This is a genomic window from Marinibactrum halimedae (assembly GCF_021234875.1).
Classification (GTDB): Bacteria; Pseudomonadota; Gammaproteobacteria; order Pseudomonadales; family Cellvibrionaceae; genus Marinibactrum; species Marinibactrum halimedae.
In genome coordinates this window covers 56,824-114,494 of the sequence record NZ_JAJQVM010000014.1, presented here as the reverse complement: position 1 = coordinate 114,494, position 57,671 = coordinate 56,824, and the positions used below count along the sequence as shown (strand labels likewise).

General features: G+C 45.0%; 43 protein-coding genes (2 of these 43 only partly in view). 24 read left to right on the top strand and 19 right to left on the bottom strand.

Going from position 1 to position 57,671, the window contains the following annotated elements:
* The 5 genes from LU351_RS10065 to LU351_RS10045 form a co-directional block, all read left to right on the top strand.
* Positions 1–360, top strand: partial view of a multifunctional CCA addition/repair protein gene (locus tag LU351_RS10065; protein ID WP_232593943.1) — the end only. The gene continues 861 nt to the left of window position 1, outside the view; 360 of the gene's 1,221 nt are visible here — the last part of the coding sequence; the start codon falls outside the window, past its left edge; it ends in the stop codon at positions 358–360.
* A 49-nt stretch (positions 361–409) separates the two neighbouring features.
* The gene (locus LU351_RS10060) at positions 410–1,312 is read left to right on the top strand and encodes a nucleotidyltransferase domain-containing protein (RefSeq protein WP_232593942.1); all 903 of its coding nucleotides are present in this window, start codon (positions 410–412) and stop codon (positions 1,310–1,312) included.
* 206 nt (positions 1,313–1,518) lie between these two features.
* Entirely contained in the window at positions 1,519–2,568 is a 1,050-nt protein-coding gene (fba, locus tag LU351_RS10055) for a class II fructose-bisphosphate aldolase (protein WP_232593941.1), read from the top strand.
* Positions 2,569–2,759: 191 nt separating this feature from the next.
* Entirely contained in the window at positions 2,760–3,284 is a 525-nt protein-coding gene (locus LU351_RS10050) for a hypothetical protein (RefSeq protein ID WP_232593940.1), read from the top strand.
* A gap of 155 nt (positions 3,285–3,439) precedes the next feature.
* The gene (locus LU351_RS10045) at positions 3,440–5,353 is read left to right on the top strand and encodes a DUF885 domain-containing protein (RefSeq protein ID WP_232593939.1); all 1,914 of its coding nucleotides are present in this window, start codon (positions 3,440–3,442) and stop codon (positions 5,351–5,353) included.
* A gap of 69 nt (positions 5,354–5,422) precedes the next feature.
* Here the strand turns inward: LU351_RS10045 and LU351_RS10040 are convergent, their stop codons facing one another.
* From LU351_RS10040 to LU351_RS10030, 3 genes are all read right to left on the bottom strand, one after another.
* On the bottom strand, positions 5,423–6,391 hold the full coding sequence (locus LU351_RS10040) for an alpha/beta hydrolase (protein ID WP_232593938.1): 969 nt from the start codon (positions 6,389–6,391) through the stop codon (positions 5,423–5,425).
* A 333-nt stretch (positions 6,392–6,724) separates the two neighbouring features.
* Positions 6,725–7,990: a TonB family protein gene (locus tag LU351_RS10035; protein WP_232593937.1), complete on the bottom strand. Its 1,266-nt coding sequence runs from the start codon at positions 7,988–7,990 to the stop codon at positions 6,725–6,727.
* A 128-nt stretch (positions 7,991–8,118) separates the two neighbouring features.
* Positions 8,119–9,075: a D-hexose-6-phosphate mutarotase gene (locus LU351_RS10030; RefSeq protein ID WP_232593936.1), complete on the bottom strand. Its 957-nt coding sequence runs from the start codon at positions 9,073–9,075 to the stop codon at positions 8,119–8,121.
* A gap of 612 nt (positions 9,076–9,687) precedes the next feature.
* Between LU351_RS10030 and LU351_RS10025 the strand changes: the two genes are divergently transcribed.
* The 3 genes from LU351_RS10025 to LU351_RS10015 all read left to right on the top strand — a co-directional run bounded on the left by LU351_RS10025 (position 9,688) and on the right by LU351_RS10015 (position 13,363).
* The gene (locus LU351_RS10025) at positions 9,688–10,584 is read left to right on the top strand and encodes a fructose bisphosphate aldolase (RefSeq protein ID WP_269783413.1); all 897 of its coding nucleotides are present in this window, start codon (positions 9,688–9,690) and stop codon (positions 10,582–10,584) included.
* Between the two features lie 491 nt (positions 10,585–11,075).
* The gene (locus tag LU351_RS20925; RefSeq protein WP_232593935.1) at positions 11,076–12,368 is read left to right on the top strand and encodes a retropepsin-like aspartic protease; all 1,293 of its coding nucleotides are present in this window, start codon (positions 11,076–11,078) and stop codon (positions 12,366–12,368) included.
* A gap of 440 nt (positions 12,369–12,808) precedes the next feature.
* Complete coding sequence (locus tag LU351_RS10015) at positions 12,809–13,363, top strand: NAD/FAD-utilizing enzyme (RefSeq protein ID WP_232593934.1); 555 nt, start codon at positions 12,809–12,811, stop codon at positions 13,361–13,363.
* A 41-nt stretch (positions 13,364–13,404) separates the two neighbouring features.
* Here LU351_RS10015 and leuA read toward each other — a convergent pair whose 3' ends face one another.
* Complete coding sequence (gene leuA, locus LU351_RS10010; protein ID WP_232593933.1) at positions 13,405–15,063, bottom strand: 2-isopropylmalate synthase; 1,659 nt, start codon at positions 15,061–15,063, stop codon at positions 13,405–13,407.
* 428 nt (positions 15,064–15,491) lie between these two features.
* On the opposite strand from leuA, the gene LU351_RS10005 reads away from it, so the two are divergent.
* Positions 15,492–15,944: an Lrp/AsnC family transcriptional regulator gene (locus LU351_RS10005; protein ID WP_232593948.1), complete on the top strand. Its 453-nt coding sequence runs from the start codon at positions 15,492–15,494 to the stop codon at positions 15,942–15,944.
* A 235-nt stretch (positions 15,945–16,179) separates the two neighbouring features.
* Here the strand turns inward: LU351_RS10005 and LU351_RS10000 are convergent, their stop codons facing one another.
* Together LU351_RS10000 and LU351_RS09995 are read right to left on the bottom strand one after the other, a co-directional pair.
* Positions 16,180–17,007, bottom strand: a complete 828-nt coding sequence (locus tag LU351_RS10000) for a FadR/GntR family transcriptional regulator (RefSeq protein WP_232593932.1) — start codon at positions 17,005–17,007, stop codon at positions 16,180–16,182.
* A 1,237-nt stretch (positions 17,008–18,244) separates the two neighbouring features.
* Positions 18,245–18,982 carry a DJ-1/PfpI family protein gene (locus LU351_RS09995; protein ID WP_232593931.1) on the bottom strand — a complete coding sequence of 246 codons (738 nt, stop codon included), beginning with the start codon at positions 18,980–18,982 and terminating at the stop codon, positions 18,245–18,247.
* A 224-nt stretch (positions 18,983–19,206) separates the two neighbouring features.
* Between LU351_RS09995 and LU351_RS09990 the strand changes: the two genes are divergently transcribed.
* The gene (locus LU351_RS09990; protein ID WP_232593930.1) at positions 19,207–19,854 is read left to right on the top strand and encodes a TrmH family RNA methyltransferase; all 648 of its coding nucleotides are present in this window, start codon (positions 19,207–19,209) and stop codon (positions 19,852–19,854) included.
* Positions 19,855–20,069: 215 nt separating this feature from the next.
* Here the strand turns inward: LU351_RS09990 and LU351_RS09985 are convergent, their stop codons facing one another.
* Positions 20,070–21,845: a DUF885 domain-containing protein gene (locus LU351_RS09985; RefSeq protein ID WP_232593929.1), complete on the bottom strand. Its 1,776-nt coding sequence runs from the start codon at positions 21,843–21,845 to the stop codon at positions 20,070–20,072.
* 406 nt (positions 21,846–22,251) lie between these two features.
* Between LU351_RS09985 and tfpB the strand changes: the two genes are divergently transcribed.
* From tfpB to waaA, 6 genes are all read left to right on the top strand, one after another.
* Entirely contained in the window at positions 22,252–24,015 is a 1,764-nt protein-coding gene (gene tfpB / locus LU351_RS09980; RefSeq protein ID WP_232593928.1) for a type IV pilus assembly ATPase TfpB, read from the top strand.
* Positions 24,016–24,214: 199 nt separating this feature from the next.
* Entirely contained in the window at positions 24,215–27,478 is a 3,264-nt protein-coding gene (gene glnE / locus LU351_RS09975) for a bifunctional [glutamate--ammonia ligase]-adenylyl-L-tyrosine phosphorylase/[glutamate--ammonia-ligase] adenylyltransferase (protein WP_232593927.1), read from the top strand.
* 121 nt (positions 27,479–27,599) lie between these two features.
* Positions 27,600–28,529 carry a branched-chain amino acid transaminase gene (locus LU351_RS09970; RefSeq protein ID WP_232593926.1) on the top strand — a complete coding sequence of 310 codons (930 nt, stop codon included), beginning with the start codon at positions 27,600–27,602 and terminating at the stop codon, positions 28,527–28,529.
* Positions 28,530–28,908: 379 nt separating this feature from the next.
* Positions 28,909–30,066 (top strand): lipopolysaccharide heptosyltransferase I, encoded by a 1,158-nt coding sequence (gene waaC, locus LU351_RS09965; RefSeq protein ID WP_232593925.1) that lies wholly within the window; start codon positions 28,909–28,911, stop codon positions 30,064–30,066.
* A gap of 309 nt (positions 30,067–30,375) precedes the next feature.
* The gene (msbA, locus tag LU351_RS09960) at positions 30,376–32,175 is read left to right on the top strand and encodes a lipid A export permease/ATP-binding protein MsbA (protein ID WP_232593924.1); all 1,800 of its coding nucleotides are present in this window, start codon (positions 30,376–30,378) and stop codon (positions 32,173–32,175) included.
* Complete coding sequence (gene waaA / locus LU351_RS09955) at positions 32,172–33,620, top strand: lipid IV(A) 3-deoxy-D-manno-octulosonic acid transferase (protein WP_232593923.1); 1,449 nt, start codon at positions 32,172–32,174, stop codon at positions 33,618–33,620. Before msbA ends, waaA begins: the two co-directional genes overlap by 4 nt.
* Positions 33,621–33,626: 6 nt before the next feature.
* Here waaA and LU351_RS09950 read toward each other — a convergent pair whose 3' ends face one another.
* The gene (locus LU351_RS09950; RefSeq protein WP_232593922.1) at positions 33,627–34,280 is read right to left on the bottom strand and encodes a sulfotransferase; all 654 of its coding nucleotides are present in this window, start codon (positions 34,278–34,280) and stop codon (positions 33,627–33,629) included.
* A gap of 745 nt (positions 34,281–35,025) precedes the next feature.
* Between LU351_RS09950 and LU351_RS20920 the strand changes: the two genes are divergently transcribed.
* Positions 35,026–36,303, top strand: a complete 1,278-nt coding sequence (locus tag LU351_RS20920) for a trypsin-like serine peptidase (protein WP_232593921.1) — start codon at positions 35,026–35,028, stop codon at positions 36,301–36,303.
* 186 nt (positions 36,304–36,489) lie between these two features.
* Here the strand turns inward: LU351_RS20920 and upp are convergent, their stop codons facing one another.
* The gene (gene upp, locus LU351_RS09940; protein ID WP_232593920.1) at positions 36,490–37,122 is read right to left on the bottom strand and encodes a uracil phosphoribosyltransferase; all 633 of its coding nucleotides are present in this window, start codon (positions 37,120–37,122) and stop codon (positions 36,490–36,492) included.
* 673 nt (positions 37,123–37,795) lie between these two features.
* Between upp and LU351_RS09935 the strand changes: the two genes are divergently transcribed.
* Complete coding sequence (locus LU351_RS09935) at positions 37,796–40,078, top strand: hypothetical protein (RefSeq protein ID WP_232593919.1); 2,283 nt, start codon at positions 37,796–37,798, stop codon at positions 40,076–40,078.
* 191 nt (positions 40,079–40,269) lie between these two features.
* Complete coding sequence (locus LU351_RS09930; protein WP_232593918.1) at positions 40,270–41,046, top strand: siderophore-interacting protein; 777 nt, start codon at positions 40,270–40,272, stop codon at positions 41,044–41,046.
* A 33-nt stretch (positions 41,047–41,079) separates the two neighbouring features.
* Here the strand turns inward: LU351_RS09930 and LU351_RS09925 are convergent, their stop codons facing one another.
* The 6 genes from LU351_RS09925 to LU351_RS09900 form a co-directional block, all read right to left on the bottom strand.
* The gene (locus LU351_RS09925) at positions 41,080–42,189 is read right to left on the bottom strand and encodes a glucosidase family protein (RefSeq protein ID WP_232593917.1); all 1,110 of its coding nucleotides are present in this window, start codon (positions 42,187–42,189) and stop codon (positions 41,080–41,082) included.
* The gene (locus LU351_RS09920) at positions 42,186–42,941 is read right to left on the bottom strand and encodes a class I SAM-dependent methyltransferase (RefSeq protein WP_232593916.1); all 756 of its coding nucleotides are present in this window, start codon (positions 42,939–42,941) and stop codon (positions 42,186–42,188) included. Before LU351_RS09920 ends, LU351_RS09925 begins: the two co-directional genes overlap by 4 nt.
* Positions 42,928–44,226: a glycosyltransferase family 4 protein gene (locus LU351_RS09915; RefSeq protein WP_232593915.1), complete on the bottom strand. Its 1,299-nt coding sequence runs from the start codon at positions 44,224–44,226 to the stop codon at positions 42,928–42,930. The genes LU351_RS09920 and LU351_RS09915 overlap by 14 nt, the downstream gene beginning before the upstream one ends.
* A 128-nt stretch (positions 44,227–44,354) precedes the next feature.
* A complete protein-coding gene (locus tag LU351_RS09910; RefSeq protein WP_232593914.1) occupies positions 44,355–45,647 on the bottom strand; it encodes a sensor domain-containing diguanylate cyclase in 1,293 nt (430 codons plus the stop codon).
* Positions 45,648–46,071: 424 nt separating this feature from the next.
* Positions 46,072–48,387: a TonB-dependent receptor gene (locus LU351_RS09905; protein ID WP_232593913.1), complete on the bottom strand. Its 2,316-nt coding sequence runs from the start codon at positions 48,385–48,387 to the stop codon at positions 46,072–46,074.
* 240 nt (positions 48,388–48,627) lie between these two features.
* Positions 48,628–48,921: a hypothetical protein gene (locus tag LU351_RS09900; RefSeq protein ID WP_232593912.1), complete on the bottom strand. Its 294-nt coding sequence runs from the start codon at positions 48,919–48,921 to the stop codon at positions 48,628–48,630.
* Positions 48,922–49,343: 422 nt separating this feature from the next.
* Here LU351_RS09900 and hisB point away from each other — a divergent pair, with 422 nt between their 5' ends.
* From hisB to hisF, 4 genes are all read left to right on the top strand, one after another.
* Positions 49,344–49,937, top strand: a complete 594-nt coding sequence (hisB, locus tag LU351_RS09895; protein WP_232593911.1) for an imidazoleglycerol-phosphate dehydratase HisB — start codon at positions 49,344–49,346, stop codon at positions 49,935–49,937.
* Between the two features lie 163 nt (positions 49,938–50,100).
* A complete protein-coding gene (gene hisH / locus LU351_RS09890; RefSeq protein WP_232593910.1) occupies positions 50,101–50,751 on the top strand; it encodes an imidazole glycerol phosphate synthase subunit HisH in 651 nt (216 codons plus the stop codon).
* Positions 50,752–50,930: 179 nt separating this feature from the next.
* On the top strand, positions 50,931–51,845 hold the full coding sequence (locus LU351_RS09885) for a sensor domain-containing diguanylate cyclase (protein ID WP_232593909.1): 915 nt from the start codon (positions 50,931–50,933) through the stop codon (positions 51,843–51,845).
* A 186-nt stretch (positions 51,846–52,031) separates the two neighbouring features.
* A complete protein-coding gene (hisF, locus tag LU351_RS09880) occupies positions 52,032–52,802 on the top strand; it encodes an imidazole glycerol phosphate synthase subunit HisF (protein ID WP_232593908.1) in 771 nt (256 codons plus the stop codon).
* A gap of 145 nt (positions 52,803–52,947) precedes the next feature.
* On the opposite strand, the gene LU351_RS09875 is transcribed toward hisF, so the two are convergent.
* From LU351_RS09875 to LU351_RS09860, 4 genes are all read right to left on the bottom strand, one after another.
* Positions 52,948–53,172 (bottom strand): DUF6316 family protein, encoded by a 225-nt coding sequence (locus LU351_RS09875; protein ID WP_232593907.1) that lies wholly within the window; start codon positions 53,170–53,172, stop codon positions 52,948–52,950.
* A gap of 303 nt (positions 53,173–53,475) precedes the next feature.
* Positions 53,476–54,363 (bottom strand): divergent polysaccharide deacetylase family protein, encoded by an 888-nt coding sequence (locus LU351_RS09870; RefSeq protein WP_232593906.1) that lies wholly within the window; start codon positions 54,361–54,363, stop codon positions 53,476–53,478.
* A 34-nt stretch (positions 54,364–54,397) separates the two neighbouring features.
* Positions 54,398–55,738, bottom strand: coding sequence for a S41 family peptidase (locus LU351_RS09865; protein WP_416053949.1), 1,341 nt, complete (start codon positions 55,736–55,738; stop codon positions 54,398–54,400).
* A gap of 292 nt (positions 55,739–56,030) precedes the next feature.
* Positions 56,031–57,185 (bottom strand): murein hydrolase activator EnvC family protein, encoded by a 1,155-nt coding sequence (locus tag LU351_RS09860; RefSeq protein ID WP_232593905.1) that lies wholly within the window; start codon positions 57,183–57,185, stop codon positions 56,031–56,033.
* A 258-nt stretch (positions 57,186–57,443) separates the two neighbouring features.
* Here LU351_RS09860 and LU351_RS09855 point away from each other — a divergent pair, with 258 nt between their 5' ends.
* Positions 57,444–57,671, top strand: partial view of a rhodanese-like domain-containing protein gene (locus tag LU351_RS09855; protein ID WP_232593904.1) — the 5' portion only. It continues 183 nt past the right edge of the window; the window shows 228 of its 411 coding nt (coding positions 1–228); its start codon is at positions 57,444–57,446; its stop codon lies off the right edge, out of view.

Below are 57,671 nucleotides of genomic sequence, written 5' to 3'. Positions count from 1 at the left end.
TTACGAGTGCCAAGAGATTATCTGCAAATGGGTAAGCTGGTTTCAGAGCATCATTTACGTTGCCATAAAGTCGGTGAAATGCAGGCTCGATCCATTATGCGTTTACTGGAAGCATTGGATGCTGTGCGTCGGCCAGAGCGGGTAACCTTATTTGCTCAAGCCTGTGAGGCGGATGCCTGTGGAAGGCTTGGTTACGATCGGCGTGACTATCCCCAGAAAGAAATATTGATTCGAGCTTGTAGTGCGATAAGGGAAGTCAGCAGTCAGCCATTTTTAGAGGCGGGTTACAAAGGCTTAAAACTTGCCGAACAAATTCGACGAGAACGAATACGTCGTATCGCAAAAAAAAGTTTGTCTTAATAAATGTACAGATAAAAAATACTAATAAAAGAGAAAGGATGTATCCATCATGGGCAGTAAAACACAAGAGTTCATCAAAAAAGGTTTACTGCAAGGCGCCCCCAAATTTTTAGATACTGCTGTTCAATATGAAGTGGTGATGGGGTCTATTGCGTATGGCGTGGCACAAGATCATTCTGATATGGATATTTATGGTTTTGCTATCCCCCCGCGAGATTGGGTGTTCCCTCATTTGAGAGGTGAAATACCGGGTTTTGATGAACCGGGAAAGCAGTTTGATCAAATTCAACAACATCACATGCTGGATAAATCTGCTTTAGGGGGTAAAGGTCGTGATTACGATGTGGTGATTTATTCCATCATTAAATATTTTCGTCTGCTGATGGAAAACAACCCGAACATCATTGATTCACTGTTTGTCCCTAGAAATTGCGTACTTTACAGCACGGCGATTGGTGAAATGGTGCGAGAGCAACGGCATATTTTTTTGCATAAAGCGTGCTGGCCAAAATTTAAAGGCTATGCCTACTCACAAGTTCATAAAATGCGAACGAAGGTTCCGACGGGGCATCGACAAAAAACCATAGAAACCTTTGGTTACGATGTGAAATTTGCTTATCACGTTGTGCGTCTATTGAATGAGGTGGAACAAATTTTAGTAGAACAAGATTTGGATTTGTTGAGAAACAAAGAACAACTCAAAGCAATACGTCGTGGTGAGTGGACGCAGCAGCAGGTGGAAGATTATTTTTCAGAAAAAGAGCGAGAGTTGGAGCGTTTGTATTTGCAAAGTTCGTTACCAGAAAAGCCGAGAGTTGCTGAAATTAAAACCCTATTGATGAATTGTTTAGAGCAACATTATGGTTCTTTATCCGAGTGTGTTGTTCAGGAAGACGCCGCAATGCGAGCGTTGCGCGAAATAGAATCCATTGTTTTGCGAGTAAATCGATAAATTTAAGAATGTTAAGTCAACACATATCCTAATTTTCTCTTTACGTTAAGTTGAAAAAGTCAGTATGATTTTTGGTGCTAAGTCTTTGTTTTTATTAGTGTAAATTACTTAGAGTTGCTGAAAAAAATGAAAATTAATTTCAGTGTTTGCCTTTTCGAAGAGCACTGATCAGCACAAACACCATCACAGACGAGAAGAGAATAATTATGGCTTTGATTAGCTTGCGCCAATTGTTGGATCATGCGGCGGAATACGGTTATGGGGTTCCTGCATTTAACGTGAATAACCTTGAGCAAATGCGGGCAATTATGGAGGCGGCGTCTTTAACGCAGTCTCCGGTTATTGTGCAAGCGTCTGCGGGCGCTCGTAAGTACGCTGGGGCACCTTTTTTACGACATTTAATGATGGCCGCTGTGGAGGAATTTCCCGATATTCCAGTGGTGATGCATCAAGATCATGGAACGTCACCGGCGGTGTGTCAGCGCTCTATTCAACTGGGGTTTAGTTCGGTGATGATGGACGGTTCACTGCGCGATGACGGTAAAACACCGTCGAGCTATGAGTACAATGTGGAAGTAACACGGCAGACCGTTGAAATGGCCCATGCTTGTGGTGTGTCAGTAGAGGGGGAATTGGGTTGTCTCGGGTCTCTTGAAACCGGTCAAGCAGGCGAAGAAGATGGCATCGGTGCAAGCGGGACACTGACTCATGAGCAAATGTTGACCGACCCTGCCGAAGCAGCGGATTTTGTCGCACAAACAGGAGTCGATGCACTGGCGATTGCCTGTGGCACCTCTCACGGCGCTTACAAATTTACTCGTCCCCCTACGGGGGATATTCTCGCCATTGATCGAATTAAAACCATTCACAAGCGCTTACCCAAAACCCACTTGGTAATGCATGGCTCGTCTTCGGTGCCTCAGGAGTGGTTACACATCATCAACGAGCACGGGGGCGACATCCCAGAAACCTACGGTGTGCCTGTGGATAACCTTATCGAGGGCATAAAGCATGGTGTGCGTAAAATTAATATCGATACGGATTTACGCTTGGCGTGTACCGGTTCCATTCGTCGTTTTCTCGCAGAAAACCCGTCTGAATTTGATCCACGTAAGTATTTGGCAAAATCTATTGTGGCAATGCGTGATATTTGTATTGCTCGCTATGAAGCTTTTGGGGCAGCGGGAATGTCGACCAAAATTCGCCCAATCTCTCTAGAGACTATGCAATTACATTATGCCAATGGTGGCTTATGAAACGGAATGGTATTGAGGTTTTGTATTTATCTTTGTAGGCATCCGCTTTTCAACAAAAGTGGGTGAGCTATTGTGAAATGCTCTGCCGTTTTAAGTGTTGGTATCTTTAATCGGCGGAGCAAGTTGCTCTGTGATCAACACCCTGTTTATACTCGCTGATAAATCCAAAAAAACCGGTAGTAGTCATTGATATGAGTGAACAAAAAACCACCACAGAAGCTGTGTCCGAAGCACCTGCTGCAGGTGCTCAACCACAAGGTCCAGAAGTCAATGTCCCACGACTGTTGGACTTGGGTCTTGGCGTGATTGCACGCACCGTTATGCGGTCACCGAAAGATAAATCGAAAGAGCTATTTCGTCGCTTAAAATCGGGTGAAAAAGTCCAGTTAGGTGAAATTACCATTCAGGAAAAGCTTAAGTTAAAGCTGAATATGTCTTTAGACCATAAAATGTTTAAAGGGCCTGGTTTTAATAATGACGTGTTTCGAGCCTCAGTCGATCAGTTATTGAAGAAAGTGGCTCCTCGATTAAAAGCACGGCAAGATTTAAACATTCGTACGAATCGTACCGGTGGCATTTTGTTTGATTTGCCAGCAGGTGTTCGAGTGAAAGGGCAAGTCAATGTGATGCTCATCATCATGCAGCTGGGAACCTCTGGAGAGGTCACTATGCAGTTGACTTATTTTGACCCTGATCAGTTTCAAGTAAAAGAATAAAGCGCACCCCCGCATATTGATGCTCTTTCTCAAACTGAGCGATTCAGTATGTGGGGTAAGCTTCTGTTTTTCAGTCGCCAGAGTGCGATAGTCGTCTCCTCGCTTTCTATTTTAATTCCAAATCACTTCATTACCGTTGCCATAGGGTGAATACCATGACATTCAAATCATTGAAATTGGCAAGCGCAGTGGCGCTTGCAACGTTATTAATCGCATGTAGTGATCAGTCTTCGACGCCAGTGTCACAAGACAATACAGCGAAAAGTGCAGAGGTTTCAATGGTAGATGCCTCGGTTGAACAGGTCAGTGAAGATCAGAAAAAATTTATTGCATTTGTTGATGAGCATGCAAAAAACGTATTACGACGTCAGCCATTATACGCAACCAGTCTTGGAGTGACGGAAGCGTATTTGGGAATGAAATTCAGTGATCAACTGGGTTCCTTTACTTTACAGGATGTTGAAAAAGAAAAAAGTGTGAATGCTGAAGCGATTGCTTTTTTAGAGACCATTAATCGCGATGAGCTTAAAGGTGTAGCACGTTCAACCTACGATGCGTTGTACAGCTCGTTAACGATGGCAAGTAAGTTTAAGCCTTATGTGCACGGTGCTTTTGGTGAGTTAGGTGTTTTTTCTCCCTTTGTTATTTCTCAATTGAGCGGTCCACATATTGATATTCCGCGCTCTTTACAAACAGAGCACCCCTTAAAAAGTGAGCCTGATGCACAAGACTATATTGCGCGTTTATCCCAGGTAAAAGGCTTGTTCGAAGGGGTAGCAATCGTTTTGGCTGAGGACACAAAAAACGGTATTTTGCCTCCGGCATTTGCCATTGAAGGTGCGCTTGGGTTTATAAAGCAAGTTATGGCGGCACCTCCTGCAAAGAATCCTTTGGTTACGTCATTTGAAACTCGATTGAAAGAAATAGAATCCCTGTCACAAGAAGAACAAAAGGCGTTTGTCGATGCAGCCACTCATGCTGTGAAGAGCAGTGTTTATCCTGGTTATGGCGCTTTAGAAAAGGCACTTACTGATATGCTGCCTAAAGCCTCTACCAACGCCGGTATTTGGGATTTGAAAGACGGCGCAACACGCTATCAATTGGCATTAGAAAATTTTGGGGCTGGAGGGAAAACGGCTGAAGAAATTCATCAATTAGGTTTGGCTGAAGTCGCTCGTATTCAAAAAGAAATGGATGTGATTTTGACATCACAAGGTTATAAAGATGGCGAAATCATGGAGCGTTATATTGCGTTGACCAAAGATGAAAAATTCATTTATCCCAATAATGATGAGGGTCGTACGGAGTTACTTTCTGATTTAAACAAACAAATGGATGAAATTTCTGGCCTGTTGCCGAATATTTTAATTACCCTGCCGAAAGCGGGCGTTGAGGTTCGTCGAATTGCAGAATACGAACAAGATGGCGCACCGGGTGGTTATTATACGAGCCCTTCTTTGGATGGTAGTCGCCCGGGAATTTACTGGATTAATTTAAAAAATACCGCAGATTGGCCAAAATTTACGTTGCCCACATTAACCTATCACGAGGCAAGCCCAGGCCATCATTTGCAAGTGGCGATTTCTCAGCAAATTGAGAACATGCCAATGATTCGCAATTTAATGTGGTACAGCGCTTACGGTGAAGGGTGGGCTTTGTATGCAGAAGTACTGGCGAAAGAATTGGGTTTGTATGATAACGACCCTTTGGGTGATCTTGGTCGTTTGCAGTCTGAATTATTCCGTGCGGCGCGTTTAGTGGTGGATACAGGATTACATCATAAACAGTGGTCGCGTGAAGAAGCCATTGAATATATGCACAATACCACTGGCGATACGGTGGCTGCAGTGACTCGTGAGGTGGAGCGCTACTCTGTATGGCCTGGTCAGGCGTGTTCCTATAAATTGGGGCAAATCAAGATTTTGGAGTTGCGTGAATTTGCGAAGCAAACGTTAGGTGATAACTTTGATTTGCGTGCTTTTAATGATCAAATCTTGATTCATGGTTCAGTGCCGTTACCTGTATTGGAAGCCAATATTAAAGAATGGGTGGCAAAGTCTAAGGTTTGATTTTTTCAAAGCAGAATTATCGAAACCTCTAATTGTTGAAATTAGAGGTTTTTTCGAATGGTTTTGAGTTTAATCTGAAATGGATTTTAAGTGACGATCGATAACCGCGAATACTTTGTTACGTAAGGCTGGGGTTTCATTTACAACATGGTGTTTGATGTCGGCCATTACGATCACTTCGGCATTAGGCATACGCTGAGTAATTTGTTCAACATTATATTCCCAATCTACCGTTGAATCCCCGTCGCCTTGTACGCAAATCACCTGGTTGTGATTGCTTTTAAATCTGGAAAAGCGTTCGATCCACTCCCCCATTGCCCCTATCCAATCAACCGATGCCCAATGGTACTGTAAGGGATCTTGTTTCAGAAACACACCAAACTGTTTGTCATGACTGCTGCCGGTAACACCCGAACGACGAACGCGTTTAAGGTACTTATGCAAAAAATTATAAGCAATTTTAATGGTTTGCCATTTTTGAGGCTTGATTAACGGAGCTAATAAAAATGAGCATTGGAGAGGGTTATCCGGGTTGGTAAATAAATAATCGAGCACAACCGCTCCACCTGTACTTTGGCCCGTTGCGAATAGAGGAGTTGTGATATAGGGCTGTGTGTACTTAATAATGTGCTCAAGGATACGAGTGTACGATTGAAAGCTACCAATGGAGGCTCGTTTACCACTACTGATGCCATGGCCCGGGGCGTCGTAAGCAATGACGGCATAGTTGTTCATTAAACAAAAACGGATTAGATGGTGGTATAGCCCTACATGATCCCAGTAACCGTGCAAAATAAACATGGTCCCCAATGGCGCTTTAGGGCTCCAATAATGCAATGCAATGTCAAACTCTAGAATGTCTAATGATCCAAAATGGTGAGTAATATTTTCCATTTCGGTTTCGAAATTAATCTTATAAAAATTTAAATATTCTATCAGTAATGAATTTTCACTGTTAATGCGACAAGAATCTGGAGAATCGAGGTTAAAACGTGGGATTGAATCCAAAAGAGAATGAAAATCTGGAGAGTGGCTCATAAGGTAAATCATTCCTTGTGGATATTGGCTACAGCAGAAAGCGATATTAATGTTTATGAGTGAGAAGGTTAGCTCACGTTTATTATAATTTAAGTCCGCAATTGATGCCGTTTCTTATCAATAAATAAAAGGTGACATTATATAGATAATCGTCAACTTCAGCTATGCGGGCTGATTACTTTATGACGCAATCGTTTTGTAGATTAATCGTCTCGCCATTGACGATTGGGAGTGAGTCATTAAGCGTGTGCTTGCCTGGTGATTCTTTAAAATAAAAAAACGGCGAAGTAAATAACTTCGCCGTTTTTGATGATGGGGAGAGAGTGTGAATACTTACAATCGATAAACTACATTCAATTTAAACTCATATTTACCGTTAGTTAGCAATGCTTTTGGTGGTGTAGGGAAGGGTTCGCTTTTTCGTACGGCACGAGTAGCGGCTCGGTTAAAGTAAGAGAAAGCGGAGCGCTCACGTAATGATACATCTACCAGTTCGCCTTTTGAGTTCACCACAATGTCTAATCCGACCGCCCCTTCACGACGTTGTGATAAAGCTTGTTTGGGGTATTCAACTTTGCTGAAAACCCGGGCTTTCAGTTCCTCGTAGTATTGCTTTTCCCGCAAGATATCGGCAGCGGTAAAAGCCAAGACTTCATCATCGTCGTCTTCTTCGATAGGTGGTGCTGCCTTGGCCACTTGTACTGGTTTAACTGGCGCGGGTTTTACGGGTTGTGCCGAGGCCTTTGGTTCAGCTTTAGGTGCTGTGGCAACTTCAACAGGTTTTGGCTTTGGTTTAGGCGCTGCAGGTTTTGGCTTAGGAGCGGCAGGTTTGGGTTTAGGGGTGGCAGCAATTTTGGGTGCAGAAGGCTTAATTTGAGGCGCGGAAGGTTTTGGTTTTGGTGCTGCCGCAACGGCGGCGGGTGCGCTAGCGGCTGCGACTTCAACCTCGGGTGGTGCTATCCACGCTTGAACAGCAGCAATACGATCAGAATCTGCATTGGCGGAGTTAACCGTTGAAAGAAGTGTACTGTCCACGTCTCCGGCGGCGAGAATTTGTGCGCGGAAGTCCGAAGAGGGTGGCACCTCTCCAATCCAAGTCTGCAATAAAAGATCGAAGATACCGCCTTTGGCAACCGTGCCAAGGTCGATGCCGTTGAGTGACACATCCAGACTACCGTTAGAAAATTCCAAGCGCAAACGGTCATTTTGTCGGAGTCGGCCTTTAATTAATCCGGTAAGACTGGCAAGGGCTTCGGCATTCTGAGTCAGTTCTTGTGTGCTGGCATTAATGGAGACGCCTTCGATCCACATACGTCCCAGTGCTCTTTGGCTCATAGAGCGACTTGTAATGACTAACTCCATTGCACGTGAGTTGTTACTGTAGAGAACATCAGCGGAGTTTTTGGTCGGACTATCAGTGTAGAGTACCGCAATAAATTGTTGTTTACCGAGCTTTTCATAGCTGGCAAGGCCATTAATCATGTTGCTGGCATAAGAAGACATTGCGCTGAAACTGCATAATAACGCCAGTACAAAATACACTGTCATGTTTCTATATAAGGGGTTTGACGACGGCTTTTTTCGATTCTGCTTAATCATAAACGGGGCTTCAATCCTAGAGTTCTTTTTGCCATGCACCATACAGGTACAAACGTGTAAAACTTGGTAAAGGGTAAAAAGTGAACTTTTGGGCGTAAATTACAGCAATTTTTACACCATAAGCCAAGTCACTTCACCATAAATCCCATTAGTTCTAGACCTCCTGGAGTAACTTTTCTCATATGAGTGAGTGTATTAGCGGTTTCTAAGCAAATCATTTCTTGGTAACTCTCATTTGGGAAATTAGACAACTGTTTTGATTTTTCAATCCATGGATTCCAAACTACCAAACTCTTTGCGTCAATTTGGTGAAGGTTGATGACTCGATTGTTGCTGGTGTCATGAATTTGTGCGACGCGTTGATATTTTTCGGATGTCACAGAATTCAACTGATAAATACGGTCGACTTCTTCATTAATGGAAAGCGTTCCATGTTGTTGGAAGCTTGCCCACTCTTTTAAGGCGTCTATGTAAGTAGCATCTTCTAATCCGGTAATAGAGGTTTGTTCTATATCGCCGACTGAAAAATAGCTGTGTAGCGCGCAGGTATGTACAAAAGATCGTTCACCGGTATTGTGAACTTCCAGCTTAACGGTCAGCTCTGCACCAATAGTGATCATCAATTTTAGTGTAGCTTGATATGGCCATTCTGGTATCTCTTCGTGTGGCAGTAGCATCAAACACAGATGGGTCTCGTTGTCTTGGGGTACGATGTCTTCTACCGTCCAGTTAATGGATCGCACCAGCCCATGAGCGCCCTTGGGTGTATCCAGCGCGTCTATTTGCACTTTCACGTCGTCTGGGTTGTGTGAGAGGTTTGCAAACCATGGCCAGCAGACCGGGATGCCGCCGCGAAGAGGCACTCCTGCTTTGTAATCGCAGGCATCACTTAACCACAGAATCGGTGGCTCGCAGTGACGTTCATAGTGGGTAACTTGGGCACCTTGGAGAAAAATGGTTCCTGACGCAACGTCATTGATGATGTTGATGGCGACCAATTCTTTATGAACTTCGATGGTAACACCGGGCAAATGTCCGAATCGTTCATAGAGGCTAGAGACGATATTGGGCAACGCTTGAGTCATGTTCAGCCTTTTTAAGGTGTCATTGCAGATGAGAAAGATGCGCTATAATGCTAAATCTGTGTTATCTCAGCAAGTTATGTGACCTAGTTAATAAAATTAGTGGCGCGTTTTTCAACAATGTTGTCTATTCATTGTTTATTGGATGCTTTATCTAAGTTGGTCATAATTTCTTCAATCGCTTGTCACTATGATTAAGCAAGTGATGTCTCCGTTATCTTTAATGACGTTTTCTTCTTGTCTCGCGTGAGTTGTGTGCTAACCCGCTTATCATCGCCTATTGTTGGAAGAAGGCTGCTTTATCGAAATTCTAGCCCAGCCTTTAGCGTGATGATTTTAGATGTGATGGCCTTAGGCGCATTTCAATTCGGGGTATGGCTGTGCAGCAAAAGGGCGGAGCTTAAGAAACCCATAGCGTGTGTTTATAACCTTCTAAACGATAGGCATAACGTTAAAGAAGTGAATGGTCTTAGAAAGTTCGTTGCCCAGTGGATTGGCAGCGCAGCATTAAGGGAAAGTTGATTATTAGGTTCATGGTGTCTGATTCAGATTCCCTGAATTTTTTCTAGTGACAAAGTGTTATGACGTTGTTTCACAATTTCTAGGAGACTTTAGATGATGTCGGCCTTTCAGCAGCAGCTAGAGAAAATGAGAACGCAAACGGGGTTTATTGCCGCACTAGACCAAAGTGGTGGCAGTACACCGAAGGCGTTGAAGTTATATGGCATAGATGAGAATGCCTATTCCAACGAAGAAGAAATGTTCGATTTGGTTCATGAAATGCGTACTCGGATTATTACGAATGCGTCATTCACTGGCGCCCGAGTGTTGGGGGCCATATTGTTTGAAAACACCATGGACAGAATGATCGAAGGTATACCGTCCTCTCGCTTTTTGTGGCAAAAAAAGTCAGTTGTACCCTTTTTAAAGGTGGATAAAGGCCTTCAGCAAGAAAATGATGGTGTTCAGCTGATGAAAGACATTCCCAAGCTGGGCGAACTGTTAGATCGAGCAAAAGAGATGGATGTATTTGGTACCAAAATGCGTTCAGTGATTAAGCACGCTAATGAAATGGGTATTGCGGCAATCGTGGAGCAACAGTTTTTTGTTGCGGAAGAGATCATGGCAAAAGGGCTGATACCTATTATTGAACCAGAAATAGATATTAATAGCCCGACTAAATCTGAAGCCGAAGCATTATTAAAGTCGCAAATATTGAATCGTTTGAACACGTTAGATGAAACGAAAAGCGTGATGTTGAAATTAACGCTTCCTGATGCTCCGGACTTTTATCGGGAATGCATAGAGCACCCTCGAGTAATAAAGGTGGTTGCGTTATCGGGCGGTTACTCAAGGGCCGATGCCAACATTAAGGTAGCAGAGAACCCCGGCATAATCGCCAGCTTTTCTCGTGCGCTGACGGAAGGTTTAAGTCATCAACAATCGGATGAGGCGTTTACCCAGTTATTAGAGGGGGCCATTGAGAGTATTTATCGCGCATCATCCACATAATCCACCTTGTGTTTTTCGACGAGAAGCCCATAGAGAGAGGATTTTTTGTTCTTTACTGTCTTCTACCCCCTGCTTCTATGGGGGTATCACCCGATTTGCAGTTGGCTAAACTATGAATATTGAGCGGTCTTACTAGGTTTATCAATTCGTGACATACCTCTATGAGATGAATAGAACTGATAGGCAGAGGTTAGGATGATGACTTTGTTATAGTTTTCCTGTAATTGCGTAATAAATTCTTGATCACACTGTTTTGAATGAAAGTGATTTCTCGGTCATTTTATTGGTGGATAAAACCTAGACCAAGCTTTCGGAACCTGTATTGGAAGCAAAGAGTCGGAGTAATGGTAGCTGAGTCGTAGCGATACGGAGTTGTAGCGGTAAGAGTTATCTCAGTGAATTCGGCTGACAGAGGTGCAACAAGCAGTGAACACCGGCGTTGGCTAAGAGTTTATGCGCTTAGAGGTTTCAACAAGAGGTTTCGAGCAACTGTGAGTAACGATTCATCTGTATTAGAACCCGTCATGGAGCCACATATTCATACCGATGGTTCTGTGCCCTTGCCCCCTTCTTTTTCCTCTACGTCCCCTGCTGGAGCACAGAGTCATCACATTGGAACGTCGATACTTATTGGGTTATTGGTCGTGTCTCTTGGGTTGAACGCCTACCTGTATCTCAACTATGTGCTAGAAGGCATCAGCGATACCTTCGCGGTAGTAGTTCAGTCGCCGGTTAACAAAACACAGAGAGGAATCAATAACCTTGGGGGGGCATCCTCTTCTCGTACTGCCCACCATGAAACCCCGGATCATGAATTGGCAATGGAGTATATTCGTCGACAGCAATTTGTGGCCGCTATTGATACGTATCAACATTTATTGAAAACCGACCCTGAAATCGCCGGTTGGGTGAAAGATCGATGGGTGGCGTATTTACGTAATTGGATGGCGGGTGGGAATTATGAGCCGTTGGACCGTTTCGTTGCTTTGTATTCATTGGAGTTCCCTTACGATGAAGATATACAAGCATTACAAGCGGATCGAATGATTCGTGTGGGGCAGGGACAAGCCGCTATAGATCAGTTGTATGAGTTAATCAGCGCTTCGTCGAATCCGGCTAGTGAGTCCAAGCTTCGTGATAAAGCCCATAGATTGGTTAAACAAGAAGTAGAAATTTTTAAAGCCGCCCGAGATTGGAAGGGATTGGAGGATTTTATTCAGCGTATGGTATGGATTGAGCCGGGAAATGCGTTTTATTCTTTGGTGTTGGCAGAGGCCAAGATTCGTCTAGGTGAAATTGAAGCGGCAAAAACACAAATTGCGCAAGTACCCACAACAGATTCTTATACCGATAAACTGGAAGATTTATCCAAGCTGATGGCGGAACAAGCATTGGGAGAGCGAGCTGTGCCGTTGCAACAACAGGGTGATCATTATGTTGTGGGTGCAGTATTTGATGATGGCCAAAGAGTCAATTTAATACTGGATACAGGTGCGTCGTTGTCGGTTATTTCAGAGTCTTCATTTAATTCGTTGAGCGGTACATTGGTGACGAAATTTATTCGTACCGTTGAAATGAATACCGCAGGTGGAGTAGTGAGTGCGCCAGTATATGAGGTTGAAGCATTTGCTGTTGATGAATACGCGGTGAAAAATATGCAATTTGCAGTAATGAGTCTTGAAAATATGGCCAGCAGCGATGGTTTGTTGGGCATGAATTATTTAAGGGAGTTTGCCTTCCGTATTGATCAAAAAAATAAGCACTTAGTACTCGCGCCCAATTGATTGCGGCTTTTTAATCTTCATTTCTTTTTCGTGCTTGAGATTGCTTTTTTATAATGAGTGATCTTAAGTGCCGATTCTTAATTTCATACCATCTTAGTGTCCTTGTTGTTAGAAGAAATTTGTCCAGTAGAATAAAGTTCGTTTTGTTCTTAGTGTTTGTTATTTTTATGGTGAAATTTTCTTATCCTTGGGTGCGGCTTTCTTTTCTATATGGTTTTTTTTAGATTCCAAAGAATGATTAAAAATTCTGGGCGTAAGTGTCTTTTTTTTCGTAAATTGATATTAAAAGAATTCGCCGTGTAATTTTAGAAAAATCAATATTGTCTTTGATTTTTCTAAATGTAAATGAACTTTGTTAAGAGTTTGTTTTTTAAAAGGGTTTGTTAAGAAATTCCGTTTTTACGGTTTCCCATTTTTTTCGTGGTGGTGAGGTGAAATAAATGAAAAGACATTTTTATATCACGAATGATTTACAGGAAATGCATCGGGTTCAAGAAGACCTTGAGGCATCCGGTGTGACGACTCCTCAAATTCATGTGCTGAGTAATGATGATGTCGAGTGTGAAAAAAATGAGTTAAACGACGTCGATAGCTTATTAAAAAAAGATGTCATACATTCAACGGAGGTTGGGTTTCTTGTGGGTATGGTGGTCGCTGTGGCAATTTTAGTGTCCGCACATCTCAGTGGCGTAACCGAGTACATTACCTGGGTGCCACCTTTGTTTTTATCTGTGGTGATTATTGGTTTTTGTTCATGGGAAGGAGGGTTAATTGGTATTCAAGCCCCTCATCATGACTTTCGGAAGTTTCAAAGTGAGCTGGCCAGCGGCAACCATGTCATGCTGGTGGATGTGAATGATAGACAAGAGTCGGTGCTTGAGAATGTGATGGGAATGCATCCAAAATTGCACGTAGCGGGAGTGGGTGAGGCCGCCCCAGGCTGGATTTTGTCATTGCAGCGGCGATTTCAACAGTTTGTTCACTGGGCGCCATGACAGGCGTTCAGTGAAAGGAGGCGTTTAAACCTCCTTAATCTTTAGTTGTCCAATGCGTTGTGTAGGCATACCAGCACCGCATCAATGTTTGCACTTAATGTATCCCGGCTTTTACTGATTCCACATACACGTTGTCCAGCTATCTTGGCTTGAATGAATGCAACCGCGTTTGCATTGCTGCCTTCTCCGATAGCATGTTGGTCGTAGTGAATCACTTGAATTGAATGGCCTGTGTTTTGTTCGATGGCATTGCACAGTGCTTCAATGACACCATCTCCCGTTCCTTGCCACTGCTGTTCGGCGTCTTCTTGATCTTGAATGGTGACGTTGAGAGCGTCTCCTGCCTGGGTGCGATTCACAGAATAATGCGACAAGTTGAAGTGTTTCGTATCGGGCATAAATTGTTTGCGTATGACTTCCCAGATATCAGTAGAACTCATTTCTTTGCTTAGGGTTTCTGCTTGAGATTGAATCACTTGGCTGGCTTCAATTTGCATCCAGCGCGGTAGATGTAAACCGTAATCTTGCTCCAAGATATACGCCACCCCTCCTTTCCCTGACTGACTGTTAACTCGAATAACGGATTGGTAGTCCCTCCCCAAATCTTTTGGGTCGATCGGTAAGTACGCTACATCCCAGGGTGAGTTTTCTTTTTGAACTGCCATACATTTTCGAATAGCGTCTTGGTGGCTGCCTGAGAAAGCGGTATACACCAATTCCCCTACCCATGGGTGGCGAGGGTGAGTGGCAATCTGTGTACACTCACTGACCACACGAACAATCTCATCGGCGTGCTGTAAATGAATATTCGGATCAATACCTTGGCTGTATAAGTTCATGGCCATGGTAACCAAATCCATGTTGCCAGTGCGCTCGCCATTGCCCATTAAAGTACCTTCAACACGATCCGCTCCGGCCATAACGGCCAATTCGGCGGCGGCCACTGCACAGCCCCTATCGTTATGGGTATGAACACTGATGATAACGCTGTCGCGTTGTTGAATATGGTCGCAGAACAACTCAATTTGATCTGCAAAGACATTAGGAGTAGACGACTCGACGGTAGCAGGAAGATTGAGAATGATCTTATGATCTTGGGTCGGCTTCCATACATCGACGACGGCATTACAGATTTCAACGGCAAAATCGACTTCAGTGCCGGAAAAGCTCTCCGGTGAGTACTGAAAGCGCCATTGAGTATTGGGGTGCTTTCGAGACTCTTCTAATACTTTTTGTGCTCCTTTACGGGCAATATCGATAATGCCGGCTTTATTTTGATTGAATACCTTAGTGCGCTGTGTGGGAGAGGTACTGTTATAGACGTGCACAATGGCTCGCTCTGCACCACAAAGCGCTTCATAGGTACGCTCGATTAATTCTTCTCTGGCTTGCACGAGTACCTGAATGGTGACGTCACTTGGAATTTGATTTTCTTCAATCAGCCAGCGACAAAAATCGTAATCTGGTTGTGAAGCTGCAGGAAAGCCAATTTCAATTTCTTTGAACCCCAGTTTGACTAACAATGCCCACATCTTCTGCTTTTGAGTAACCGTCATAGGCTCTATGAGTGCTTGATTACCATCCCGTAAATCCACGGCACACCATTGTGGAGCTGATTCAATACGGTTATTCGGCCAACGGCGATTGGGGTTGTGGATAGGAGTAAATGGGCGATATTTACGATGGTCAAACGAAGTCATAGCAATAACCTATAGAGCAAAAATCCGCTCTAGATGAGGTGTGATAGTTAGAGGGTGAGGCTTCAGTATCACTATGCCTGTATCAAGTCTCTTGTGAATCCTTGAAACAAAGGAGCCTTGTGGGTTCTTTGTCAATATCGCTTAGGGTAAAAGCAGTAAAGGGCATAGGCTAAGTGAGTGCATAAATTGTACTTGTGTCGAAAGAGTGATGGGTGCTAAATTCACCTATTTTTACGTTTATGTTAGCAATTAGGTATGAATTTTTGGCTTATTTGGGGTGAATGTTTGCTCTTTTTGTCGTTATGGAGCGATTACTCCTTCTTGGGTTTTATGGGCTGAATGGTGTGTTTGCATTGATTTGGTAAGAATAAGCGGAGGAAGGTGACGTGCAAAAGCAAGAGAGCAATGGGTTTGTGAAGCTAGACAGGATGGATCGACGCATTCTTACGGAATTGCAAAAAAATGGGGCCATTTCGAATCTGGAGTTGGCAGAAAAGATTGGGCTATCCCCTTCACCGTGCTCACGTCGTGTAAAAGCGCTCATGGATGCAGGCATCGTCGGTAAAACGGTGACTTTACTGAATGCCAAAACATTGGGGCTTAAACTAACAGCACTTATTCATATCAGTATGGATCGCCATACGCCAGAGCGCTTTGAAAACTTCGAATCTTCGGTGAAGACGTTTCCGGAAGTACAGGAGTGCTTTCAAATTACAGGGTCTTCGGCAGACTATATTTTAAAAGTCATTGTTGAAGACATGGATACCTACCAACAGTTTTTGCTTGGAAAGTTGACTCGTCTTGATGGTGTATTTGGTGTTCAATCCAGTTTTGTGATGCGCAGTGTTGTGAATACAACTGAGTTACCCATAAATGAGTAGTTTACACCCTCACATATGGCGTCGTTTACTCGTTTGCTTTCAGCTCTAAGCTTTCCCATTTTCTTGTGTGCTGCCCTATACACAAGCAAAGTTTTCTTCTTTGAGACTTTATTGTTGGATTTATTTCTGTCGCAATAAGCTATTTCAACAAAAAGAGGCTCTAAGTTCGGAGCCTCTTTGTTCAACTGTGCTCGGTATTGCTACCTCGAACCGTATCGTTAACGATTCTTAAAGACTAGAGTGCAGTGTGCTGTTCTATTTTTGAGGCATTTAAGGTTTCTTCACTGCTGTCGTTGGTGTTGATATCAACGGTTAAATCTTTTTCAGAGGCACGTGTGATCGTTTCTGCAGTGGCAATGCTTTCAGATTGATGAATGGTTTGGATGCGAGTTAAGACGTGCATCAGTAGGTCTCGCATTGCCTTTTCTGCAGTATCTGGGTCTCGGTTGAGAATACCCTGAGTCACTTTCTCATGGTATTCAAAATCAAGCGGTAATGAATCGCCGAGGGCATTTTGGAAACGGATGTGTAATTTTAATGCTGCTGCGATAAGTTCTTTGAGTTGGCAGAAGAAGCGGTTTTCACTGGATTCCAACACTGCAACATGGAATTCAAAATCACTTTGGAAGGGATCTCTTTCGCCACAAGAGGCTAATTTCATACGAGAAATGGACTGACTAATCTTGTCGATTCTGATCGGAGTTGCTCGTGTTGCCGCAAAATATGCCGCTTTTGGCTCAATGGCTAAACGAGTCTCTGTAAATTCAATTAAAAGGTCGATACTGGGTTTGTGGCTTACCATCCAGTTAAGAACATTTGAATCCAGTAAATTCCAATTCTTTTCTGGTTGAACCCATGTACCTTGGCGTGGCCGTGCGCTGAGTAATCCTTTCGAGGTGAGCATTTTAACCGCTTCGCGCAGTACTGAGCGGCTCACATTAAATTGCTTGCACAGTTCTGCTTCAATAGGGAAGGGATTCTCTGGTGTGTATACACCCGCGATAATGGCTTGACCGAGATCTTGAACAATAGTCTGAGTGAGACTTCGACTTGAATCTGCCATGAAATTTTATTCTCTCTACTAAGTTTGAGTGGCGGCTATTTAGTGTGACGGCATTCGCCATATATGTATTTAAAATTTATGCATTAATTCGAGTGCAATAGTGAACATGTATAAAAATACTTTGTAGTTTCAGCCTAATAGTATGCCTGAGCAACAGCGCCAAATTATGCGTAGAGTAAAAGTATGTAGTTGATCGAGCAACACGCACCTATAAATAAGAGACTTTTAAATACAAAGTTTGAATAAGTAATGGTTATCGAAAGATAGGAAGTTTTCCTAGAGCTTTGCCATCATAATTCAGTACTCTGCATCATCGTTTTAAATACCACTGCTTATATTGAGCAAGATGTGATATAATTTATATGATTAACGATGAGGTTATGCGTTATGTCGCCGTATATATGATCTTATTCATGATTTGATATTTTGCCACCCTACATACCATAGACTTTATATTTTTATAGTGTTGCGCTTTGCGCATTCCGTCGAAGATTTGTTTGTAGTAATTATTTCGACGTATTGTTCTGTAACCGAACTGTTACTAACCGTTACGTTTTATATATCGATAGTTTATCTGAAGCTTTGCAAACCTTTACAAAAAAGCGTTAACTCTTTCATGGTAAACATTTCATGTAACTACTTCTTAAATGACTCTTAATGCTAAGGTGACCGTCTTTATCCTCATAAACTGCATTTAAGGGGTATTATGCGAAAGTGTAGTTAATTCATGACTTAGGTATCCTGACCTTCCTATTACTCACAAGACTTCTCACTTATAAGTAAACCGCTCAATATTTATTATTATCTCCCGCTTTCGGAATAAATACACCCTCCACCTATGCGAGACTTAATTATGCGCCAATGTAATGTTCTGACAACCCCCTGAGCAACATTTATTATCAGTGATATTTCATTTGGGTGAGATTTGAGCGATTTAATACGAAAATAAAGCGTAATAATCGTATTGTGCAGAACATGCAGCTATTATCTCTAGCGAAATTATTAGTCTTTAACGAAAAAATGTCACTTTGTCGTAAATTAATAATGCTTTGGTAACTCGTTTTTTCACCCTGTTGAACATTTTATTTATATGATTAATTAATTTGATCAAGCGTTCACAGGTGCAGTGTGATGAAGTAAATTCGCTTTCACCTTATGAATGTTATCCCATTGTTTTTATGATTGTCTGTAGCTAATTCGGACTTGTGATAATTTCTTTATTATCTTCATGTTTTACTCATCTGAGCCAATGGTAATCCATTTGTTTGGCGGTTCTTTGTGCCAGCGCTAAATTAGTGAATTTAGTAACAATCTCAAGGGCCATATCAATACCGGCTGAAATTCCTGCGGAAGTCATCACTGTTTGTCCTGAATGGGTACTGTCTGAAACCCAGCGCACGTCTGAATTAACTTTTAGCATCGGAAACCTTTCGGCAAGCTCAGCAATATCATCCCAATGTGTTGTCACTTGTTGGGATTGAATTACATTCGCTTGCGCCAGTAAGAAAGCTCCAGTGCAAACGGAGGCAATGAGTTGGCAATCTGATGAGATGTGTTTGATCCATTCAATCACTTCAACATTGTTCATCTCAGGATCATGATGCCCACCGGAAATGAGGAGTATGTCCAGTTTGGGGTGATTATGAATATCGTAAGAGGGTGTGATGGCCAGTCCGCCACGAGCATGAATGGTGTGGGGGTGCTGACCAATGAGGTGGACATTAAATCGGGGGAGGGGTGAAGAGGAAATGCGATGAGAGGTGTCCACATCCTGGGCTGAAAGGGGGATTTGGAGCGATGGATGAGTCTTCCCGGTGAGGGCAGGGTTCACACGGTTTGCGGTTGTGAATACTTCGAATGGCCCCGCAAAATCTAAGACTTCCACTTGAGGGTAAACGTAAATACCCACGGTAATGACCGGAACAAGGTACCTTGAGGTACTCGATACATCATTTGGGCCTATGGAAGTGGGCATAGAGCAATCCTTTTCATTGATAATGTTTGAACCTCTTCTTTTCCCCAAACAATCGAAGGGCATGGGGTAACAGGGATGTTCAATGCTTATCTTAGTTGGTGTTTCTATCGATATTGGCGTCAAAAGGCAACTTTATACCGTACCTATCTCAATACACGCTGTGCTGTTGCTCTATTTCGTATCGGGGTGGGTATACTGGCGTAGTATTTGAAGAGGTCAGTAGTATGTCATCGCATCAGAATAAAAATCCAAAAATATCCGTTGCTTCTGTAGAGCATCATTCGCCACTTTCTCCGCCAGATATTTCAATCCAAGGCCAAGAGTGTACACAACTGGAAGGTCAGCGGTCAGACCATAAGCAGTTAGATCATGGGCAACATCAACCTGGAGGGAAACGATTCCCGCTTTGCCTATTGGTTCATGATATTCGTGTACCGGCGAATGTTGGCAGCTTATTTCGGTTGGCAGATGCATTAGGCATTGAACAATTATGGTTAACTGGCGACACCGCTGTTCCTCCCGATAATAAATTACGGAAAACAGCACGTTCGACCGAAAAATACGTAGCCTATGAAGTGGTAGAAGAGCCAGAACCTATTTTAAAAATGCTGCAAAAGAAAGGGTATCGTATTGTGAGTTTGGAATTAACGAACAACAGTACGCCATTAAATGAGTTCTGTATTTCTTGTGAGGAGCGAATATGCTTGGTTGTTGGGAGTGAAAATTATGGCGTGAATCCATCTCTATTGTCATTATCCGATACTGTCGTTCACATTCCTATGCAGGGAGTTAACTCGTCTATGAATTTGGCGACCGCTTGTGCCATTGTGTGTTATACCTTTGTTCAGCAGTTGCAAGAAACGCAGTCTTAATGAATGTTCGTTAAAAGGAAAGTCACAAAGAGAGAGTGTAAAAAGAAATTTCATACAAATTTATTTTTACATTTAGAGATAATTCTTTTCCTAAAAATAGAAAATGGCAAAGTGATTCGGGGAAAGTTTGTAATGAGTGATATTTTTTGGTGGTTTTGAGGGTTGAAATAACGCGCATTGATTTTGCGCGTTATTTGTCGTGATTCGTTATTTTTTTAGTGATTTTTTTGTGCTGTTATCCATGAGTCCATAATGTCCTCTAAAGCGGAAATGGGCACAGCCCCATGGCGTAAAAGTTCATCATGAAAGGAGCGAAGGTCGAATTTTTGTCCGAGTTTCTTTTCAGCACGTTGGCGAAGTTCACGAATTTTTAATTCGCCAATTTTGTAGGCGAGTGCTTGACCGGGCCAAGTAATGTAGCGATCAACCTCGGCGGTAATATTGTGCATGCTTAATGCGGAGTTTTCGGCCATAAAATCAATGGCTTGCTGACGACTCCAGCCTAAATAGTGAATTCCTGTATCCACCACTAGGCGAAGCGCGCGCCACATTTCATAACTCAGTCGTCCAAAATTGCTGTACGGATCTTGGTAAAAACCTGTCTCTAATCCTAACCGCTCAGAATACAATGCCCAGCCTTCAATAAAGACGGTGTAACCTCCATAGCGGCGGAAATTAGGTAGGTCGGTTTCGGCTTTTAATGCAATTTGCAAATGGTGACCGGGGACGGCCTCGTGTAGCGTCAGTGCCTCCATTGTGTAAAGTGGGCGTGAGTTTAGGGACGAGGTATTAATAAAATAAAATCCAGCGCGGCTACCATCTGGCGCGCCACTAGAATAATAGGCGGCGGTGGTTTTGGGTGCGATATCGGCAGGCACTTCTTTAATACCATAAGGCTGACGTGGTAAGTGGCCAAATAATTTTGGAAGTTGGCCATCCATTTTTTTGGCGATGGCACTGACGTAATTGACCAGTTCTTCTGGTGTTTTAGGGTAGAACTGCGAATCGGTGCGTAAGAAATGAATGAATTCTTGCAACGAACCTTCAAACTCCGCTTCTTCCATAACGGTCTGCATTTCGCCGAGAATTCGCTTAACCTCTGATAAACCCAGTTGGTGCACTTCCTCTGGGGTCATACTGGTGGTGGTGTATTGACGAACACGGTGCTCGTAATACGCCTTTCCATTTGGCCAGTGTAAAGCACCTGGTTTGGTTTGGCATTTAGGCGCGTAGTCGTTGGTATACAGTGCGTAAAATTCTTCAAAGGCGGGAATGACATTTTGTTCAATAGCCATGATGGCTTTTTTTCTGAGTCTTTTCTGTTTTTTTACCGAAAGGTTGGCAGGCAGATTCTTAAAGGGAGAATAAAAAATACTATCGGTCGTTTCTTTAACGATGTGTGCTTGAATGCTCTCTTCAAAGCCTTTCATGGAGTCACAAGCATGGGTGTACCCTTTCTTTATGGCTTCGCGCATTACCTCCATATTTTCATGATTATACCGGCGATAATCGATCAAACGTTGAATGTAATTTTCATAATCCTCCACAGAGTTCAATGTTAACCGTGTTGGCAGTTGTGTGAAATAACTGTGCCATCCCCAGCGGTTATTGACATTAAAAAGGTAGCTATGGTGTTCATTGGCTTCCATCGCTTGTTCAATTTCAGTGCGAAACAGCGCGTAATTGAGTTGATGCGCTTCACTCAATGAAGCAACGTTAATGTCGTTTAGGCGAGACAAAAACGCTTGATAGGTTTCGGTCTTCTTTTGGTGATCTTTTAACGAGGCTGGAGCTAACCGGTCATCGTAACGATGATCTCCAATATCGGTCGCTTCTATCGGGTGGTGTTTAAGATAATGCTCCCAACTATCGGCCAAGAGTGATTCAAATTTGGCATTGTCATCAGCCAGGCTATGAGTACTTGCGACTATTGAACTCAATAGCAATGTGATGGCTGCGATGGTGGTGTGATGAAAATATCGGAATAACATGAAGACCCTCATTGAATGTTTGTTTTTGAGTTGCTTTATGGTTTAAGTGGCAGGGTTCCTTAGAGTAAATGCAATGGGAGGTAGGGGGATAGTCCTGATAATGAGATAATCTGTCGATACTTCAAGCGCTTTTCTTGTTACGAAATACCTCTTTTTTGCTCGTTGTGGGCGAAAGTTAATCGCTACTGGTCAGTTGATTAAATGCCGCTCTGTGTCGCAAACCCCGTCAACTTCTGACTTCTATTAACTTATCCACAGTGTTATTAAAGTTTTCTGTGGGCTATCCGGCCAAAGAGTGAAATTGGGGCCTAAGATGAAATTAAACAGCAGCAGTGCTATAACCGGACTTCTAAACCAGCCCTTACAAATGTGTTGATAACACGGATATAAACCAAAAGAGAGAGTCATGGCGGATAGAATTTTAGAGTTGCGCACTTGCTTGGATGAGTTGGTCAAAGACGGTTTGTTAGGGAGAGGTGACGCCAACCTTCTAGCGGGAAGCCCTCGTAGTCGAGATCAGGCGCTGATGCATCCTCTGGCCTTTATTGCCTCTCAGAGTTTGGACAACCCTTCTACCCCCGGGCGCAAATTGAGTGATGATGTTTTGGCTGAGTGGTTATCCAAAAAATCCGGTTTGCCTTTGGTGACGATTGACCCGCTTAAGATTGACGTAGCGAATGTGACCGAGGTGATGTCTTATGCATTTGCCAAGCGTCATAACATTTTATGCGTTGAGGTAAAACCCGAAGATGTCGTGATTGCAACAACGCAACCGTTTGTGACGGATTGGGTTCCCCAGGTGGAGCATGTTTCACGTAAGCGTGTGGAGCGAGTGGTGGCAAGCCCCACTGATGTGGCGCGCTATTTGGTGGAGTTTTACAGTTTAAGTTCTTCCATTTCCGGGGCCAGTGGTATGGCTGGGCCGTCGTCCTCAGTCACCAATTTTGAACAGCTATTGGAGTTGGGCAATCTAAAAGACCCGGAAGCGAATGATCAGCATATTGTGAATATTGTTGATTGGTTATTGCAGTATGCGTTTGCTCAGCGTGCCAGTGATATTCACATTGAGCCACGGCGAGAGATTGGCAAAATTCGATTTCGAATTGACGGCATTTTGCATCAGGTTTATGAAATGCCTGCGGCCATTACGACGGCTGTGGTCAGCCGTTTAAAAGTACTATCGCGTATGAACGTAGCGGAAAAACGTAAGCCCCAAGACGGACGCATTAAAACTCGCCGGGGTGATGAAGGCGAAGTGGAATTACGATTGTCAACATTACCGACCGCTTTTGGTGAGAAATTGGTCATGCGAATCTTCGACCCGGAAGTGCTCCTTCGCAGTTTTCAGGATTTGGGACTGACCGGCGATGATTACAGTTTGTGGTCTGGGATGATGAGCAAGCCCCATGGCATTGTCTTGGTCACAGGTCCGACGGGTTCTGGTAAAACCACCACTTTATATTCCACGCTCAAACAACTCGCCACCCCTGAAGTAAACGTCAGTACCATTGAAGACCCTATCGAGATGGTGGAAGAGACATTCAACCAAACTCAAGTAAACCCTCAAATCGAATTGGACTTTGCAGCGGGGGTGCGCACATTATTACGACAAGACCCAGACATCATCATGGTGGGGGAAATTCGAGATTTGGAAACGGCGCAAATGGCGGTGCAAGCGGCTTTAACGGGGCATTTGGTGTTATCCACATTGCATACCAATGATGCGCCCAGTGCGGTCAGTCGACTATTGGATCTCGGCATCCCTAGCTTTTTAATTAAAAACACCGTTCTGGGTATTATGGCCCAGCGGTTGGTGCGAACACTCTGTCCAGATTGCAAAGAACCCGCTCAGATATCTGAGTCCGATTGGCAAGAGTTGGTAAGGCCTTGGAAAGCGCCGCCACCGAGACAAATCTACCAACCAGTGGGTTGTTTGAGTTGTCGAAACACGGGTTATCGTGGCCGACAAGGGATTTACGAGATTTTGCCCATTAATGAATCCCTCGAAAAACACATTCATGCGCAATGCGATGTTACTCAATTACGTCATGCCGCAATGCGCGCGGGTATGCGTACACTGCGTTTGTCTGGCGCCCAAAAAATTGCCGCAGGGCTAACAACCTTGGAAGAAGTGATGCGAGTGGCGCCACGTATGGAAAATGACGGATAATTTTTTGCGTAAAGACGCACTTAGCAGCTAGACTCATCCTATAAATGTACAGTTTAAACTGTCAAAATTTTAGTTGTATTGTTGAGATGCCACTGGTTGATTCGTCATTGTTAAGTGGCGTACAAATTAAGTGGCGCACAACGTTTCGACTGAAAAGTATTGAGTGAGGGAGTCGTTGCGATGACGTTGAATTAGCCCAATGGCTACCGGCGTCCGTAAGATCGTCATGTTTGCATTACAGAGTTTACCGGTGGTGCATCAAAAGCACTATCAGACCTTTATTGAGCACTTTGAAGAACGTGCCAGCCCCGCTATTTTAGGGCAACTTAAAGAGCGTCTTACCATTGAGAGAGCAGAGCAATTAGCGCACTGTGTGGTGGGAAGTCGTTTTTTATCAGATATTTTTATCAGTGACCCTTCTCTGCTTTTAAACCTTCTCGATCATGCCCGCCTAGACTCTGAGCTTGAATCGGGTTGTCATTATACTTGGATAGGCGAGCGCCTTTCCCACATTCATTGCGAGGATACCGCTGGGCTTGACCGGGTGTTGCGTCAGCATCGTCGCTGGTCCATGGCACGCATTATTTGGCGTGAATTAAATCACCTCGGTACTTTTGAATCCATTGCCGCAGAGCTAACAGAACTGGCCACAGCCTCAGTCCAAACCGTTCTGGATTTTCACTACGACTTACTCACCTTGAAACACGGCACGCCTATTGGGAAAGTATCAGGCCAGCCACAACCGTTGATGGTGTTGGGGATGGGGAAATTGGGTGCTTGGGAGCTGAATTTATCGTCTGATATTGATCTTATTTTTGCGTTTCCTGAATCAGGCGAGACCGCAATGATTGAGGACGTCTGTGCTCAACAGACGGAATTGCCATCCTCAGAGAAAAGAACGTCGGGCACAGGCGTTAAAAAAGCCACTTTTCAGCCACTTAGTAATCAGGAGTTTTTTGCTCGTCTTGGCCAGCGCATGATTAAAAGTTTGGATGCCACCACTGCCGATGGATTTGTTTTCCGTGTGGATATGCGGTTACGACCCTATGGGCAAAGTGGTGCGTTGGTGTCGAGCTTTGCCGCACTGGAAGAGTACTACCAAACCCAGGGGCGGGAGTGGGAGCGTTACGCGATGATTAAAGCGCGTGTCATTGCAGCTAACACTCGTGGCGTGGCTGCTGAACATGCAGTGGAGGCATCGATAGAATTAATGGAGTTGTTGCGCCCATTCAGTTATCGCCGCTATGTGGATTTCTCGGCGATTACGGCGTTGCGAGATATGAAGCGGTTGATACAGCGTGAGGTTAAACGTAAGGGCAAAGTCAATGACGTTAAGCTGGGTGAAGGCGGTATTCGAGAAATCGAATTTATTCTTCAGGCCTTTCAATTAATTCGGGGCGGACGAGAACCCGAATTGCAAGAACGTCGCGTGATGAAGTTATTGCCCATTTTAGCCAGAGAAGGGCATCTTCCTACAGAGATAACCAATGAGCTGACCGACGCTTATGTGTTCTTGCGCCGAGTTGAGCATTGCTTGCAGGCCTTTGCCGATCGGCAGACACAAGTCTTGCCCACAGATGAAGGCGATCGCGCCCGGTTGGCGTTTGTCATGAATTACCCAGATTGGCCTGCATTAGAACAGCGTCTCGATCAGGTTCGCGGGTTTGTTCATGCTCAATTTTTAGAGGTGGTTCAAGAAGACGAAGCGGCTACAGAGGCCATTGTGGAATCTCAGTGGGTGGATTGCTGGAATGGTGTCGCTACCCTTGCCGGAACCAATGAATTGTCATTGTCTCACGATGAAGTCAAAGGATTGTGTGACCAGGTGGGCCTGAGACCGGCAGAAGCAGCTTTTTCGGCGCTTAATGCGTTGGTATTTAGTTCGAATATGCAGCGAATTCAGGCGTCTGGCCGCAGTCGCTTTGACCAGTTAATGCCGCGACTGCTTTCGACTGTGGTGGCTGAATGCGGTAAACCGTGTGGTAAAGAAAGAGAGAGTCACCCAACCGCCGATATTCCATCTGGCGACCAACAGGCCAATGCCTTTTTGGATGAAATGGGACGTCCGGCGTCTTTGACCGAAACACTCAAACGCTTATTAGGGTTGGTCGAAGCGGTAGCTCGACGCAGTACCTATGCCGTGTTGTTGCTCGAAAACCCGGATGCGTTAACCCTGCTGGTGAAACTGTTTCGTGCCAGTGCCTGGATTGCCGATCAAATTACGCGTCACCCCGTACTACTAGAAGAACTACTTGACCCGAGAAACTTATATCAGGGGCCGGATCGCGCCCGTATTCGAGATGAGTTGCGCCAAACCATGTTGCGAATTGAACTGGGTGACCTTGAAGCGCAAATGGAAACACTGCGGTATTTTCGGATGGCCCAAGCGTTACGGATTGCCGCCAGTGAAGTTTCTGGCGCACTGCCATTAATGAAAGTCAGTGATTCATTGACTTGGTTGGCAGAAGCCATTTTAGAGCATGTATTGGATGTGGCCTGGCATGAAATGGTTCAGCGTCACGGCTACCCTGGTGTTGTGAATACGGATGCAACGGGTGCTCATGGCTCTGAGGCTCTTGAAGAGGAAGGCGATGATAAACGTTTTATTATCGTGGCCTATGGAAAACTCGGGGGAATAGAGCTGGGACATGGCTCGGACTTGGATTTAGTGTTTGTGCATGATGGCGATATCCAAGGCCAAGCCGATGGTGCGAAACCATTGGATAATCAGACTTTTTACACCCGCCTCGGACAAAAAATCATTCATATTTTAAATACGCGTACCCCTTCAGGTCAGTTATATGAGGTGGATATGCGGTTGCGACCTTCGGGCAATTCTGGGTTGCTGGTGTCCAGTGCAGCCGCGTTTTTGCGTTATCAGTTAAACGACGCTTGGACGTGGGAGCACCAGGCATTAGTGCGTGCCAGAGCGGTGGTGGGTAACCCTTTGCTTATGCAAAAGTTTGCCGAAATTCGCGCCCAAGTGTTGTGTCAGTCTCGGGATTTATCACGTCTAAAAGGCGATGTGTTATCGATGCGAAAAAAAATGCGGGATCATTTAGGTTCTGCAGCGAAGCAGACAAAATCGACTCGGCGAACACCCCAAAATCCGCCAGAAAAAGACGCCTCAGAATTTCACTTGAAGCAAGATAGTGGAGGTATCGTTGATATTGAATTTATGGTTCAATACGCCGCCTTAGCATGGGCACACCGAGATCACACACTTATTGAGTTTTCGGACAACATTCGGATTTTGGAGCGCTTAGCGGCCACCGAATTAATCCATGCCGACGATGCTCAACATCTTATTGAGATTTACCAACTTTACCGCGCAACAGGGCATCGTTTAGCACTGCAACAACAAGGCAGTGTCATTAGTGGAGACGCTTTTCGCGCACAACGCGATGAGGTCTCACGTTTATGGACGCAATTATTCACAGATGAATCATCCGCTCGACCGTGATATGGCGTCTACAGTGTGAAACGCAGATAAAAATACAGTGAGCCCTTTTACAACACCGTGCACCGCAACAGCGATGTCTACCTATTTTGGGAGCGGTGTCTAACTATTTGGAGAGTAGCTTATGTCCTTTGCCGATCGCGATGGCGTAATCTGGCTGGATGGTGAATTGGTGCCTTGGCGCGATGCTAAGGTCCACGTTTTAACGCATACCTTGCATTATGGCATGGGGGTCTTTGAAGGCGTCCGTGCTTATCATACTGAATCTCATGACACGGCCATTTTCCGGCTTCAAGCCCATACTGATCGTTTATTTCGTTCGGCGCATATCATGAATATGAAAATGCCTTGGGACAAAGACACGATCAACGAAGCGCATCGTTTGGTGGTGCGTGAAAACAGTTTGAAAGAAGCTTACCTAAGGCCAATGGTGTTTTACGGGGCTGAGGGCATGGGATTACGAGCGGACAATTTAAATGTTCATGCTATTGTGGCCGCTTGGGAGTGGCCGTCTTATATGAGCCCGGAAGCGAAAGAAATCGGCATTAAAGTTCGTACATCCAGTTACACTCGTCACCATGTGAACATTTCCATGTGCAAGGCGAAAGCCAATGGTCATTACATTAATTCTATGTTGGCGTTGCAAGAAGCATTAAGTTGCGGCTGCGAAGAAGCGTTATTATTGGACAACGAAGGCTATGTGGCAGAAGGCAGCGGTGAGAACTTTTTCTTGGTTTACAACGGTGTCATTTACACGCCTGAATTAACCTCGTGTTTGGATGGTATCACTCGTGCGACGGTGATTCAGTTAGCCGAAGAATTTGGCTACACCATAAAAGAAAAGCGCATTACCCGAGACGAAGTCTACGTGGCTGATGAAGCCTTCTTTACCGGAACTGCAGCAGAAGTCTTACCGATTCGTGAATTGGATGGCCGTGTTATTGGTGAAGGCAAGCGCGGCCCGGTGACCACGCAATTGCAAACCGCGTATTTTGATAGTGTGAAAGGTCGTGGTTCCAAACACCCAGAGTGGTTGGCACCGGTTTCCGAATAACCTAAAAGCACATTAAGAAAAGGCCCGTTGTGATCAGCAACGGGCCTTTTTTTGATTCTTTTTTCTATTGGCGCGTTTGTCGTCATTCGAGTGGCATAAAAGGCATAACCGGTTCGCAAAAATTGAATTTTCGATGAGCTGTTAAGTTTCGGTTACTGTGCAATTTGATTTGATGCAAAAGTACCAACACGACGCAATATCACTGCTAAATTTGGTCGTTATAAAAACCATTATAAGTAACTAATAGTTATAAAAATAGCAGCATTTAAAATTAATAGCTGTTAATAACACCAGTTGTTAAAAGCACCAGTTGTTAAAAACAAAAGCCATTACGAGAGAACAACAAAAGGCTAATGGGTATTTCTTTGGGGGTTCGAACATGCGTATTTTGGTTGTAAATACCGGTTCAATAGGAGATGTCGTGCAGATGTTGCCGGCTTTCACGGATGCGCAACGAGCAATGGCGCCATTGAAAATTGATTGTGTTGTTGAAGAGCGGTTTCAAGAGATTCCTGCTTGGCACAGTGCGGTTGATCGGGTGCTTCCGGTGAGCCGAGAAGCTTGGCACCGTCATCCGCTGCGAGCATTGACCAGCCGGCCTTGGCAACAACTTCGGTTACAGCTTAAAAAACATCATTACGATTGGGTGTTGGATCTTGATGGCTCTTTGGCCAGCGTGTGGTTAAGCCGGTGTTTGAATACCGCGAGTGTTGGGTTTGAGCAACAAAGGGAAGACGGGCCAAAACTGAGCCGTCTTTTGTATCGGAGTCGATTCGCTGGTGATGAAAACCGGCATTGGGCAGAGCAAGTCAGAGATTTATTTGCCTATGCCATGAAATACACTCGCCCAGTGCTAGCCACTTCCAAAAGCCCCGCTTGCCCGGACTCTTCCTGCATCTTACAAGCCCATCAGTTTTGCCATCAACCGGGACAAAGCAACGATATTGTGCTGCTGTGTTGTTCTCGATACGCTGGTCGGGTGTACCCGGCTGAGCAGGCGCGAGCGCTAATCGAGAGTCTCATCGAAAGTGGCTTTCGTATTCGAATGGCGTGGCGTGATGTAAAGTCTCGTGAATATGCTCGAGCAGTGGCAAAAGGGTTGGAGCAAGTGGATGTGTTACCGAAGCTGAAGCTGTCTGGTATTACCGCCGTGTTAGCGGAGGCAAGGGGCGTTATTACGGTAGACAATGGCTTAAGCCATTTAGGGGCAGCGGTGAATGTGCCGATGGTAACTTTGCTCAATCAAGACAGTGATCTGCGATATGTGGCCTATGGTGGAAAGCAGGCTGTATTGAATTCGGGCGATGAACCCCTCTCAAGTCTCTTACCTAGCCAGGTGATACAAGCACTGAACACGCTGCTTTCTGCCCATGGTTCTCAAGGGGATGGTTCTCAAGGGGATGGTTTTCAAGAACACGTTTCTAAAGAGTATGGTTCTCAAGAACATGGCCCTCAAGAGGTGAAGCCGATTAAAAAGCCAGCGCTTTCGCCCAGAGTTCAACTTTCTCCCCCCGTCCTGGCTGTGGAAGATGCTTAGTATTATTTTTGCCTCTCCCATTTGCTTGATATATTTGGCCAGTATCATTGACTGCAATAATGCAGTACGGGGGTAATTGTTCGATAATACGGGCAATGGGGTGCCTGCGATGTTATTGATGGCTTTGACTGTATGAATATCCGAGCGGGTTTATGTTGTAATTTAACAGTCTAATTTAACAATGTGATTTTACGTTGTGCAGACTTCCCCGATACCTAATGAATAAATAGAGATTCTACTTACTATACCGATACCCTACTTAAAGAGTGCCCCGCCAGAGTAGGTATCGTATTAACAATCAAGGTTTTAATGACAACTCCAGCTCCTGCTGACTCCACTATGGGTCAACCTTCGTCGTCTTCTCCATCTGTCAATCACAGTGGTTGGCAAGTCTATAAGCGCTTATTGTCTTATATTCGCCCTTATTCGTTCTTTTTTATATTCAGCATTGTGGGTTTTTTGGTGTACGGAGTTACCCAAGCTGCCTTGGCCCACATGATGGAAGAGTTTATTAATGCGCTGGAATCTCCCACTGATTCCGTGTTGTATTTTATTCCCGCCTTGGTCGTAGGTTTGGCGTTTACACGAGGGCTTAGTTATTTTGTGGCCAATTACAGTATGTCTCGTGTGGCGCTGGGGGTGGTGAATGATTTACGTAAGAACTTGTTTAACCATTTTTTGCATTTGCCCAGCGAATTTTTCGATCGGCGCAATTCCGCTGAGCTGGTTGCCATCATTACTTACAATATCAACCAGGTGAATAACTCAGCGTCTAATGCGGTAAAAACCGTCTTTCGTGAAGGATTTACCGTCATTGCCTTGTTGGCGTATTTGTTTTATCAAAATTGGTTACTGACGCTCATCTTCTTGGCGATTACACCGTTAATGGCGCTGGTGGTATCGGTGGCCAGTAAACGCTTTCGTACTTTGAGTAAAAAAATCCAGTCTTCTATGGGCAATTTGGCGCAAGTGGCGGATGAAAGTGTGGGGGGTTATCGTTTGGTTCGCAGTTACGGTGGCCAGCCCTACGAGCGTGAGCGATTTTTTCAATCCAGTAATAAAAATACCCGCGAAGGGGTTAAGTTTTCTGTGGTGCATTCGTTGCAAACGCCGGTGTTGCAGTTAATTTTATCCATGGTGTTGGCGTTGTTGATGTTTTTAGTACTGTTTTTAGGTAGCAAAGACGCAGGCTCAACGGTGGCCTACTTGGTTGCCGCAGGCTTACTGGCACGTCCGATTCGCGCTTTATCCCAAGTGAATGGAATGATTCAAAAAGGCATTGCCGCTGCAGAAAGTGTTTTCTCGGTATTGGATACGTCTGTGGAAGAAGATGTCGGCACCGTCGAGAAAACTCACATTGACGGAGAGATCGAATTAAATGGGGTGAGTTTTGCCTACAACGAACACGATGGGGCGGTGCTTGAAAATATCCACCTAACCATGAAAGCCGGACAAACCGTTGCTTTGGTTGGGCGTTCTGGCAGTGGAAAAACAACGCTGGCCAGCCTGATCAGTCGTTATTATGAACCCAGCAAAGGGGTTATCACCTTAGATGGTACGCCGCTCCAAGAGTATACCCTCACCAATTTACGTAGCCACCTGGCGTTAGTGAGTCAGCAAGTCACGTTATTTAATGGTACGGTGGCAGAAAATATTGCCTACGGCGATCTCGCGTCTAAATCTATGGAAGATATTCGCGAAGCGGCGAAAGCGGCGAATGCACTCACGTTTATTGAAGAGCAACTCCCCGATGGATTTGATACCCAAATTGGCGAAGGTGGCACCCGTCTATCGGGAGGGCAGCGTCAACGCATCGCTATTGCACGAGCGCTATTGAAAAACGCGCCATTACTGATTTTGGACGAGGCCACTTCCGCACTGGATACGGAATCAGAACGGCAAATCCAGACCGCGCTAGATACCCTAATGAGTGATCGAACGACCTTGGTCATTGCCCATCGTTTATCCACTATTGAAAAAGCCGATAACATTGTTGTATTGGATAAAGGCAAAATTGTTGAAATGGGTAACCATGAAACCTTGATTGCCCAGCAAGGCATTTATGCACAATTGCATGCCGTACAATTTGATGAGGCATCCGATTCGTGAAAAGCACTCTCGTGAAGGGTAAGTTCATTCGAGGTGTTTATAGCGGGATTTTTTACACCGCATTGCCTTTTATTTTGTGGCGATTAAAGCGTCGCGCCCGGTTGGCACCGGAGTATGGGAAGCGCTGGGGCGAACGTTTTGGAGGCATCTCGGCGGAGCAAAAAGCACAGCTCGTACAGTTGCATCAACAGGGTGAAAAAAAGCTAATTTGGCTACATGCGGTTTCGGTTGGGGAAACCATTGCCGCCGCCCCTTTAGTGAATGCGCTGTTAAATAATCCAGATATTGCCGTGTGGATTACCTCGACAACACCGACTGGCGCCGCACAAGTGCAGCAGCGGTGGGGGAGCCAAGTACTGCATTCTTACCTTCCTTATGATGTGCCTCTGTGTTTATCACGATTCCTCGATGTCGTGCGCCCCAATGCGTTGTTGATCATGGAAACCGAATTGTGGCCGAATTTATTGTCCATGTGTGAGTATCGTGACATTCCTACTTTGTTGATTAACGGTCGTATGTCCGAAAAGTCGGCGAGGGGTTATAAAAAGCTATCGTCACTTACGTACCCCATGTTTGCATCGATTACGGCAGCGGCTGTGCAAAATCATCGAGATGCGGAACGTTTTTATGATTTAGGATTGGCACGGGATCGAACCCAAGTGACGGGCAGTATTAAGTTTGATATTACCATTGATGCCTATCAGGAAAAGGTTCGACAATTACGTCGTGCGTTGGGTTTAAGCTTGCCCACTTTGGACTCGTCAGGTTCAGAAAAGCCGCTTGAATTAAACCCGCAGCGCTTCACCTTTATTGCGGCGTCCACCCATGAGGGAGAAGATGGCATTATTCTTCAAGCGTTTCTCCAGCTGAAACGAAAATACCCGCAGGCGTTATTGATTTTGGTACCGCGCCACCCAGAGCGATTTGATGAGGTCGCGGAGCTCATCCGTGGTTATGATCAGTGGCAGCTCCAACGGCTCAGCCATTTAAATGAACTCAATGAAGATGAGTATTCAGGTCGTGACGATTTAAAACATATGGATGTATTGCTCGGCGATACCATGGGTGAACTCATGACACTCTATGGATTGGCGGATGTGGCATTTGTGGGAGGGAGTTTTGTCGCCAATGGCGGACACAATACTATTGAGCCGGCTCATTGGGCACTGCCTATTGTTACGGGGCCGAGTGTTTTTAATTTCGCTGTGATCACTGAACAGCTCCAGTCGGCAGGTGGGTTAGTGGTAGTGGACTCTGCCAATGCCTTAGCTCATCAAGTGGACCAGTGGTTTAGTGATGATGATACTCGAATGCACGTTGGCTTAGCGGCAGAGCGTGTGGCGAAAGAAAATCGAGGTGCCCTGAACCGCGTTATTGCATTGGTAAATCAAACTGTCCATATAGCCGTCCATATATCCGTCCATATAACAACGCCGACCAAATGAGTTCGATTAGCTGAGATCGTAAAAATACCGACGACGATTTGGCCCGCAAAAATGTGAAGAAATTTTATTGGGGTCACGAACCTTTTGCCAATCAGTAATGGCCCCGTTTTGATTCAATAAGGGAAATTTCGCGTCAGGGAATAAATTTGTATTATACAGTTGATGACAATCCAGAAATTCGCTGAGTTTATGGAAATCTTCTTCAATCGTTAAATTGATAGTGAGTAGCCGTTCTTCTTTGTCTTGAAAAAAATCCACCACACTCTGTTTATGCTTTGCATAACGACTTCGTAAATACGGTGAGTCTGTAATTTGCTCGTTATGCAATGCACCAAATACTTTCTCAAAACAGCGTAAAAAAATAGGATGCAACGCATTAGCGTCCTGCTGTGTATAGCTTTGAACTTTCTGAATTAGTGTTGTGATGGAGGGTGTCCAGAGTGGAAGCTCTCGTTCTAGATAAATAAATTTACTGTTTGGGAACTTCTCATCAAAAAAGGGAAAGTCGCAGTAGACTGGAGTGTCAGCAATAACGCGAGCAGCGGTAAAGGTATCTTTTGTATAGGCCGTATGTGCAACTGTATAGCCGCATTGTAAAAGTGTATAAGACAGGCTGGTAGTGCCTGTGCGGGGAAGGCCGATAATGAAAATTTTATTCATTGCAACATCGTATAAGTTATCGATTTTACCGGTGCAGGTTTGATTGTACGGTGGTTTTTCTAAGGCTATTTACGTAGAAGAGTTCTGTTTTGAACCCTTGTTTTCGATTGTTCACGCTGTGAATCATGATCAAATAATACCATATCTTGATTTTAGTTTAATTGTATTTTATAGAAGTGTATTTTACAGAAGAGTTGCATAGAAAATGAGGAGACGATGCTCTTAAGTGAGAGGCTGTTCTCATTTGGTGAAAGCGACAAAGTGTCTATTCTTTTACTTTCTTTGTGAACCTTTACAGAAACTTTTTACGATTCTTTTTCATTTTTTCTGAGCGAATTCTCACTTTGTTTAAGACGACATAAAAAGCATTTTTATTAGGCCGATGTTTCGTTATAAACCCTAATAACCGCATCTCAATCCTGGTGAATTGCATGAACTATTCTCCCAGGGGGGTTATTTAACTGGGAAGTACACTTAGCTGAGAAGTACATTTAACTGGGAAGTACATCCAAATCCGCACATTCCTTGTGAGTGGATGTCCTGTCTTTTTATGGATTAATCAAATCTCTTTTAACGGAAATTCTTGTGTTGGCAAGGATTGCTCAAACCGTGTGCGCAAAAAAGGAAAGCAGTGTCTGTGTGATGCGTGTCTAGCAGTCAGCAGTGATGACGCTTTTGCACGATGGAATAAGGTATCGCGCATGTCTTTTAAGCGTTTTTCTTTCCTAATTTGAGGGTAAAAAGAGTGATAGATTCAATAATGAATGTCGATTCTCCATCCGCATCGCGCCGGAATATTCGTTCTTTACTACGGTCTACCTGTTGTGCAGTGGGTATTGTTGTGGCACTGACCGGCCAAGTGTTTTCTGAAAAGGCATTGGCAGAAGATGTAAAAGCTCAAGAGCTGGGTGCAGTGTCTGAATCCGTGCAGGCGCAATTGGATTCAGCCCGTTCAGAGCTAACACGTGTGGCAGGGGAGGCATCAACAAACCTTGTGCTGTCTTCCGGTGAAGGGGTGTCAACACAAGAGGTTTACCATCCCGGTGCTCAGTTCATTAAGGTGCACATTGACCAGTTGGCCTTAAGCAAAGGCGATAAAGTGGTTATCACCGGGAGTGAAGGACAAAAGCAAATTTTAAAGTTTCGCGATAATACGGCGGAAGGTGCCTGGGCAATTTCTGTGATGGGAGACACGGCAACTATTACGTTAAAACAGGCAAAACGGAATGCGGTGGCCGGTAAAGGCGCTTCGATTAATATTGATCGTTACGTACACGGTTACAGTAATTCAGAGATCGCACAACATAACCCACCAGTAGAAGAAACGGTGTGTGGTCGGGATGATCGTGAAGAGGCGGCTTGTTATCGTAATTCTGAATCTGCTGCATTTCAGGCGTCTCGTGCGGTGGCTAGGTTAGTGATGCCGTGTAACGAAAATGGTCGTGGTCAAATGTGTACTTGTACTGCATGGCGTGTTGGGCCTGACAGTAATACGATGATCACCAATAATCATTGCCTTGCGGATGCTCGTCAGATTTCCCGTGCCGAAGTACGATTTAATTTTCAAAACTCTTCCTGCAATGGCAATAATGCTAATTCTCGCCAAACCATTGTGACAGTGGATGATATTTTAGTGACGCATTACAACTTGGATATGACGCTATTCACCATTAATAATGCCAATAGTGTTGCGCGTTTTGGCTCGTTGAATTTGGAAGATCGCAGGCCACAGCGTGGCGAAGAGATTTACATTCCTCAGCATCCGGGTGGTCGTGATAAAGAAATTGCGATATTCAGTGATCAGAATGGCGGCGATTATTGCACTATTGCTAGGCCGGTGACCAATGGTCGTGGTCGTAATACGGATATGAACTATAACTGCGATACCGAAGGCGGTAGTTCTGGGTCTCCTGTGTTATTGCGTTCGACCAATACTGTAATTGGTCTTCATCATTTTGGACGTTGTAATAACCGCGCTGTCCGTATTGATCGTATTGCGGATGTGGTTGCACCTTACTTATAGGTTCATAACTGATAGATTCATAACTTATAGGTTCATATCGGCCTACAGACTAATGTCGGACTTTTTATATAAGTTGTTTTATATAGATTGTTTTGTATAAGTCGCGTTTTACCTATACCGCGTTTTACTTATCCTAGAGTAGAAAAAGAGCCGAAAGGCTCTTTTTCTATTTCTACTGTATGAGATTTATTGCGTACCAAACATTCTGTCACCGGCATCGCCAATACCGGGTACGATGTATTTCTTCTCGTTCAACCCTTCATCGATACTCGCTGTATAAATGGGGACATCCGGGTGTTCTTCATGCAAGTACTCAATCCCTTCTGGTGAAGCCAACAAACACATAAAGCGCATGGATTTCGGTTTAGTGGATTTAATTCGATCAATGGCAGACGCGGCGCTGTGGCCGGTGGCCAGCATAGGATCGACAACGATCGTATCGTAGTTCTCCATATTGGGCGGGATCTTGAAGTAATACTCTACTGATCGAAAGGTTTTGGGGTCACGGTACAATCCGATATGGCCGACGCGGGCATCAGGTAATAATTGCAACATACCATCCAGCAAGCCATTACCCGCTCGTAAAATGGAGACTAGGCACATTTCAGGGTTTTCTAGAAAAGGCGCATCCATTGTGGTAAGAGGAGTTTCGATGGTTCTTGTGGTCATTGGTAGGTCGCGTGTAATTTCATAGGCCAATAAAGCGCTGATGTCATTGAGAAGGTCACGAAAGAGTGAAGGTCCTGTTTCTTTCTTACGCAGTACGGATAATTTGTGCTGAACCAAAGGGTGATCGACCACATGGACATGGTTCGTCATGACGCTCTCCTCAATCAAATGTCAAATAGGTTAGTGGTATTTTAGCGGTATTCTGCGCACCCACTGTTTATTGTCGAGAACTATGTGTTGTTGGGAACTATGTGTCTTCGAGAAGATGCGCTCTTTTCCACGGAGTATAATCCTGTGTTAGCTAAAACGACAAAAAGGTAGAAGATGAGCGAACGATGTGAATTATGTGAAAGCGAACACTTTTTGACCTTCCACCATTTAATTCCTAAAACTTGTCATGGGAACAAGTGGTTTAAGAAGCACTTTGATAAACAGGATATGAGGGAGCGAGGTGTGTATTTGTGTCGCCGATGCCATTCATTTGTTCATAAAAAATTTCCCGAAAAGTATCTGGGACGACACTTAAATACGCTGGAAAAGCTGAAAGCGAATGACGTGATTATGACTTATGTTCAGTGGGTGAAAGGTAAGCGGTAGATTGTGAGATTGAGTAAAGTTCATTCTCTATCGAGAATTAAGTTGTCAGTTTTTGAGTGAATTTAATACAGTTTGAATCCTAAAATAACTTTAATAATAGATTTAATTGAATACCAAATTTGTCTAAATTAGAATCTCAATCCCTTCCTATATTGGTGTCACTTTTTATACAGTGGCGCCTATGAGAGCACATTAACGGAAGCATTAAATTTAATAAGGGAATTCTATGAATCACTTTAAATTACTGGTCTTAGCCGCAAGCGTTGCAACTATCACGGCATGTGGTGGAGGAGGTGGTGGCTCTTCAAGCTCTTCTACACCTGCAGCGCCTTCTGCCCCTACAACACCTGTCGATTCGAATCCACCTACACAAGTGGATACAGATCCATCAGCACCCAGTACGGGGGCGTCTAAATCCACCGTGCCGGTTTTTGATTTATCGGATGTGCAAGGTTTGATTAATTACGGTGAAGCGGTTGATCGTTCAGGCGTTGCACAAAAAGCCAGTGCTGTTGCCGTTACCTCTCCGGTTCATTCATCCAAACTTATCTTTGATGAAGAGTTTTTAAGCACCATGCGTGGTGACGCGAATATCGTCGGTTTAGATGCTGAGGGTAATCGAGTTTATCCTATTGAAAATATTACGCCATTGGATGTCCAGTATTTTGTTGAATCACCCGATGGTCAAAAGGTGTATTTTAAGCTTGGTCAAAATTCCTATCAGTTTTTTGAGAATTTTTATCTCGACCTCAATTTTAGCAATGATGATGGTGATGATTTTTATGTATATTTACCCATTATTGCACCTCCAATCAGCATTGATATTCCCTTCACTCAAGAACAGCTTGAAGCGCATTACGGTGAAGGAGCCAGTGCGTACTCCCTCTACGATGAAAATAATGAAGTTTTTATTGTTTATCAAGATAGCAATGGAGATGAGTTGGCCCGTGTTAGTTATGAAGAAGTGAAAAGCTCAATATTGACCAATTTGGGAACGCCTCTGCTATGTAACATCGTTGAAATTGACAGAGAAACGAATAACTATTCTTGTTTAGGTGAAACTCAAACCAAAACGACAGAGCTTTCTATTTCAGCTCCTGGTTTTTATGTATCAATGGAAATGGAAGTTGAAGTAGCTAATTTCATTGCAGGAGACCCTTACTATTGGCACGAAGATGTTCGTACGGCTTATGAAAATATTCGACCGGGTTTAAAGCCAATTCAATTTGATACCGAAGGTAATCGATATTTATTGGGTCGCCCTAGTCTAGAAGAATCGACGAATGCACAACTCTTAAAAATCGATGATTTGGGGGCGGTAAGTAATGCGTTTGACGTTAATATCGACAGCCAGCAAATTGATAGTTTTGTTGTACTGGCGGATGGTAATATTGCTTTCCGGTACATAAACACAGCGAGTAATTATTATGAAAGAATACTTGCGATGTATATGTCTGACACAGGTGCTCGAATAGATCTGCCCGAAAACTATTGGTCAGAAACGTATCAAGTGGATGAGCATAATACGATCGTTGCTGATGGGTTTCTATTTCAGCCCAATGCTCAAAACGGGATTAATCAGCTTCCTCTGACTTTCAGAGGTATACCTGTTAATAATCGTGTCGTTATTGAACGCGATGGTTCGGTCTATACCTGTTTATACACATATGAAAATTCTGAAAGCCGTGAGCGGTTGTATCGTGTTTTACCTTACCACGCTGAACCTCTTTCTGAGTCTTGTTATTTCAATAACTGGTCTAGCTATCAGAAAACGTTGGTTGACTCCGGGTACTTTATTTTCTCTGAAGACATTCAGGCAGGCAATTTTGGCAATACGAGCGTCATTCGTTTGCAAAGCCTTTCTGATGGTACGGAGTTTGGTGTTTTCCAATACGATACCTTCGACGCGAATACCCCTCGGTATACGATTCATGAAGTGAGTGCATTTGATGGGCAATTGTATTTTTCTGGTGTTCGAAATACCGCTCCTATTGGTGCCGTGATTGGCCAAGTAGATTTAGAAAAATTAGTAACGGGTGCCCCTGAAGAGGAATATTTGAGCATCAGTGATGAAGACTCTTCTATTGCTTCCAATGCGCAGGTTCGTGAAATTACCTTCTTGCCAAGTGCTGAAGGAACGGCTTCCGGTGTTGCCCCGAAAGTAGATAGAGTCTTATCAGATCCAGAAAATCTCTCGTTTGTGAATATTGAATTTTCTGAGTATATGAATCGAGAAAGCGTCATCAACTCCTTGAGCTTGACTCATGAAGAGCAGCCAGAATTGGATTTTATTTCCTTCTGGGGCGGGCGTAATTTGTATTTGTTTGGTGATTCTGATGGATTGGAGGGCGTGAATGAGGGAGAAAGATCTTTCCTTTCTTCAGAGATGCCTTACAGGCTTGATATCGATGTATTCACTGCGTTTGATGAGTCTGGAACCGCGATGTCTCAATCAACCGATCCCAATGCAGAGCATGAGTTTACGTTAACCGGTTCTGAGTCTCTTTAATCACCGTTATTCAATATGGTGTTGATAAATACAACTGCTGGCGAAGGTCAGTGGTTGTGTTTTTTGTTGTTGTATTTCTTGTTGTTGTGTTTTTTGTAGCCACTTCTCTCTTCCATTCCCCTCCTCTTGCTTTTTAAATCTGCGTTACAATATCCACATTTCCAATGTCTAAAAAATTTAAAGGACGTTTTATGAGTCGCTCTCTTCCTCGACGGTTATCGGTTGTTCAAAAGCAACAATTAACGCCTAATATGCTGCGCATTACCTTAGGGGGAGAGTCGATGGGGGATTTTCCTCCAAACCAAGAGAGTGGCTATGTAAAACTGATTTTTCCCCCTGAAGGGGAAATGGATTATTCAGAAGCGCATATTAAAGCAGGTATAAAGCCCCGTATGCGCAGTTATACCATTCGTTATCATGATGGCGATGCTCAAACTCTGGTTTTGGATTTTGCTGCCCACGGGGAACATGGGCCAGCTTCGGCTTGGGCAATGAATGCCAAAGTGGGAGATGAGATTTTGGTGCGTGAGCCAGGCCCTACCAAATTGATTAACCCTGCGGCGGATTGGTTTTTCCTTGCAGGGGATATGACCGCATTGCCGGCAATCGGCGTGAATTTGGAAAAGCTCCCCCCTAATGCCAAAGGCTATGCGGTCATTGAAGTATTGGATGAAGCAGATAAGCAGGTAATTAACGCCCCCAGTGGTATTGAGTTGATATGGGTGGTGAACGCACAGCCTGAGATGCCGAATACCTGTTTGTCGGATAAGGTGAAGTCATTGCCATGGTTGCCGGGTGAGGCATCAGTGTGGTCGGCCATGGAATTTGAAACCATGAAAACATTAAGGCGATACTTTCGAGATGAAAAAAATGTCTCTCGTGATCGCTTATATATCAGCAGTTATTGGAAAATGGGGGCGACAGATGAAGGACATAAACAGGCGAAAAAATCCGATACGGAGGCGTGAAGCCTCCTTACTAATCAACAGGAACAGGATGTTTTAATCTTTGTTGGCCTGATTGTGTGACGCAGGGATGACATCGCTTTCGGGTATCGACAGTAGATTCTTCTCCAAGAATAACTTGGATGCGCCGGTATGTTCTGTCAACGCATCGGCAGCCAGTAAAATTGCACCGCAGGTCCATGTGGTTTTTTCTTCTGGCCACAGTGCCTTATCGGGAAACACATAACCGGTCCAATAACCGCCATCACTTTCATCCATAAATTGGTGCAGCCAACTGTAGACCTGCACCGCGCGTCCATGCTCTCCGGCGGCTAGAAGGGCAAGCGTCAATTCGCACGATTCGGCAATGGTCACCCAAGGTTCATCGCTTACGCAACGGCAACCGAGTCCGTTTTCGACAAAGGTATCCCAACGTTCTTGCAGCCGAGCCCGCGCTGCGGCGCCCTCAAACGCGCCGGTCAAAACGGGGTAAAACCAGTCCATGGAGAATCGGGCTTTGCTCTCCCAGGTACGATCAAAACGTTCGGGTTTATGACGAAGTGTGTGACCCAATTGCCGATAAGCGTCTCGCCATGTCGGTTGAACTTCACCAAGGATGGCCGCGCAGTTGATGGCGCACTCTAGGCTTTTGTAAATTGAGCTGCATGCGGTTACTAAGGCGTCTTTTTGGGATTCGCCACGAGTATTGATAGCCCAGTACACTTCCCCAGTCGGGGATTGTTGAGCCACGACCGCATTGATGGCTTTCTTAATATTTGGGTACAGCTCGTGGAGAAAAAGGCGGTCGCCAGTCACGAGATAATAGTGCCATACACCAGTGGCGAGGTAGGCGATAAAGTTGGTTTCACGCAGACGTTCAGTATTGGGAATATGCTGCTGCGTTTGTGGATCGTAGCGGTATTCTGCCCACCAGGTGCCGTCTTCCAATTGGTGCTGGGCCAGCCAGCGATAGGCGTTTTGTGCGGCTTCAAATTGACCGCCAATGGTTAATCCCATGGCGGCCTCAACGTGATCCCATGGGTCTGCAAAGTGGCCTTTAAACCAGGGGATAGCGCCATCCGACAGTTGTTGAGATTGGATATACGCAACGGCTTTTCCCATGAGGGCTTTTGGAAAGAGCCCTTTCCCCAGTAATAATGTGGTCATGGTGTCGTTGTGTCCTCAACGGTGGCAACAGATTGAGTATTGATGGGCTCACGGGCAAAGTAAAAAACAACGCTCTTGCCCATAATGGGGTTTAAGCATTTCTCTAGGGAGGTGGTAATCCAAGGGCGCGACATTAAGTCCCACACCAATAATTTATGATACCACCTAACCAAAGCGTGTTCGGGTTTGTCCCAAAACCAGCATTTTAACCACCAAAATGGGCTATGTAGGGCGTGTGCCCAATGTTTTCGGTAACGCAGAAAACCATAAGATTCGATGTCGTTTTGCAATGCTTGGCTATTAAAAATGCGTACATGACCGCCAGGGACTTGATAATACGCGTCGCTCAATTTCCAACAAATCTTTTCTGGCCAGGCTCTGGGCACGCTAATGGCGAGTAAGCCCTCGGGTTTCAATACACGGTCAATTTCAGCGAGCATACCTTGGTAGTCGGGAATGTGTTCTAACACTTCTGAGCATACGACACGGTCGAAGGTATTATCGGCAAAAGGGAGTTTCAGGCCGTCTGCCACTGACCAGGAGACAGAGCGTTGTTCTCGTTGGCGTTGATCGAAAGGTTCGAATTTTTCGGCAGCGGTGCAGAGGTCTTTATGGCTGAGGTCTACCCCAATGACATCAATGGATTCGTGCAATAGATAAGCGCCGATGGTGTGTCGGCCTTCACCGCAGCCGAGGTCTAATACGGTGTGGCCTGGCTGGCAGTCGAGGTGGGAAAAATCAATCGTTTGCATTCGGTTTCAGTTGCAGCATGGTGTGATAGTAATCGGTAAAACGGCGGGCGACCTCTTTCCAGCTAAAGTGCTCAAGAATACGTTGACGGCCTTTTTTCGATAGCTCAGCCTGTTGGGATGGGCTTTGCAGTAGCTCGTCAATGGCTTTTGCCAGGGCAGTGCTATTCCCAGGAGGAATTAATAGACCAGCGTCGCCAACTACTTCGGGTAGTGCTCCACCTGTGGTGGCGATGACCGGAGTGCCGCAGGCCATTGCTTCTCCAACCGGTAGTCCAAAGCCTTCATATAAAGAGGGTGTGATGGCAATAGTCGCTTCATTGAACAGGGTTACCAGTGCCTCGGTGCTGAGTCGTGAATGAAAGGTCACGCGCTCTTTTATGCCCAGCGTATTGAGGTGTTTTTCGGTATCGCCACCACTTTTGAGTTGCCCGACCACATGCAGTTCTAACTTGGGGTACTGTGCCTGCAATTGCTGAAAAGCTTCAAGTAGGTAGCGTTGGCCTTTTAAAGGTTGATCGGATGAGGCTGTGGTGACGATTTTGTTGCCGCATCGATTCACAGTGTCTAATGGGCGAAAGGTCTCAGTATCGATACCGTTAGGAATCACATCAATGGCCGTTTGTGATCGGCCAAAGGCGTCGGCGATATCCGTTTTTGAGCACTCTGAGACGGTGACGACATGGGGGAGCTTTTTCACGACGCGGGTTTGCATCTTCAAAAACAGATACCAGCGCTTAATTAACAAGCGCATTCCCCAATCGGATTCGGCGTTCAATGCCAATTCTAAATCGCGTGTAATGGGGTGATGGACCGTGGCGATAACCGGGAGACCACGTTTTGCGATTCGTAAAAGACCATAGCCTAAGCATTGGTTGTCGTGTACGAGATCATAATTGTGGCCGTGCTTCGATAAATAGCGGGCCACTCGACGGCTAAACGTATAAGGCTCTGCGAAGCCGCCAGTCATTTTGCTGGCCCACTCGAAAGTGTCGCTGTAAGACAGCAAGTGCTTTGGTCTTAAGGCTTTCCAAGGAGCTTCGACCGCATAAAGGTCAAGACTGGGGAGTTTGATCAACGAGACTCGCTCGTCCAGTTCAGGATAGGGCGGGCCTGAAATCACATCCACACGGTGTCCGGCCTCTACTAGCGCCTTACTCAGATATTTTAAATAGATACCTTGCCCTCCCACATGTGGGTGACTGCGATAGCCTAGCAGCGCAATACGCAGGCGTGGCGTGGGCATAAGGCTAAGCAGGCTTGGGATTGCGGTTTCTTGAGCAGTCATGGCATTGGTAGGTCAATGTGCAGTGTGATCGTGTAAAACACGGCATTTTAGCGCTTGTTTGACGAATCACAATGGCGTTATTGACCTCCAGTAATGACATTTCGTCGAGACGGTGTCTTTAAAAGGCCTTAGGAGGGCGGGTTAGCTGAGGTCGAAGGGTGGGTTAAATCATCTGTGTTGTGAGAAAGCGGGTAATAATTTTTGGTGCGTTGTTTCGAGGAGGGTTTAGGTTGCCAGAGAGTCACTTGGTTTCGACCGGAAGATTTAGATTGGTATAGGGCGCTATCGGCGGCTTTAATCCAATCGTTGACGGAGGTGAAGTCGCCGTTTACTGCTGAGACGCCAATACTGACGGTCATTGAGAAGTGGCTAATCCCGTTGCTCGGTTCTTTCTCTGAACTATTGATCACCGGTGCTTCCATGGTGCGTTTGGCAACAGAGGCGCGTAAACGCTCTGCAACCGTCAGTGCTTGAGATTCATTGGTATCGGGCATTAACAAGGCAAATTCTTCGCCGCCGTAGCGACAGGCGGTGTCTACTTTACGGATAGAGCCGTTAATAATGTGGCCGATGGTGGAAATGGCTTTATCTCCGGCAAGGTGGCCATATTGATCATTAATGTCTTTGAAAAAGTCGATATCCAATATCGCAATCGTTGCGCTGGTGTTATAGCGATGGAAGCGCTCTAAGGCGTGGTCAAGTGTTGTGATCCAATGACGTCGATTCCACAGTTGGGAGAGGTGGTCGGTTCTGCTTAGTCTTTGAAATTCTTGCTTTTGCTGTGAGAGCTTAAGCCCTAATTGAAATGTGTTTAAGCCGAGCACAATGGGCGAGACAACAATCAACGGAAGGGAGGCCAGTAGGCCCCAAAGGCTCAGGGTCTGATTGACATGAAAACCGTGCAATAACACGCCAACGCCCATACCGGCAATGCAAGACAGCAAGAACCAAATCAATCCCCTTAGGCCACATAGCATGACGAAGGCGGTCACAATGGTGTTGGTTAAGCCGATACTGGGGAGAATGTGAAATTCCACCCACGCGAGTGAGAGGCCACACAAAAAGGCGTCCATACCAAATACTCTGCGTTCGGCATGATAGCCATTTTGTTGAGTGCGGGTGTAGTAAAAATAGACGATATGGGGCCAGCCAAGGCCAATGAGGCAGGTCGTTGCCCATTGCAGCCAATGTATATCGCCGCCGATATACATTCCCGTGAAAGCAATCGTACACAGCGCGTAAATCAATACCCGTGAGGGAAACATCCTTCTTGAGAAACTCTCCCCAATGGTGAGTTTTCCCTCTTGTGACTCGCTAGAGGAGGGGGAGTTGGATCTAGGTTTAGAGCGTCGTTCCGGATGGTCAAACGTCTTTTCTTGAGAGCGAGGCTTAAGAAATGGAGGTAGATGCTTGTTGACCATAACAAATCAGAGACTCCGACGTTTAGATCCAAAGCGTATCGAGCTGGTGTTTAGATGTTTTTTGGAGGAATTTGTTGAAATAGACGACATATCGCTGCAATAAGCCGCTGATAGAGAAAGTATAGTTAGGGATTTATGGGGTGTATGGATTTATTAAGACGGCTTATTAGGGGCAAAGGGCCGCATCTTAGGCTCAAAAATCACGTCTAAAAAAAGACCCCGGTGCAAAACACCGGGGCTAAGCGGTTTTGGCAGTGCAACACGTTGCACCGCAAAACATGGAGAGAGGGTCTTCTGCTCCACGAAAAGATGGTTAATGGATGATCGATTGAGTCGTCACCCTTATGCACATTCAGCGAGTAACACTTTGGTGCATTTTAAGTTTTATAATGGTGCGTTGGTGCTGCACCATAGTGCATCAATGTTAAAGATTTATGCGAATCCCTATGTCGAACCCAATTCCGGGGGCTGGTGCAAGGTCTTTGATTAATGAGGTGTGATAACGAATCTCTTCATCTAGCAGGTTATTACCTCGTACAAAAACCACCATTGAGTCGTTCAGGGCAGGGATGTGGTAATCCGCATACAAGTTGAGCAAGGTATAGCCATCCGTTTCTGACTCATCGTGGGCAACCTCTGTTTGTTCATCCACTTCGGTAAGTCTCAAGCGAGCAGACCAATTTTCAGAAATCAACGCCAACTCGGTACCTACTCGCATGGCAGGAATACGCGGTACGTTTTCTCCACCATCAAACTCTGCGCGTACGGCATCGGTAAAGAGGGTGAAGTCTAAGTGGTAAGCGTCCTCTTCGATGAAGTGGGTGCTCAGCTGGGCTTCGTACCCATAGAAGGTGGCGTCTTGTTGCTGGTACACCGAGACGGTGCTCTCATCGATTTCCACATCGGTGTCTTGCAAGTAGATAAAGTCATCGATGCTGTTGTAGTAGGCATTAACTTCACCGCGCCATTCACCCAAAAATTTGCGATAGCCGATTTCGAAGTTGGAAGACACTTCGGTGTCTAAATCCGCAGTGCCAATTTCAAAGCGGTTTGTTGAAACGTGAAGGACGAGATCTTCAGAGGTGCCACAGGTTTCACCGCCGCTGTTGGAAAACAGTTCTTGTTCGGTAGGCGAGCGCTCCGAGCGACTTAAACCAAAGAAGATATTGCTTTGCTCGTTAAGTTCGCGAATGGCCGAACCACTGGCACTGTAGGTTGTGTTGTCGACATCACAGCCGCGTTTAGAGAAAGAGGTATCTTCAACACGAGCGCCAAACTCATAAGTCCATTGGTCTGCTTCAATGCTTTCAACCACAAAAACACCGAGTGTGTTGATGTCGGTAGTCGGAAGAAAAGCTTCTTCGCCGATAACACTGAACTCTCTGTCAATATATTGAAGGCCAAAGGTGCCTTGTAGATTGCCCATTGGAGCATGATTTGCCTGAAGTCGTAATTCGACGCCTTCGTTAGAGAAGCGCGTTGGCTCATGAAGCTCTTCTTCGTGATCTTCATCGTCATGGTCTTCATCACCGTGTTCTTCGCCTTCTTCATGAATTTCCATTTCTCTTTCGAAGTGTTCGTAGTCATTAAAGGCGAGATGTGCGGTGGCGGATTGCAGCCACCCCTCAAAGTTTTTGCCGGCTTTGAATTCATAACGGGTCTGTTCCATGTCGAGATTGACGTTCACCTCGCCATGTTCTTCATGCTCTTCACCTTCGTCGCCTTCTTCCCCTTCGTGCTCTTCTTCACCATGAGCATGTGTTCCGGGTGGCAGGCCGTAATCTCTTTCTAAACGACTTACCGAGAAGCCCACAAAACCGGTTTCACCCACGTAGGTGCTACCAAACGCTAGGCTTTTGGTGGTCGTCTCGCTGTTACCGATAAAACCATCGGTGTTTTCTTCGTGCTCTTCTTCATGCTCATCGTGACCTGGCTCTTCATCGTCATGATCATCATCGTGGTGTTCGTCTTCAAGCTGAGCATAACCTGGAATTTCTACGATACCGGTATCGACATACGCTCCATCTAAATGAAAAGCGACGTTGCCAACGGCGGTGTCAAACCGGAAGTTGGACGTATTACCGTCGTTATTGGTGTCATGAGTTTGGGTAAAAGACATGGAAGTGTCTTCTGGAAGCGTTTCTTTGATGCGGCCATCAATTACATTAACAATGCCGCCAATAGCGCCATTACCGTAAAGTAAGGTGGCGGGGCCACGAATGACTTCTACCCGTTCTGCATTGAAAGCGGTGATGCTGTTACTGTGGTCTGGGCTGACGGCAGAAGCATCCAGTGCGTCTATACCACTTTGAAGAACTCGAACGCGATTGCCGGATTGACCACGAATAACCGGTAAGCCGACCCCGCTGCCGAAGCTAGCGGAATGAATGCCGACTTGGCCATTCAGTGTTTCACCTAAGGAATCTCTCACTTCTTTTGATAGCGCCTCCCCATCCAATACGGTGATAGGTAATGCCGTTTTCGTCCGTGATTTCTTGAGAGCACCGCTCACGATCACCTCTTCCATTAAATTGGATTCATGGGGGTGGTCTTGTTTGTTTTGGGCAGAAACAGTGGAATGCAGTCCGACACCAGCAACGAAAATAGCCGTTGCAATTGATGTGGAAAGTCGGTGTTTCCGAGCGGGCGTAGCACGGAAACATAATGATGTCTCCCGTGCTTCACTGCGGGTGGCTTCGCTATCAATATGCGTCAATCGGAAGTGAGTTTGGTGATTCATTGTGTATTCCTGGTGAGTGTTGTCCACAAAGCCGTTTGATTCTTAAAGAGGCGCCTGTGGGTTTAAAAGAAGAGCCGCTCATAACTGCAAGCAAGGCACAGAGAATTTGGTATACGAATCTGAAAAGGCGCTCCCGACCTTACTTACACAGGACGGATGCGGATTGACGGCTCAAAAACATTGAAGGGGTTCAATGTACAGTTGGCTTTGTCGGTGCCTGAACAGACAGCGAATACCGTATTAGTAAGGTGGTGCGCGACCACATTGAGGCCGATATTGGCTAGAGGTCTCGCTTAAAGAAGGAAAAGGTGTATTTTGAATGGGGTGGGTGATGTGTGACCCAGCCCAGCGATATGCAGTGATCGTACCGGCGCTGAGGCCATGTACATCAGTGCAGAGAAGTTCGTCAGTCTCGGCAATGTGTTCGGGCTTGTGGTGAGCATCGGCCACTTGTACACACACGAACGCCAGCACAAGCAACAGCGCTTTCAGAAAGGGTACAAATTGTGTGTTGTACACTCTGTGCGATTTCATGGTCTGTGCAATGCCATAGTCTGTGAGACTTTGTTCTATGAGGCTCTATGTTTTATTAAATTCTATGTTCTATGAGATTCTGTATCGTACGTGTGGTTGGGTTTGCGAGTGACCCAACTAAATCTTTCCCATTTTCGTTATGTTATAACACTTTGTAAAGAAGAAGTTGGCCATGATGGGGTCAACCTATCTTTATTTTTTGCCATATAGGTGTTTGGATAATGAAAAGCGCGTCGGATTACTATACCGCTTTGAGTAGCGGCCAGTTACGGCAAGCCTTATAATTTCGCTTTTGTGTAATAATCTCTGCTTCTGTGCTTAATGGCCCACAATAACTCAGATACCTGCACACAGTGTGGGTTATTGCTGTGGTTTCTGGCGGAGATATCTATTTTGGAAACCGTCTGTTTTGGAGATAGTCTATGGAGCCGCGTTGCGCTCAAGTCAGCCGTGATACATTAGAAACCCAGATTAAAGTGTCACTCAATTTGGACGGCACTGGTGAGAGTAAATTTGATACAGGTGTGCCATTTTTAGAACATATGATGGATCAGATTGCTCGTCATGGGCTGATTGATTTAGACGTATTTTGTAAAGGTGATATACACATCGATGATCATCACACGGTGGAAGATATCGGCATCACAATTGGCCAGGCGATGGCTGAAGCGGTGGGTGATAAAAGAGGTATTCGTCGGTATGGCCACGCTTATGTGCCTTTGGATGAGGCGCTATCTCGTGTTGTCATTGATTTTTCGGGGCGCCCTGGTTTGGTGATGAATGTGCCTTTTACCCAAAAGCGAATCGGAAAATTTGATACTGAATTATTCTCTGAGTTTTTCCATGGCTTTATCAATCATGCCAAAGTAACGCTGCATATTGACTGTTTACGTGGTCACAACGCACATCACCAAATTGAAACGGTTTTTAAAGCCTTCGGGCGTGCCTTACGAATGGCATTAGAAGCAGATCCGCGTATGGCCAATAAAATGCCTTCAACAAAAGGAACACTGTAAATTCACAGGTTGATGACGCTTCAATACCTTTATGTGGCCTGTGTGAAATCAGTTTCTTAGTGTAGTTTGTTACGTTAATGGCGCTTCTTAAGGTTGCTTCCGAGTTGCGAAGTCGCTTTTCCGTAGGCCTTGCGATTTTTTATCTGATGATTTTGGAATTTTCATGACTCAACAAACCATTGCTGTTGTTGACTATGGTATGGGCAATTTGCATTCTGTTGCCAGTGCATTAGAGCATGCAGCACCTGACGTCAACGTTGTCATTACCGATTCGGCTCACGACATTGAAAGAGCTGATCGAATTGTGTTTCCCGGAGTGGGAGCTGTTCGTGATTGCATGGCGGCGATTCGAGCACACCAGTTCGACCAACTTATGTCACGACAAATTGAGTTAGGCAAGCCCGTATTGGGGATTTGTGTTGGTATGCAAGTCTTGTTAGAGCACAGTGAAGAGAATAATGGCATCGAGTGTATGGGGCTGTTGCCGGGCAAGGTGAAGTTCTTCGGGAAAGGCTTGCGCGATGAACAGGACAACCATTTAAAAGTGCCGCATATGGGGTGGAATGAAGTGCATCAGACCCAGCACCCATTATGGAATGGCATAGAGGACGGAGCACGCTTTTATTTTGTACACAGTTATTATGTAGAAGCGGCTAATTCTGAGCAGATTGCAGGAGTATGTGAGTACTCCGAACGTTTCGTTGCGGCTTTGGGTGACAAAAATTTGTTTGCAGTGCAGTTTCATCCAGAAAAAAGTCACGATGCTGGTATACAGTTATTACGTAACTTCTCGGTTTGGACTGGCAACGCTTAATTGAACAAGTTTTCTTACTCAAAAACAGCGTTTTTTCTTGATAGGAGGATGACCTAGCAAAAGAAGTGGCATGTTTGTGCAGGTTGTTTATAAATAAAGGCATTTTTTAGAATCTATTGTCACTTTTCGCTTATTGCGCTTTGTTTTATAAAAGAAACAAATATCAACTTGGAGAGCCCATGGAGCAAGAAGCACAGCACGTTGTTTCAGCATTGCAGGATGCTCCGCTCGGGGTAATTCACTCGTGCATGCGATTTTTAGGTCGTATAGAAGACTTTTTTGCCGTTATTGACCGCGAAGGCTGTTTTGTTGCAGTCAATGCCAACTTTGCTCGGGCTTATCAAAGCACAGAAGAATTAATCATAGGAAGAAATATTCGAGACATTATGGAAGAGGAAGAGTTCGAACGCCTTTTTCATCCCTATCTAAACGAGTGCTTCACCGGTACTGACGTTCATCATTCTAGCAATTTTGATTTTCCTGGCTTGGACGAGTCGATGCATATGGATGTGGGTTATTATCCTTTGTTCGATGAAAGTGGCGAGGTACATGCGGTCTTATTAACGTTTCATGATGTGACCACTTTTAAGAATATGGAGCGTAAGTTACGCCAGTTGGCGCACTTAGATCCGCTTACTCAAATGCCTAATTTGCGATTTATTGATTATCAGCTCAATAAATTGCAGGCCCGGTGCGAACGGCAAGGTGAAGGTTTTAGCCTTTTGTATATTGATTTTAATCAGTTTAAAAGTATCAATGATGAGTATGGTCACAATGCGGGTGATCAGGTCTTGGTTGAGTTTGGCCGCAGATTGAGATCAACGCTTAGGCGTGGTGAATTCATCAGCCGAATCGGTGGAGATGAGTTCCTAGTGGTGGTTTCAGAGCAGTTGTCTGAAGAGGCCGGAATAGCCCTACAAGAGCGTATTAAGTCGATGTTGTATGAGCCGATTACCATTACTTCTACACTGAAACTGAGAGTTTCTGTCAGTGTTGGGATGGCTGTTTGGCCTACTGATGGTCGTGATCTAGCAACATTAAAAGCCATTGCAGATGAGCGCATGTATCGTGATAAAAAGCCGAACCTGAATTGAGGTGAATTTGTCTGTATTTATCTTTGTAGCACTTTCTTTGTGTGAGTTTGTCACTGCCTTTCCTCTTTTCAGATCAACCCGTTACAATTCTTTTTTGTTACCTTTTTTATTTTTTAGTCACGATGAATAAAGCTCTCTTTTGAAGAAGTTTTTTAGTTCTTTTCCTCAATTCGGAAGTAAGCAACCATGGCATTAGCAAAACGTATCATTCCTTGTTTGGATGTGGATAACGGTCGCGTCGTCAAAGGCGTACAATTTGTGGATATTCGTGATGCTGGCGATCCGGTAGAAGTCGCTAAGCGTTATAACGAAGCCGGCGCAGATGAAATTACGTTTCTGGATATTACCGCGACACATCAAGACCGAGGCACCACAGTGGCAACAGTGGAAAAAATTGCCAGTGAAGTTTTTATTCCTTTAACGGTGGGCGGGGGAATTCGAACATTAGATGATATTCGGAGTATGTTGAATGCCGGTGCCGATAAGGTGAGCATTAACTCGGCGGCAGTGTACAACCCAGAGTTTGTCAGGGAGGCTTCGGAGAAATTTGGAGCACAATGTATTGTGGTGGCGATTGATGCAAAGAAGGTGTCTGCTCAAGACGAGCCGGATCGCTGGGAAATCTTCACCCATGGAGGCAGAAAACCCACGGGTATTGATGCGCTGGAGTGGGCAAAAAAAATGGTTGAGTATGGAGCGGGAGAGATTTTACTGACCAGTATGGATCGAGATGGTACGAAGGATGGTTTTGATTTAGGGGTAACGCGAGCCATTAGTGATGCGGTAGAAGTGCCTGTGATTGCGTCGGGTGGCGTGGGAAATTTAGATCATTTAGTGGATGGAGTGAAAAAAGGGAAAGCGGATGCGGTGTTGGCGGCCAGTATTTTTCACTTTGGCGAATACACCATCTCCCAAGCTAAGGCTCATATGGCGGAGCAAGGTATTGAAGTCCGCTAAGAAAGCGTTGACGCTTCTCTCTGTTTACGTGTGTTTATGTTTGAGCGTCTTCTATACTAAACGTGCTCTTTGCTTAATGTCCCCTATTTTTGAGGGGGCATTAAGAAAGTAACCGATAAAAACACGCTAGGCGACTTTAAAAACGTTAAGCGACTTTTCCAGAGTAATGACTTAATGTCGCTGACATATCGGGAGACGCTTGCATGAATTCAATGAATTCACATATCCCTTTCTTGGCATCTTCTTCCGAGTCAAATGGCCCGATATCAATGCCTTCCCTTGTGTGATAGTAGAAGTAATTTTGCTGCTGAAAAATACGATCGCTTCTGCTTGGTACATGGCCCAGCTCACCATTTCGATTGTATTGCATACCTATGACCTCGTCTTAATGTTTGCATTGCTGCTGTGTCCATCCAACAGCATTTCCCTTTGCGAAAGCACCGCGAACTTACTCTCACCAATTTCTTGCTTTTGACTATCAGAGCGATGAATCCGTGCCTATTCGACGTCTTGTTTTACGTAGTATAGTTGTTAACCACACGGGATTGTGTGACTGCTCTCAAAAGCACCTATTTTGTATACGCTTGAAATGTAACAAATATGTTCCAGTCCAACGGGTATATCGATATTGTTCGGATATTCAGTCGATCTATCTGCATGAAAGGTGGTTATATTATAGTCTTCTTTGAGAGTGGGCAGGTTCCTTTTTGGTCGATATTAGACCATTGTCTAAAAGCTCAGGGTAGTTGGCTGAGTGGGTGTTTTCTTGGTTGTAGGTCTCATTTATTGTTTCAGAGTGTTTCAGTAAATCTGAAACGGTTACCCATTCGACGGATGTGTTTTCAGATTTGTTGATATAAGTGTCAATTACCGTGAGTGTTTCTTGATAGGGGTGGCCAATGGCGACGGCAAAACCTTTTTCTTGAGCAATCAAGAGCGCTTTTTCCAATTGCTGTGTGATGGCTGCGTGGGTGCGGATGTTATCCAGAAACACATCCCGTTTGAGGGAGTGTATCTTTTCACTTTGTGCAACATCATAAGCAATACTTTGGGCCGTAGTACGGCTATCGATAAAGTACATGTTATTTTTTTTGAGTACTTGCATTAGCCAAGACATGGATTCCAATTCCTGAGTCAATGCGCTGCCCATATGGTTATTGAGTCCAACCGCTTCAGGAATGGCTTGTAATGATGCATTCAGGGTTTGTTTAAATGCCTCTTCGGGCATGTCAATTTCTAATGCCCCTTCATCTAAGCGTCGCCCATCAATGCTGGTCATGGGGCTATGAATCATAATTTCTTTATTGTGATTAAGAGCTTTGCTTACAATGGATTTGGCGTGTGGGCTAAAAGGTAGGACGGCCAGAGTTAGTGGGGCTGTGGTGGTGGCGGCCCACATTCCCCTACGATGATGATAGCCGATATCATCAATGATGATGGCCAGTTTGGGAGTTTCAGATTGTGCAGAGACTACTAATTTACCGCCCACCGTAGGGGGGCAAATTAGTATGAGCAAGGTTGCACCAAATAAAAGACGCAGGCGATTTATTAATCGGTTCACTCGTTGGTTCACCTTTAAAAAAGCGGTGAACGGGTTATGAGTTATCTGACTCGCTGGCGGCTAACGTGGTACTGGATGCCGGTGAGGGGCTGCTGCCTTTTGAGAAAATATGCAGTCCTTTCAGTAGCGATACAGCTTCAAAGAGTTGGTTGTCTGTACTGATTAAGCTTTTGCGATCCGCATTTTTCTCTTCTCGGTCTTTAGAACCGCTTTCTTCACCGCCGTTCGCATTGCCTAGGTGACCTTCAAGATCGGCTTCTGTAACTCGAATTTTGGAGGAAATTGCGGTGACTTCAGCGCGTTCAATATTGATATCAGGAGAAATACCTTGTGCCTGTATCGATCGCCCTTTCGGTGTGAAATACAGTGCGGTGGTCAGTTTAATCGCGCGATCTTCGCTGATGGGAATAACGGTTTGCACAGAGCCTTTTCCGAAGCTGTCCGTCCCCATGATGATGGCGCGACTGTGATCTTGTAGGGCGCCTGCCACAATTTCGGAGGCGGAAGCAGAGCCATCGTTAATCAGTACTACTACAGGTAGACCGTTGGTCATGTCGCCTGGTGTGGCGCTGTAGCTTAAGTCAGCATTATCGATTCGGCCTTCGGTGTAAACCACTAAGCCTTCATCAAGGAAAAGGTCTGCTACTTCCACAGACGCTTGCAGAATTCCGCCTGGGTTGTTGCGTAAATCCAGCACAAGGCCTTTAAGCTCTGGCCCTTTGCTTTGCAGCCTTTTGATTTCAGCGGCAACGTCTTCCCCAGTTTTTAATTGGAATTGAGCAATGCGGAGATAGCCATATCCCGGCTCTATGATACGTGAGCGAACGCTGCGAACTTTGATGGTATCGCGAGTCAGAGTAATGTCGAAAGGCTGGTCTATTCCTTCGCGCACTAAGGTGACCACAATGTCACTGCCGATCGGGCCTCTCATGTTATCCACTGCTTCGTTAAGACTCATGCCTTTCACCGGTTTTTCGTCTAAACGAATAATTAAGTCACCGGCTTCAATACCGGCGCGGGAAGCAGGAGTGTCATCAATGGGAGATATGACTTTAACAAATCCGTTCTCCATGCCTACTTCGATTCCAAGACCGCCGAATTCGCCAGTAGTATTGACCTGTAAATCATCAAATGAATTTGCATCAAGGTAGGTTGAGTGAGGGTCTAGCTCGCTCAACATGCCTTTAATGGCATATTCCAGCAGTTCTTGGTCGGTGATTTCTTCGACATAAGCCGAGCGAATATGGCTGTAGACTTTCGTAAAAGTACGAAGATCGTTAAGTGGCAGTTGGCCTTCCGTGGTTTTGTCCAGATCGTCAGACCAGACGTTTGTTGCCGTTAGCAACGCCAGCATAGGCATTAAACGTTTAATCATAGGGTTCTCCTGCAACCTTAACGAAATTCTTTTTGCGTCTAACTTTTTGTTTACTAATTTTGAGTATGTGCTTTTCTGTGGATATTGGCTACCAATTCGGGTGGATTCTTATGGTCTTGCCTTCACAAAAGGGAAATCCTAGACCCCGATTTTAGGGATTAATTCAGCCAGTAGGTGATTACTTCGCCTTTTTTTCAAACTGTTTTTTCATAATAAATACCGAAAACCCGGAAGTACTTCGAAAATACTGGGGTTGGTTTTGTCAGTTTTAAAGCAAGAAACCGTGATCTACCTAGCTTTTGCACCACTTATTGGGGTTTTGAGGTTTGCCTTTGTGGCGTATTTCAAAATACAGGCCGGAGCGCGCTTGCCCACCGCTGTTACCGACTTGCGCAATCACTTCATCTGCCGAAACCCAGTCGCCAGGTTCTTTGAGTAGTGTTTGGTTGTGACCATAAAGGCTCATATAGCCACCACCGTGATCCACAATCATGAGCAAGCCTTGCCCTCGTAGCCAATCAGCAAAAACGACTCGTCCACCATGAATGGCTTTGACGTCCGTACCAATGGGGGCGGAAATGGTCACACCATCCCATTTAAGTTTGCCAATGGCTCGATTACTCCCGTATTTGTGACGTATTTTTCCTCGAGCAGGCCAATGTAATTGGTTAGTCAATTGGGCGAAGGGAAGGTGATCGCCGGGCACCGGAATGTTCTCTAATAACTCGGCTACTTGTTCAAGTAAGCGATGCAGTTCGGCCTTGTCGCGTTCAAGTTTCTGTAGTTCAGCGTCTTTACTGCTGATGTTAGCGTTGAGTCGGGCAAGTGTTTGTTTCCGTTGGCTGGATTTTTTCCGCAGTTGTCGTTGCTGAGTTTCAAGCGCTTTTTTCTTTGCCGTAAAGGTATCTGCTTGCTGTTGGATACGGGGTTCGAGCTGATTAAGTTCTTTTACTGTCTCAATATAGCCGTCGATTTTGTTCGAGCGTGCTTCGATGAAGTATTGATAATACTTCATCATGCGAGAGGCGCGGGTTGGGTCATCTTGATTCAGCAATAATTTAACCTGACTCTGCCCTCCCAGTTGATAAGCCGCACGGGCTTGTTGGCTGAGGTGATGCTGTTGGGTTTTACGAGCGATATTGAGTGAGGCGCGCTGCTCATGGAGCAGCGCTAGTCGCTTTTTTTCTTCGGCCAGCTCCGTTTCAATGCGCTTGACTTCCGTGGTGAGTTTTCCGATTTCCATTTCGGTTGTGGCCAGATCTTTCTCAAGGTCCGACTTGGAATGTCTTGCCTGCTTAAGTTGAGCTTGAAGGTCGGCGATCGATTGCTGCACTTTTTGCAGTTTTTCTTGATATGCCTGTTCATCGGTTTGTGCGTGTACTGGGGACAACGGTGTTAATACCGTCGCGGCCAGGAAAAGCGAACCGAATGCAAAAATACGCTTCATGAAACGTTTCCTTACTGTAACGATCAATCAATTTAATACGTTTGGGTCAATCACTGCGTTTGAGTGATTCGCCCTATCGAGTACGGTGCCTGTTGGATTCGTAATCCTCGGGCACTCTAGCAAATGCTGCGGGTAAATGGAGGTATTGTCGAGTCTGGCAAGCCAATTTCCCTCATGATCAGAGCCATAGTGTATACTCCCGCGCAGTTTTAATTGTCCTTGCCGATGCGTTATCGGTATGTCGAAAATGGAGCTGGTGTGAAAATAATCGAATTTTTAATGCAACAATGGCTATTAGTCAGTGTGCTTGTTGGTTTGGTATACGTCTATTTGTGGAATGAGCGACGTCGAAGTGGTCGTTCTGTTTCATTTCATGAGGCGACTCGTATGATCAATGCAAACGAAGCGGTAATGCTGGATTTGCGTGAAGGCAGTGAGTTTAAGCAAGGGCACATTGTTGATGCTGTGAATATTCCGTTTGCGAAA

What these genes read in the sequence shown, in the direction of transcription:
- LU351_RS09910 (WP_232593914.1), bottom strand. Translation starts at nt 45,647, where the DNA reads ATGGTCAACAAGCATCTACCTCCATTTCTTAAGCCTCGCTCTCAAGAA.
- LU351_RS09935 (WP_232593919.1), top strand. Translation starts at nt 37,796, where the DNA reads ATGAATCACTTTAAATTACTGGTCTTAGCCGCAAGCGTTGCAACTATC.
- LU351_RS09875 (WP_232593907.1), bottom strand. Translation starts at nt 53,172, where the DNA reads ATGCAATACAATCGAAATGGTGAGCTGGGCCATGTACCAAGCAGAAGC.
- LU351_RS10015 (WP_232593934.1), top strand. Translation starts at nt 12,809, where the DNA reads ATGAAAAGACATTTTTATATCACGAATGATTTACAGGAAATGCATCGG.
- tfpB (WP_232593928.1), top strand. Translation starts at nt 22,252, where the DNA reads ATGGCGGATAGAATTTTAGAGTTGCGCACTTGCTTGGATGAGTTGGTC.
- LU351_RS09860 (WP_232593905.1), bottom strand. Translation starts at nt 57,185, where the DNA reads ATGAAGCGTATTTTTGCATTCGGTTCGCTTTTCCTGGCCGCGACGGTA.
- LU351_RS10025 (WP_269783413.1), top strand. Translation starts at nt 9,688, where the DNA reads ATGATGTCGGCCTTTCAGCAGCAGCTAGAGAAAATGAGAACGCAAACG.
- LU351_RS09905 (WP_232593913.1), bottom strand. Translation starts at nt 48,387, where the DNA reads ATGAATCACCAAACTCACTTCCGATTGACGCATATTGATAGCGAAGCC.
- LU351_RS09950 (WP_232593922.1), bottom strand. Translation starts at nt 34,280, where the DNA reads ATGAATAAAATTTTCATTATCGGCCTTCCCCGCACAGGCACTACCAGC.
- hisF (WP_232593908.1), top strand. Translation starts at nt 52,032, where the DNA reads ATGGCATTAGCAAAACGTATCATTCCTTGTTTGGATGTGGATAACGGT.
- msbA (WP_232593924.1), top strand. Translation starts at nt 30,376, where the DNA reads ATGACAACTCCAGCTCCTGCTGACTCCACTATGGGTCAACCTTCGTCG.
- LU351_RS09865 (WP_416053949.1), bottom strand. Translation starts at nt 55,738, where the DNA reads ATGATTAAACGTTTAATGCCTATGCTGGCGTTGCTAACGGCAACAAAC.
- upp (WP_232593920.1), bottom strand. Translation starts at nt 37,122, where the DNA reads ATGACGAACCATGTCCATGTGGTCGATCACCCTTTGGTTCAGCACAAA.
- LU351_RS10045 (WP_232593939.1), top strand. Translation starts at nt 3,440, where the DNA reads ATGACATTCAAATCATTGAAATTGGCAAGCGCAGTGGCGCTTGCAACG.
- LU351_RS09985 (WP_232593929.1), bottom strand. Translation starts at nt 21,845, where the DNA reads ATGTTATTCCGATATTTTCATCACACCACCATCGCAGCCATCACATTG.
- glnE (WP_232593927.1), top strand. Translation starts at nt 24,215, where the DNA reads ATGGCTACCGGCGTCCGTAAGATCGTCATGTTTGCATTACAGAGTTTA.
- LU351_RS10060 (WP_232593942.1), top strand. Translation starts at nt 410, where the DNA reads ATGGGCAGTAAAACACAAGAGTTCATCAAAAAAGGTTTACTGCAAGGC.
- LU351_RS10000 (WP_232593932.1), bottom strand. Translation starts at nt 17,007, where the DNA reads ATGGCAGATTCAAGTCGAAGTCTCACTCAGACTATTGTTCAAGATCTC.
- fba (WP_232593941.1), top strand. Translation starts at nt 1,519, where the DNA reads ATGGCTTTGATTAGCTTGCGCCAATTGTTGGATCATGCGGCGGAATAC.
- LU351_RS09900 (WP_232593912.1), bottom strand. Translation starts at nt 48,921, where the DNA reads ATGAAATCGCACAGAGTGTACAACACACAATTTGTACCCTTTCTGAAA.
- LU351_RS10030 (WP_232593936.1), bottom strand. Translation starts at nt 9,075, where the DNA reads ATGACTCAAGCGTTGCCCAATATCGTCTCTAGCCTCTATGAACGATTC.
- hisH (WP_232593910.1), top strand. Translation starts at nt 50,101, where the DNA reads ATGACTCAACAAACCATTGCTGTTGTTGACTATGGTATGGGCAATTTG.
- LU351_RS09995 (WP_232593931.1), bottom strand. Translation starts at nt 18,982, where the DNA reads ATGCCCACTTCCATAGGCCCAAATGATGTATCGAGTACCTCAAGGTAC.
- waaC (WP_232593925.1), top strand. Translation starts at nt 28,909, where the DNA reads ATGCGTATTTTGGTTGTAAATACCGGTTCAATAGGAGATGTCGTGCAG.
- LU351_RS10035 (WP_232593937.1), bottom strand. Translation starts at nt 7,990, where the DNA reads ATGATTAAGCAGAATCGAAAAAAGCCGTCGTCAAACCCCTTATATAGA.
- hisB (WP_232593911.1), top strand. Translation starts at nt 49,344, where the DNA reads ATGGAGCCGCGTTGCGCTCAAGTCAGCCGTGATACATTAGAAACCCAG.
- LU351_RS09915 (WP_232593915.1), bottom strand. Translation starts at nt 44,226, where the DNA reads ATGACTGCTCAAGAAACCGCAATCCCAAGCCTGCTTAGCCTTATGCCC.
- LU351_RS09925 (WP_232593917.1), bottom strand. Translation starts at nt 42,189, where the DNA reads ATGACCACATTATTACTGGGGAAAGGGCTCTTTCCAAAAGCCCTCATG.
- LU351_RS10040 (WP_232593938.1), bottom strand. Translation starts at nt 6,391, where the DNA reads ATGAGCCACTCTCCAGATTTTCATTCTCTTTTGGATTCAATCCCACGT.
- LU351_RS09930 (WP_232593918.1), top strand. Translation starts at nt 40,270, where the DNA reads ATGAGTCGCTCTCTTCCTCGACGGTTATCGGTTGTTCAAAAGCAACAA.
- LU351_RS09920 (WP_232593916.1), bottom strand. Translation starts at nt 42,941, where the DNA reads ATGCAAACGATTGATTTTTCCCACCTCGACTGCCAGCCAGGCCACACC.
- LU351_RS09990 (WP_232593930.1), top strand. Translation starts at nt 19,207, where the DNA reads ATGTCATCGCATCAGAATAAAAATCCAAAAATATCCGTTGCTTCTGTA.
- LU351_RS10050 (WP_232593940.1), top strand. Translation starts at nt 2,760, where the DNA reads ATGAGTGAACAAAAAACCACCACAGAAGCTGTGTCCGAAGCACCTGCT.
- leuA (WP_232593933.1), bottom strand. Translation starts at nt 15,063, where the DNA reads ATGACTTCGTTTGACCATCGTAAATATCGCCCATTTACTCCTATCCAC.
- LU351_RS10005 (WP_232593948.1), top strand. Translation starts at nt 15,492, where the DNA reads ATGGATCGACGCATTCTTACGGAATTGCAAAAAAATGGGGCCATTTCG.
- LU351_RS09970 (WP_232593926.1), top strand. Translation starts at nt 27,600, where the DNA reads ATGTCCTTTGCCGATCGCGATGGCGTAATCTGGCTGGATGGTGAATTG.
- LU351_RS09885 (WP_232593909.1), top strand. Translation starts at nt 50,931, where the DNA reads ATGGAGCAAGAAGCACAGCACGTTGTTTCAGCATTGCAGGATGCTCCG.